Annotated in this window: 69 protein-coding genes (1 of these 69 running past the window's edge); 19 read left to right on the forward strand and 50 right to left on the reverse strand. The window is 66.3% G+C overall.

Annotated features, from left to right (window positions below; genetic code table 11):
- The first annotated feature begins 162 nt into the window (after window positions 1–162).
- Together ACW2Q0_RS28115 and ACW2Q0_RS28120 are read left to right on the forward strand one after the other, a co-directional pair.
- Window positions 163–1344 (forward strand): tyrosine-type recombinase/integrase, encoded by a 1182-nt coding sequence (locus tag ACW2Q0_RS28115; protein ID WP_457193933.1) that lies wholly within the window; start codon window positions 163–165, stop codon window positions 1342–1344.
- Between the two features lie 79 nt (window positions 1345–1423).
- Complete coding sequence (locus ACW2Q0_RS28120) at window positions 1424–2239, forward strand: hypothetical protein (protein WP_457193934.1); 816 nt, start codon at window positions 1424–1426, stop codon at window positions 2237–2239.
- Between the two features lie 17 nt (window positions 2240–2256).
- Here the strand turns inward: ACW2Q0_RS28120 and ACW2Q0_RS28125 are convergent, their stop codons facing one another.
- Complete coding sequence (locus ACW2Q0_RS28125; protein ID WP_457193935.1) at window positions 2257–3192, reverse strand: recombinase zinc beta ribbon domain-containing protein; 936 nt, start codon at window positions 3190–3192, stop codon at window positions 2257–2259.
- A 101-nt stretch (window positions 3193–3293) separates the two neighbouring features.
- Here ACW2Q0_RS28125 and ACW2Q0_RS28130 point away from each other — a divergent pair, with 101 nt between their 5' ends.
- Window positions 3294–3791, forward strand: a complete 498-nt coding sequence (locus ACW2Q0_RS28130; RefSeq protein ID WP_457193936.1) for a hypothetical protein — start codon at window positions 3294–3296, stop codon at window positions 3789–3791.
- Here the strand turns inward: ACW2Q0_RS28130 and ACW2Q0_RS28135 are convergent.
- From ACW2Q0_RS28135 to ACW2Q0_RS28205, 15 genes are all read right to left on the reverse strand, one after another.
- The gene (locus ACW2Q0_RS28135) at window positions 3784–4149 is read right to left on the reverse strand and encodes a hypothetical protein (RefSeq protein WP_457193937.1); all 366 of its coding nucleotides are present in this window, start codon (window positions 4147–4149) and stop codon (window positions 3784–3786) included. The genes ACW2Q0_RS28130 and ACW2Q0_RS28135 overlap by 8 nt on opposite strands.
- Complete coding sequence (locus ACW2Q0_RS28140; RefSeq protein ID WP_457193938.1) at window positions 4142–4591, reverse strand: hypothetical protein; 450 nt, start codon at window positions 4589–4591, stop codon at window positions 4142–4144. Before ACW2Q0_RS28140 ends, ACW2Q0_RS28135 begins: the two co-directional genes overlap by 8 nt.
- Window positions 4578–5030: a hypothetical protein gene (locus ACW2Q0_RS28145; protein ID WP_457193939.1), complete on the reverse strand. Its 453-nt coding sequence runs from the start codon at window positions 5028–5030 to the stop codon at window positions 4578–4580. The genes ACW2Q0_RS28140 and ACW2Q0_RS28145 overlap by 14 nt, the downstream gene beginning before the upstream one ends.
- Window positions 5027–5317, reverse strand: coding sequence for a hypothetical protein (locus tag ACW2Q0_RS28150; protein ID WP_457193940.1), 291 nt, complete (start codon window positions 5315–5317; stop codon window positions 5027–5029). The genes ACW2Q0_RS28145 and ACW2Q0_RS28150 overlap by 4 nt, the downstream gene beginning before the upstream one ends.
- Window positions 5314–6600 (reverse strand): peptidoglycan DD-metalloendopeptidase family protein, encoded by a 1287-nt coding sequence (locus tag ACW2Q0_RS28155; protein ID WP_457193941.1) that lies wholly within the window; start codon window positions 6598–6600, stop codon window positions 5314–5316. The genes ACW2Q0_RS28150 and ACW2Q0_RS28155 overlap by 4 nt, the downstream gene beginning before the upstream one ends.
- 100 nt (window positions 6601–6700) lie before the next feature.
- Window positions 6701–7882, reverse strand: coding sequence for a hypothetical protein (locus ACW2Q0_RS28160; RefSeq protein WP_457193942.1), 1182 nt, complete (start codon window positions 7880–7882; stop codon window positions 6701–6703).
- 92 nt (window positions 7883–7974) lie between these two features.
- The gene (locus ACW2Q0_RS28165) at window positions 7975–8949 is read right to left on the reverse strand and encodes a hypothetical protein (RefSeq protein ID WP_457193943.1); all 975 of its coding nucleotides are present in this window, start codon (window positions 8947–8949) and stop codon (window positions 7975–7977) included.
- Window positions 8946–9443, reverse strand: coding sequence for a hypothetical protein (locus ACW2Q0_RS28170; protein ID WP_457193944.1), 498 nt, complete (start codon window positions 9441–9443; stop codon window positions 8946–8948). The genes ACW2Q0_RS28165 and ACW2Q0_RS28170 overlap by 4 nt, the downstream gene beginning before the upstream one ends.
- Window positions 9444–9496: 53 nt before the next feature.
- Window positions 9497–11119: a Gp37-like protein gene (locus ACW2Q0_RS28175; protein ID WP_457193945.1), complete on the reverse strand. Its 1623-nt coding sequence runs from the start codon at window positions 11117–11119 to the stop codon at window positions 9497–9499.
- Window positions 11120–12091: a hypothetical protein gene (locus ACW2Q0_RS28180; protein WP_457193946.1), complete on the reverse strand. Its 972-nt coding sequence runs from the start codon at window positions 12089–12091 to the stop codon at window positions 11120–11122. It abuts the gene before it with no gap.
- A gap of 3 nt (window positions 12092–12094) precedes the next feature.
- Entirely contained in the window at window positions 12095–16267 is a 4173-nt protein-coding gene (locus ACW2Q0_RS28185) for a hypothetical protein (RefSeq protein ID WP_457193947.1), read from the reverse strand.
- Window positions 16268–16350: 83 nt separating this feature from the next.
- Window positions 16351–16941, reverse strand: a complete 591-nt coding sequence (locus tag ACW2Q0_RS28190; protein ID WP_457193948.1) for a hypothetical protein — start codon at window positions 16939–16941, stop codon at window positions 16351–16353.
- Window positions 16942–17481, reverse strand: coding sequence for a hypothetical protein (locus tag ACW2Q0_RS28195; RefSeq protein ID WP_457193949.1), 540 nt, complete (start codon window positions 17479–17481; stop codon window positions 16942–16944).
- 1 nt (window position 17482) lies between these two features.
- Complete coding sequence (locus tag ACW2Q0_RS28200) at window positions 17483–17956, reverse strand: HK97 gp10 family phage protein (protein WP_457193950.1); 474 nt, start codon at window positions 17954–17956, stop codon at window positions 17483–17485.
- Complete coding sequence (locus ACW2Q0_RS28205) at window positions 17956–18345, reverse strand: hypothetical protein (RefSeq protein ID WP_457193951.1); 390 nt, start codon at window positions 18343–18345, stop codon at window positions 17956–17958. Before ACW2Q0_RS28205 ends, ACW2Q0_RS28200 begins: the two co-directional genes overlap by 1 nt.
- Window positions 18346–18403: 58 nt before the next feature.
- Between ACW2Q0_RS28205 and ACW2Q0_RS28210 the strand changes: the two genes are divergently transcribed.
- The 15 genes from ACW2Q0_RS28210 (at window position 18404) to ACW2Q0_RS28280 (ending at window position 33544) form a co-directional block, all read left to right on the forward strand.
- Window positions 18404–18757, forward strand: a complete 354-nt coding sequence (locus tag ACW2Q0_RS28210) for a hypothetical protein (RefSeq protein ID WP_457193952.1) — start codon at window positions 18404–18406, stop codon at window positions 18755–18757.
- Window positions 18754–20391, forward strand: a complete 1638-nt coding sequence (locus tag ACW2Q0_RS28215; protein WP_457193953.1) for a hypothetical protein — start codon at window positions 18754–18756, stop codon at window positions 20389–20391. Before ACW2Q0_RS28210 ends, ACW2Q0_RS28215 begins: the two co-directional genes overlap by 4 nt.
- Window positions 20388–20738, forward strand: coding sequence for a hypothetical protein (locus ACW2Q0_RS28220; protein WP_457193954.1), 351 nt, complete (start codon window positions 20388–20390; stop codon window positions 20736–20738). Before ACW2Q0_RS28215 ends, ACW2Q0_RS28220 begins: the two co-directional genes overlap by 4 nt.
- The gene (locus ACW2Q0_RS28225; protein ID WP_457193955.1) at window positions 20722–23553 is read left to right on the forward strand and encodes a phage minor head protein; all 2832 of its coding nucleotides are present in this window, start codon (window positions 20722–20724) and stop codon (window positions 23551–23553) included. The genes ACW2Q0_RS28220 and ACW2Q0_RS28225 overlap by 17 nt, the downstream gene beginning before the upstream one ends.
- Complete coding sequence (locus ACW2Q0_RS28230; RefSeq protein ID WP_457193956.1) at window positions 23550–23822, forward strand: hypothetical protein; 273 nt, start codon at window positions 23550–23552, stop codon at window positions 23820–23822. Before ACW2Q0_RS28225 ends, ACW2Q0_RS28230 begins: the two co-directional genes overlap by 4 nt.
- A gap of 65 nt (window positions 23823–23887) precedes the next feature.
- Complete coding sequence (locus ACW2Q0_RS28235; protein WP_457193957.1) at window positions 23888–25693, forward strand: 2'-5' RNA ligase family protein; 1806 nt, start codon at window positions 23888–23890, stop codon at window positions 25691–25693.
- Between the two features lie 225 nt (window positions 25694–25918).
- Window positions 25919–27817, forward strand: a complete 1899-nt coding sequence (locus ACW2Q0_RS28240; protein ID WP_457193958.1) for a major capsid protein — start codon at window positions 25919–25921, stop codon at window positions 27815–27817.
- A 74-nt stretch (window positions 27818–27891) separates the two neighbouring features.
- Window positions 27892–28734, forward strand: coding sequence for a hypothetical protein (locus ACW2Q0_RS28245; protein WP_457193959.1), 843 nt, complete (start codon window positions 27892–27894; stop codon window positions 28732–28734).
- A gap of 10 nt (window positions 28735–28744) precedes the next feature.
- Complete coding sequence (locus ACW2Q0_RS28250; protein ID WP_457193960.1) at window positions 28745–29146, forward strand: hypothetical protein; 402 nt, start codon at window positions 28745–28747, stop codon at window positions 29144–29146.
- 7 nt (window positions 29147–29153) lie between these two features.
- Window positions 29154–29564 carry a hypothetical protein gene (locus tag ACW2Q0_RS28255; RefSeq protein ID WP_457193961.1) on the forward strand — a complete coding sequence of 137 codons (411 nt, stop codon included), beginning with the start codon at window positions 29154–29156 and terminating at the stop codon, window positions 29562–29564.
- 8 nt (window positions 29565–29572) lie between these two features.
- The gene (locus tag ACW2Q0_RS28260) at window positions 29573–30019 is read left to right on the forward strand and encodes a hypothetical protein (protein WP_457193962.1); all 447 of its coding nucleotides are present in this window, start codon (window positions 29573–29575) and stop codon (window positions 30017–30019) included.
- Window positions 30020–30030: 11 nt separating this feature from the next.
- Window positions 30031–31338 (forward strand): hypothetical protein, encoded by a 1308-nt coding sequence (locus tag ACW2Q0_RS28265; RefSeq protein ID WP_457193963.1) that lies wholly within the window; start codon window positions 30031–30033, stop codon window positions 31336–31338.
- A 200-nt stretch (window positions 31339–31538) separates the two neighbouring features.
- Entirely contained in the window at window positions 31539–32240 is a 702-nt protein-coding gene (locus tag ACW2Q0_RS28270) for a hypothetical protein (RefSeq protein WP_457193964.1), read from the forward strand.
- On the forward strand, window positions 32241–32957 hold the full coding sequence (locus tag ACW2Q0_RS28275; RefSeq protein WP_457193965.1) for a hypothetical protein: 717 nt from the start codon (window positions 32241–32243) through the stop codon (window positions 32955–32957).
- Entirely contained in the window at window positions 32957–33544 is a 588-nt protein-coding gene (locus ACW2Q0_RS28280) for a hypothetical protein (protein WP_457193966.1), read from the forward strand. The genes ACW2Q0_RS28275 and ACW2Q0_RS28280 overlap by 1 nt, the downstream gene beginning before the upstream one ends.
- A 70-nt stretch (window positions 33545–33614) precedes the next feature.
- Here ACW2Q0_RS28280 and ACW2Q0_RS28285 read toward each other — a convergent pair whose 3' ends face one another.
- The 6 genes from ACW2Q0_RS28285 to ACW2Q0_RS28310 all read right to left on the reverse strand — a co-directional run bounded on the left by ACW2Q0_RS28285 (window position 33615) and on the right by ACW2Q0_RS28310 (window position 35408).
- Entirely contained in the window at window positions 33615–33959 is a 345-nt protein-coding gene (locus ACW2Q0_RS28285; RefSeq protein WP_457193967.1) for a Clp protease N-terminal domain-containing protein, read from the reverse strand.
- Between the two features lie 13 nt (window positions 33960–33972).
- Window positions 33973–34317 (reverse strand): hypothetical protein, encoded by a 345-nt coding sequence (locus ACW2Q0_RS28290; RefSeq protein ID WP_457193968.1) that lies wholly within the window; start codon window positions 34315–34317, stop codon window positions 33973–33975.
- A 98-nt stretch (window positions 34318–34415) separates the two neighbouring features.
- Window positions 34416–34688 (reverse strand): hypothetical protein, encoded by a 273-nt coding sequence (locus tag ACW2Q0_RS28295; protein WP_457193969.1) that lies wholly within the window; start codon window positions 34686–34688, stop codon window positions 34416–34418.
- Between the two features lie 119 nt (window positions 34689–34807).
- Window positions 34808–34984 (reverse strand): hypothetical protein, encoded by a 177-nt coding sequence (locus ACW2Q0_RS28300; protein ID WP_457193970.1) that lies wholly within the window; start codon window positions 34982–34984, stop codon window positions 34808–34810.
- On the reverse strand, window positions 34981–35124 hold the full coding sequence (locus ACW2Q0_RS28305) for a hypothetical protein (protein ID WP_457193971.1): 144 nt from the start codon (window positions 35122–35124) through the stop codon (window positions 34981–34983). The genes ACW2Q0_RS28300 and ACW2Q0_RS28305 overlap by 4 nt, the downstream gene beginning before the upstream one ends.
- The gene (locus ACW2Q0_RS28310; RefSeq protein ID WP_457193972.1) at window positions 35121–35408 is read right to left on the reverse strand and encodes a hypothetical protein; all 288 of its coding nucleotides are present in this window, start codon (window positions 35406–35408) and stop codon (window positions 35121–35123) included. Before ACW2Q0_RS28310 ends, ACW2Q0_RS28305 begins: the two co-directional genes overlap by 4 nt.
- 219 nt (window positions 35409–35627) lie before the next feature.
- On the opposite strand from ACW2Q0_RS28310, the gene ACW2Q0_RS28315 reads away from it, so the two are divergent.
- Complete coding sequence (locus ACW2Q0_RS28315) at window positions 35628–36977, forward strand: helix-turn-helix domain-containing protein (RefSeq protein ID WP_457193973.1); 1350 nt, start codon at window positions 35628–35630, stop codon at window positions 36975–36977.
- On the opposite strand, the gene ACW2Q0_RS28320 is transcribed toward ACW2Q0_RS28315, so the two are convergent.
- The 28 genes from ACW2Q0_RS28320 to ACW2Q0_RS28455 form a co-directional block, all read right to left on the reverse strand.
- Window positions 36950–37579 (reverse strand): N-acetyltransferase family protein, encoded by a 630-nt coding sequence (locus ACW2Q0_RS28320; RefSeq protein ID WP_457193974.1) that lies wholly within the window; start codon window positions 37577–37579, stop codon window positions 36950–36952. The two genes, ACW2Q0_RS28315 and ACW2Q0_RS28320, sit on opposite strands and share 28 nt — an antisense overlap.
- Window positions 37580–37699: 120 nt before the next feature.
- Entirely contained in the window at window positions 37700–39286 is a 1587-nt protein-coding gene (locus ACW2Q0_RS28325; protein WP_457193975.1) for a terminase large subunit domain-containing protein, read from the reverse strand.
- The gene (locus tag ACW2Q0_RS28330; protein WP_457193976.1) at window positions 39283–39762 is read right to left on the reverse strand and encodes a hypothetical protein; all 480 of its coding nucleotides are present in this window, start codon (window positions 39760–39762) and stop codon (window positions 39283–39285) included. Before ACW2Q0_RS28330 ends, ACW2Q0_RS28325 begins: the two co-directional genes overlap by 4 nt.
- Window positions 39763–39765: 3 nt before the next feature.
- A complete protein-coding gene (locus tag ACW2Q0_RS28335) occupies window positions 39766–40971 on the reverse strand; it encodes a DNA methyltransferase (protein WP_457193977.1) in 1206 nt (401 codons plus the stop codon).
- 21 nt (window positions 40972–40992) lie between these two features.
- Window positions 40993–41193, reverse strand: a complete 201-nt coding sequence (locus tag ACW2Q0_RS28340) for a hypothetical protein (RefSeq protein WP_457193978.1) — start codon at window positions 41191–41193, stop codon at window positions 40993–40995.
- Window positions 41190–41702, reverse strand: a complete 513-nt coding sequence (locus ACW2Q0_RS28345; RefSeq protein WP_457193979.1) for a hypothetical protein — start codon at window positions 41700–41702, stop codon at window positions 41190–41192. Before ACW2Q0_RS28345 ends, ACW2Q0_RS28340 begins: the two co-directional genes overlap by 4 nt.
- Window positions 41693–42142: a hypothetical protein gene (locus ACW2Q0_RS28350; protein WP_457193980.1), complete on the reverse strand. Its 450-nt coding sequence runs from the start codon at window positions 42140–42142 to the stop codon at window positions 41693–41695. The genes ACW2Q0_RS28345 and ACW2Q0_RS28350 overlap by 10 nt, the downstream gene beginning before the upstream one ends.
- Window positions 42143–42368: 226 nt before the next feature.
- Window positions 42369–42848 carry a hypothetical protein gene (locus ACW2Q0_RS28355; RefSeq protein WP_457193981.1) on the reverse strand — a complete coding sequence of 160 codons (480 nt, stop codon included), beginning with the start codon at window positions 42846–42848 and terminating at the stop codon, window positions 42369–42371.
- 2 nt (window positions 42849–42850) lie between these two features.
- Window positions 42851–43549, reverse strand: a complete 699-nt coding sequence (locus ACW2Q0_RS28360; RefSeq protein WP_457193982.1) for a hypothetical protein — start codon at window positions 43547–43549, stop codon at window positions 42851–42853.
- On the reverse strand, window positions 43507–44019 hold the full coding sequence (locus ACW2Q0_RS28365; protein ID WP_457193983.1) for a hypothetical protein: 513 nt from the start codon (window positions 44017–44019) through the stop codon (window positions 43507–43509). Before ACW2Q0_RS28365 ends, ACW2Q0_RS28360 begins: the two co-directional genes overlap by 43 nt.
- A gap of 56 nt (window positions 44020–44075) precedes the next feature.
- Window positions 44076–44630: a hypothetical protein gene (locus ACW2Q0_RS28370; RefSeq protein WP_457193984.1), complete on the reverse strand. Its 555-nt coding sequence runs from the start codon at window positions 44628–44630 to the stop codon at window positions 44076–44078.
- 217 nt (window positions 44631–44847) lie between these two features.
- Window positions 44848–45207, reverse strand: coding sequence for a hypothetical protein (locus tag ACW2Q0_RS28375; protein WP_457193985.1), 360 nt, complete (start codon window positions 45205–45207; stop codon window positions 44848–44850).
- A complete protein-coding gene (locus tag ACW2Q0_RS28380; RefSeq protein ID WP_457193986.1) occupies window positions 45207–45455 on the reverse strand; it encodes a hypothetical protein in 249 nt (82 codons plus the stop codon). The genes ACW2Q0_RS28375 and ACW2Q0_RS28380 overlap by 1 nt, the downstream gene beginning before the upstream one ends.
- 106 nt (window positions 45456–45561) lie before the next feature.
- Entirely contained in the window at window positions 45562–45909 is a 348-nt protein-coding gene (locus tag ACW2Q0_RS28385) for a hypothetical protein (protein ID WP_457193987.1), read from the reverse strand.
- Complete coding sequence (locus ACW2Q0_RS28390; RefSeq protein WP_457193988.1) at window positions 45906–47039, reverse strand: hypothetical protein; 1134 nt, start codon at window positions 47037–47039, stop codon at window positions 45906–45908. Before ACW2Q0_RS28390 ends, ACW2Q0_RS28385 begins: the two co-directional genes overlap by 4 nt.
- A gap of 14 nt (window positions 47040–47053) precedes the next feature.
- Entirely contained in the window at window positions 47054–47527 is a 474-nt protein-coding gene (locus tag ACW2Q0_RS28395) for a hypothetical protein (RefSeq protein WP_457193989.1), read from the reverse strand.
- On the reverse strand, window positions 47520–48005 hold the full coding sequence (locus ACW2Q0_RS28400; RefSeq protein ID WP_457193990.1) for a hypothetical protein: 486 nt from the start codon (window positions 48003–48005) through the stop codon (window positions 47520–47522). Before ACW2Q0_RS28400 ends, ACW2Q0_RS28395 begins: the two co-directional genes overlap by 8 nt.
- A 313-nt stretch (window positions 48006–48318) precedes the next feature.
- Window positions 48319–48669, reverse strand: coding sequence for a hypothetical protein (locus tag ACW2Q0_RS28405; RefSeq protein ID WP_457193991.1), 351 nt, complete (start codon window positions 48667–48669; stop codon window positions 48319–48321).
- A 27-nt stretch (window positions 48670–48696) separates the two neighbouring features.
- Window positions 48697–49077, reverse strand: coding sequence for a hypothetical protein (locus ACW2Q0_RS28410; RefSeq protein WP_457193992.1), 381 nt, complete (start codon window positions 49075–49077; stop codon window positions 48697–48699).
- Between the two features lie 303 nt (window positions 49078–49380).
- Complete coding sequence (locus ACW2Q0_RS28415) at window positions 49381–49764, reverse strand: DUF7171 family protein (RefSeq protein WP_457193993.1); 384 nt, start codon at window positions 49762–49764, stop codon at window positions 49381–49383.
- Between the two features lie 22 nt (window positions 49765–49786).
- The gene (locus ACW2Q0_RS28420) at window positions 49787–50185 is read right to left on the reverse strand and encodes a hypothetical protein (protein ID WP_457193994.1); all 399 of its coding nucleotides are present in this window, start codon (window positions 50183–50185) and stop codon (window positions 49787–49789) included.
- Complete coding sequence (locus ACW2Q0_RS28425; protein ID WP_457193995.1) at window positions 50182–51045, reverse strand: recombinase RecT; 864 nt, start codon at window positions 51043–51045, stop codon at window positions 50182–50184. Before ACW2Q0_RS28425 ends, ACW2Q0_RS28420 begins: the two co-directional genes overlap by 4 nt.
- Before the next feature lie 2 nt (window positions 51046–51047).
- Window positions 51048–52076: a YqaJ viral recombinase family nuclease gene (locus ACW2Q0_RS28430; RefSeq protein WP_457193996.1), complete on the reverse strand. Its 1029-nt coding sequence runs from the start codon at window positions 52074–52076 to the stop codon at window positions 51048–51050.
- Window positions 52073–52642, reverse strand: a complete 570-nt coding sequence (locus ACW2Q0_RS28435; protein WP_457193997.1) for a WhiB family transcriptional regulator — start codon at window positions 52640–52642, stop codon at window positions 52073–52075. The genes ACW2Q0_RS28430 and ACW2Q0_RS28435 overlap by 4 nt, the downstream gene beginning before the upstream one ends.
- A gap of 145 nt (window positions 52643–52787) precedes the next feature.
- A complete protein-coding gene (locus ACW2Q0_RS28440) occupies window positions 52788–53030 on the reverse strand; it encodes a hypothetical protein (protein WP_457193998.1) in 243 nt (80 codons plus the stop codon).
- A complete protein-coding gene (locus ACW2Q0_RS28445) occupies window positions 53027–53188 on the reverse strand; it encodes a hypothetical protein (RefSeq protein ID WP_457193999.1) in 162 nt (53 codons plus the stop codon). The genes ACW2Q0_RS28440 and ACW2Q0_RS28445 overlap by 4 nt, the downstream gene beginning before the upstream one ends.
- Entirely contained in the window at window positions 53185–53676 is a 492-nt protein-coding gene (locus ACW2Q0_RS28450) for a hypothetical protein (protein ID WP_457194000.1), read from the reverse strand. The genes ACW2Q0_RS28445 and ACW2Q0_RS28450 overlap by 4 nt, the downstream gene beginning before the upstream one ends.
- 150 nt (window positions 53677–53826) lie before the next feature.
- On the reverse strand, window positions 53827–54131 hold the 3' portion of the coding sequence (locus ACW2Q0_RS28455) for a hypothetical protein (RefSeq protein ID WP_457194001.1). It continues 46 nt past the right edge of the window; 305 of the gene's 351 nt are visible here — the last part of the coding sequence; the start codon falls outside the window, past its right edge; the stop codon is at window positions 53827–53829.

Here is a 54131-nt window from a genome sequence, read left to right on the forward strand (position 1 = left end):
GGGGTTCAAATCCCCTATCCTCCGCCAGGGAAACACCTGGTCAGGGACGGTTTCCGCCGTCCCTGACCAGTCCCGGTCAACACGCGCGGTCAACGGAACGCATCTGAGGGGATGCTCCAAGAAGTCGGCACGGCAGTGTCCCGACTACAGATTGGTCCCCACGTGTCCAGCATCCGAGTCCGCACCCGCCGCGACGGAACCGACTACACACAGGTCATGTTCCGCCATAACGGCAAACAGCAATCCATGTCATTCGACGACCACGCGGCAGGGATCCGCTGGCGCAAATCGCTCGACGAACTCGGCGCCGAACGCGCGCTCGAACTACTCGAGATCGCTGAGCACGTCGAATCCAACCCCGCCGTCACCATCGCCAAGGCTGGGGCCGACCACATCGACAACCTGACCGGCGTCACCGATGGCACCCGCAACCGGTACCGCGCCTACATGCGCAACGACATCGAACCGTTCTTCGGCGCGAACACCGCAGCCGACATGATCCCCGACAAACGGATCCGGCAGTGGGTGAACTGGCTGGAGAAAGGCGACGCCGCCAAGAAACGGAAACCCAACAGCGCCAAGACAATCGCCAACAAACATGGCTTCCTCTACGCGCTGATGGAGTCCCTGCGGAAAGCGGGCACGATCCCCACCAACCCGTGCGCCGACACCCAGCTGCCCCGTGTCGACCAGGCCGAGATGTGTTTCCTCGAGCCCGATGAATTCGCCGCCCTGTACGAGGCGCTGCCGAAGGCGTGGCAGCTGCTCGTCAAGTTCCTTGCCGCGACCGGCGCGCGGTGGGGCGAGGTGACCGCGCTGAAGGTCCGCGACATCGACCGAAAGAAATGCTCGGTGCGGATCGTGCGCGCATGGAAGTACACCGGCGGCGTCCGTGAGTTGGGCAAGCCGAAGACCAAGAAATCTGTTCGCACAATCGATCTCGATCCCGATCTCGTTGCCGAGCTGCCGCTCACCGGTCGCGATCGTGAGGACTGGTTGTTCGTCAACGGTCGCGGTGGACCGATCCACGTCACCACTTTCTACAAACAGGTCTGGCGGCCCACGGTAATTGCCCTCGTCACCGACGAGACCGACCCATTGAACGGCAAGGTCCCGCGTATTCACGACCTGCGCCACACCTGTGCGAGCTGGATGCTCGACGCCGGTATCCCCATCGGCGATGTGCAGGAACACATGGGCCACGAGAGCATCCAGACGACGAAGGACCGGTACGGGCACGTCAGCCGCGACGCCGGGAAGCGCGCCGCCGCGGCTATCGGCTCGCGCCTGCCGAAGTCCGGGACGAAGACCCCGCCCACGCGGACACTCACCGTCGCGGCCTGACCCGCACCGATCTACCCCGGGCGTCGCCACGCTAGTGCTAGCGTGGCGACGCCCAATCCATGAACAGCCAGGGGGATTCATGCACAGGCTTACCCTCGCCATCCTCGCCGCGGCGGCGCTGCTGTCCGCATGCTCGGACGACAGCACCGCGCCCGCCGCGGTGTCGACAGCGACCCGCGCCGCGCGGCCGTCCACACTCCAGCTCGGCCAGGCGGTGACGATCACTCGCAGCGACACCGGCGGGCAGGTCGGCACGATCCGGTTCGTCGCGGCCGAGGCGTTGCCGACCGAATGCATCGCTGGACGCCGGACCGGGGTCACGCTCGCTGTGCGTGTCGAGATCGTCAACGGTGCGGGTGAGCAGTTGCCGGTTCCGGACACCTATCAACTCCAGTACGTCGACGGTATCGGTGCGACCCGGCCGGTCGAGACTGCGTCGATCTACCAGTGCGAGGGCGACTATCCGGCGGCGGTGACCGCGCCGCCCGGCGCGAAGACCGAGGGATGGCTGTTCGTGCGCCTCGATAGCGAACCGACCGAACTCGTGTACACGCCGATGGTCGGTGACCAGACCAGCACCGCGGGCAACATCAAGATCCTCATGGTCTCCCCGGCGAGCGTGCGTGTCGACGTCCCGGACCACCTCGCGGGCCTGGCGCCGACCGCCGGCGTCCCGGCGCCGGAGACCACGACGGCCGTGGCCCCGTCGACCAATGCGGCGCGCAGCACCCAGGCCGCGCCGCCGACCGGCCGGGATTCGCAGGGTCGGCCGAACGGTTCGGGTGGCGCGCTGGTCGGATGTGCGGGCGAGAATTACCAGCCCGGGACCGGCATCTACGAGGACGGCAGCAAGGGGTTCGCCGCCGAGTGCCTGCCCGGCGGGTCGATGCGCTAGTTGAAGAGTTCCGGCGATTAGTTGAAGGTCCGCCACACCGGTGCGAGCCGGTCCGCGCCGCGCAGCTGGCGGCCCTCGCTCGACTTCACGACAACGTGATCGAGCAGGCAGGCCACTATCTGGTGCTGCTGCTCCGGCCCGGCCAGCTCCCACCAGCCGATCACGTCGTCCACCGACAGCGGGATATCGGCCAGCGCGGTCGTACGTCGAATCGCGGTCTCAGCCGCGGCGATGTTCGCCCGCGCCCGTTCGGTCCCGGCGAGCATCGTGGCCCGGTCGATCGCCCGGTCCGCGTAGTCGGTGCCGAGCTGCGCGAGCCGGTCCTCCAGGTCGGCGAGGACGGCGCGCTGATCGTCGGCGGTCCCGGCCTTCGCCATTGCGCGCGCCAGCTGGCGGCGGTACTTCGGGTCGGTGAGGCGGGCGAGGACCCGCTCGGTGATGTCGGCCTCGATCAGGTCGGCGCGGATCGTCATCCCCGTGCACCCGCCGATGCTGGCACCGCAGGTATAGACGGCAGGCCGATTCCCGTTCGATGCGTGCACCATCGGCGACGCGCACTTATCGCAACGTGCCAGCGCTTCGGACAGCAGATACACCGTCGACCGGGCCGGCGTGTACTTCTGTAGCGCCGGGTCGAGCAGGATCCCGCGCAGCGCATCCCAGGTCTCACGCTCCAGGATCGGATCCATATCGGCCGGAACAAGTTCGCCAGCATCGTTGAAGCGGTGGCCGATCATGCGCGGCGCGACCAGGGCGCGGCGGATCACGACCGGCGACCACGCCGCGCCCGACACCGTGGAGACACCGCGGCGTTGAAGGTCCTCAGCGAGGCCCTTACGGGTGGGCGGAGTGTTAGCGTCGGTGTCGAGCAGGTAGGCGGCCCACCGGTTGATCTCCTCGGCCTCGGCCGGGAAGACGGTCCGGCCGTTGCTCTCCCATCCGTACGCGCGCAACTGTTACCCCACTCCGTTAGGCACTGTTACCTATCCGTGCACTGTACAGCGGTGGGAGCCGAGTAGTGATCGGCCGTCCTCGACGGGGATACTTACCGCCCATGACGATCAATGACGGCACCGACGCAAACTCCACCAACGGCGCGCCGCAAGGGCTCCCACTGCCGGACTTCACCACCACAGTCGACTGGCATTCCGCGCCGGACCGCCAGCTCCAGGGCCTCGCCGAATTGGGTGACGTTTTCCAGTTCGATGTGACGCTGTACCTGCCGTGGGGTGCCGCCATCGGAACGCTTGTGTCAGGCCAAGAATATTTCGAGCGCTCGGCCGAGCAGATCCGGCAGGAGACCGCCGAACGTGATCAGGCCGTGCAGCAAGGTTTCGATGTGCTTATCAAGGGGTGGATCGATCCGGCCGCAGCACGGAACGCAGCCAAGAAGGAGGCCGAAGACATCATGCATCAAGGACACGACCTCACCCGCTTCATTCATCTGCGCGACGTAGATTGCGTCATCGGCACCGTGGAGGTCCAGCACAAATACCTGCGTGTGCAGCTCAGCCACGTGACCGCGTGGTCGTTCAGCCGTCCACTCAACTAGCTGGACCAGGCGGATCCGGCGGCGGTGTTCCGGACTCCAGCGCCGCCGCCATCCGATCGGCCAGCGCCGAATGTCCCGCGTCACGCAGCAGCGGGATCGCCTGCCGCATCAGGTCTGCCCATTTCCACAGCCGTTCTTTCAGACGGTCGGTCGCTGATTCCTGTTTGGCCAGTTTGATTTCCAGCCGCTCGGCGCGCGCGTCAGCGCGGTCCGCGAACTCGCCGGACGCTTCGACCAGTACACGCGCGGCGTCACCGCGGCGGGTCGAGCGCGAGAACAGGCCACCGATCAAGGCCACCAGCACACCGGACACCCCGCCCCCGACCAGCAGGTTGGCGATCGCGCCCAGGTCAGTCACCGTCTAATCTCCTCGCCACCTGCGCCACCACCCGGACCCGCCGCCAATCGCGCCAGACCAGGCGGCACGCGCACACCACCAAACCCAAGACCACCCACAGCGCGAACGTCGCACGTCCCGCGTACACGGTTTGCCCCAGCGCCAGCACGTACACGGTGAGCGCGAAGAACACCCCCACGTCCCCGGCCAGCTGCAGCCACAACCCCCATGGCTGACGGCGTTCCATCAGCACCCCAGCAGCCCACATGCCGGGCCCGGCGACCAGCAGCGCCACCCATCCCAGGTGAGCGAACCGGCCCATGATCTGGCTGACGGCGTTGGGGATCTCGCCCGCCCAGATCGCCCACACACCCGCGCACCAGATCGCGGAGTACATGACTACCTGGTATGAGCGGATTCCGTCGTCGTCGGCCAGCAGCTGCCGGGCTCTACGCAGGGGCATGGAACCGGCCCGCCCGGGCGGCGGTGCACGCTGCATATAGCAGCGCGACGAACGACCAAGTAGCGACACCACCCCAGCCGACGCCGGGGTTGCGGGTCGCAACGATACCGATGCTGAATGCGAACGCTGTGGACCAGGCCGCGCAGCCACCGATCCCGACCGCGACGAGAGGCAGGATGCGGGTGGCGAATCCGAGCAGGCCCAGTGTGGACGCGCCGAGCAGTGCGGCGCCCCACGATTCGGGCGCGCCGGGTACCTGCAGCGCGACCTCGTAGGCTGGGCTCGACCAGCGGCCCGCGCCGCCGACGATCGTGATGACCCCGTACACGACGCCGAACAGCAGCGCGCCGATCGCCACCAACCGCGCGAAGCTCAGCGCCACGTATGGATTCATATCCGGTCGCTGCACTGACACCTTCGGAAGGACCGCCAACATCACCCGTCCCTCCTGTGTCGGCCGACGTATGCCTGTTCCATCTGGTGGAGTTGCTGCTCGGTGATGCCGTTTGGGGTCTTCCGCAGACCGAGCACCGTCAAGACGCCGATCACTACGAATCCCCACTTCTCGACGTCGTCCGGCAGGTCCACCCCGAACGTTGTGGCGAGCCAAGCGAGTTGAACCAGCGCGCCCACACCACCTGTCACCGTGTTGGAGAATCGCTTGAACCACGGCTGGTTCTCGTACAGCGCGCGTATCGGCGCGAGCGCGTCTTGGGGGGCGGTCACTTGCCCTCGCCCTTCAGGATCGCCTTGATCTCGGCGACGTCGTTCTTGAGTTCGGCGATGGCCTCGATGGCGGTGTTGTCGCGCTTCGGGTCGATCTTGGATCTGCCCAGAATCGACCAGCCCTTGAACCCGCCGTTGCCGTCGTCCTCGCCGAGCAGCTGGTCACGGGTCTGTGAGGTGTTGCGGTCCATGAACCAGAACAGGTCCTTGTAGGACAGGCCGATGTTCTTGAAGTTCTTGATCTGGTTTTCGAGCCAGCCCATGTCGTCATCTCCTTGTGCGAAAGCGCGTGCGCGCCTGATCAATTCGTCGGTGGGGAAGTTCGGTCCGGGGTCTGTGTGGCCGCCGCCCCATGCCCCGAAATCTGCGTGTCCGCAGACACCGGGCCGGGCGGGTGGGTACTGGCCTGTGCCGCCGACCCATTCGATCGGGATGCCGCGCTGCAGGCAGCGCCACGCAACCAGAGCAGCTGTGCGGGTGAGCATTTCGTCCTCGTCGACGCCATCGGATGCGTCGGCTTCGAGCCACTTGCCGCGCGACCACTCCACGAAACTGCCGGCCATCAGGATGTGATCGGCGCGGGGGTTCGCGTTCACCGCCGACCACGGGTTCATGTCCCACGGCACGACCAGCACGGTTTCGCTGTCGTCCACTACGGCGTTGTAGGACACCGCCCGGTCGGGGTCGCCGCTGGGCGCGGGGTTCTTCAGGTAGGGGATGATGTCGCGGGCCGTGCCGAGGCCTTGCTGGGTGTGGATCGCGATCCAGTCCACGTTCCGGCCACCGGAGTGGCAGTTACCGGACAGGTCTTCGCGGGTGATGGGGCTGTCCATGATGCTCCTCGCTGGCGCGGCCGTGGCCTTGCGTGGGTCGATGGCGTTGGCGAACCACGGCGCGGGGTCGACCGCGTCCCCGCCGAGGCGCCCCGGCGGGGTCCAGATCTCGACATGCGCGTGCAGTCCGCTGCTTTGGCCGTAGCTGTTGACGTGCCCGATCAGTTGCCCGGCACGCACCCGGTCACCGCCGCGCACCGCGGGGTCTCCGTGGCCGATGATGATGTCGACCCCGGCCGCGGTCTGGCAGTCCAGCCACACCCAGCGGCCGAATCCCTGCACGTCGCTGCGCTCGCTGCCCTCGACGACGACACCGTCCACCGGTGCGTAGAACGGGGTGCCGAGGTCGGCGGCGAAGTCGAGGCCGTAGTGGAACGCGCCGTCGCGGGGGCCGTAGCCGGAGCTGATGGTGTAGGTGCCGGGTGCCAGCGGCAGATACCGGGTCGGCATAGTGCGCTCCTCACGGCGGGAATTTACGCCCGGCCCGCAGCCAGCAGCACTACCCCCGAAGAATAGCTGTGTCCGGTCGCTGTGGTGTGTACCGCGCTACCTACGTGGACAGGATCCGGCAGTCGTTCCACGACAGCGAATCGTTGAACGGTGCTCGTTCGACCCGGAGCCCGCCCCAACTGTTCGACGCTGGCACCACGTCGTTGACGTTGACCGCGTACAGGCGGCGGGTGCCGTTCTGTTCCAGCCAGGCCGCGCCGTCGTAGACGTTGAAGGCGAGGGTGTCGCCGTTGTTGATGGTCAGGTCGGTTCGGCTGGCGAAGTCGGTGAACGTCGGCGACGAACCGGACAGCGAGGACGAATACCGCGAGATGTAGGCAGCGTTGCCGAACACATTGCACGCGAGGCCTTGGGTACCTGCGCTGTTGCCGCACAGCAGCAGCGATGAATCAGCGGAGTTGTTGGGGCCGAGTGCACCACCGACCACGGCCTCTACTCGTTGGCGGCCGTTGGTGATGCCGGTGTTGCGGATGATCGCGCGGGAACCGTCGGTGCCGCCGGTGGTGGCGTAGCTGTTGGACACGATCTGACCAGCCGAGCCGAGCACTGTCCACCCGTTGCCCACTGCCCCGTTGGCCCTGTTGAAGTCGTCATAGAACACCGAGGTGCCGTAGACCGTACTCGCGGGGAACGAGGTGGGTCGGTCGTAGTGATACAGCGCGGGAGCTGACTCACCCCCGTTGGCATTGCTGATCCAGACATCGTTGAGGCAGGAATTCAGGAAGCGGACACAGCGACGTCCGGGCCCCAGTTTGAAACCGTCACTGATGAGGCCCGAACCAAGGTAGGTGTCATTCATCCACACCCGGATGAACTGGTCGTCATCAACCCAGATCTTGATACGGAGATAGGTGCCATTGAAATCTATCGGGCTGAGGAACGTCGCGCGGGCATTACTGAATGAGAAAGGGTTGGCGAATTCGCAGATCTGAATGGCGTTCCCGCTGCCCCCGTAAGTGGCGGGCGCGTGCATGAACCGGATACCGACGCAGTTGATGAACGCCGCGCCGATCTCGGCCCAGCTGTTGGTCATGTAGACAGAGAATGCCTGGGCTGCAACACCGGTTACGGGATTCCAGATCCGCAGATCGAGCCCCGAGCTTGAGGTAAACGGCATGAACTCATAGCTCTCGCCTCCACCGTCAACCGTGAAGTAGTTACTGGGAACGTGCAGTTCATGGAGGCTGTTGATGTCTGCTGTCGTACCGTCGCCGAGGTGCACAAACGGCTGCACCAGAGGACCAGCCACTGTGTTGTTCTGCGGCCATTGCCATCCCGCGTACTTGCGGGAAGGAGACCTCTGCAATAGAAAACTCATGGCGCTGGGAGGATGACGTACTCCACACAGCAGTGGAGGGCGGTCACGACACCGCTGATGGCTGTGATGTTGCAGAAAAAGTGGTCCAGATCCTCGATCTGATAGTCAATCCCATTGTCCGGGAATGTGATTGCCGCCGAGGCGATATTGGTTGTCCACACTACGGTCTCCGTGCCATTCAAAGCTCGGCGAATCAGCTGGACTGTGAGGGTGCCCGTGTTCGACTTCATCGAGTACACCAAGCGGGTCAGTTTGATAATCGAGTCCGGAGGAACGATCATCGTAATGCCGAGCACTGTCTCGTTATTGCCCGACTGCAAGCCTGACGACGTGACCGCGAATTCCTTCTCACGGTACGCAGCCCAGCCATACGCGATATCCGCGGTTTCCTGCGCCGCCGCTGCAACACTCGCCGCGTTAGACGCTGCCGTACTCGCTGCGGACGCGGTGGTATTCGCGGTATTCGCAGTCGAGAGTGCAGTGCTGGCATTGGTATTGGCTGTGTTCGCCGTGGTATTGGCTGTGTTCGCAGTGTTGTTCGCGGTGACAGCGGTCGAGTGCGAGCTGTTCATACCATCGGCCAGGTTGTCGATGATCTCTGCCAGGGTGCCGCCGACCAGCGGCACGAACTCGAGCAGGTCAGCCAGGGCATGCAGCGCGGCGGCGATGAATGCATTGACCAGGTTTCCGAGGTTGTTGACCCAGGTGCCGAGGTCGTTGAGGTCGCCGTCCTCGACGCCGGTGATGATCTCGATGATGTCGCCGATCAGTCCACCGATGATCGGGATCTGCTGCACCTCCGAGTAGATCACCGTGAAGAACGCTTGCCGAGCTTCCTCGGCAATAACCTGCAGTTCCGCATTCGCCGCGGTCGCTTGGCCTTCCTGCGTCTCGTTCTGCAGGGCGAAGACCGTCGACGCCGTGTAGGTCCGCGCTGGTAGCGGCGCACCGGGGAAATCCGGCGAGGTCACGTCGTCGCTCCGGGATCGTCGGCCTGCGCGGCCATCGCCTGCGCGATCTCCTCTTGACGGATCGCGGCTTTCAACGCGGCTATCTGCTCAGGGCTGTATCCGGTGACGTCAGGCACGGTCACCGACGTGGCGGTGATGTCCTCGAGTTCGTCCTCTTCCGGGGTGCCGACCGGCACCCACAGCACCGATTCGCGGCCGATATCGCGGGGCGCGTTGCGATCTCGGCGCGGCTTGTACAGCGGATCCGATGGCGCGGGCAGCTGCAAATTGTCGAACACGTGGATCGCGAACAAGTGCTCGGCCTTCGGGTCGATCATCATCCCCGGCAGGCCGACGCCCATCGGGATCGACCGGAACCAATCCGCCAGCGGGTGCCGGTGCTCACGCGCCATCACAATCCCGGTCGTCGGGTCGCGGCGGATCCCGTCGAGCTTGTCCATCCGTTGCGACCATGTCGGTCGCGGTGTCCTCGAATTACGCTGCTGCTTACCCATTCATCCGCCTTGTAAATAGTGGTGATAGTTAGATTGTGTCCTCCATTATCGGGTCACGAGCTAACGCCGATGGATTGGATGACGCTCTTCAGCTGCGCGACATGCCGCGCCAGCATCGCCGATGGATCGTCCTCGGCGCGGTCGTCGCCGATGCTGATCTCCCAGTGCGCTGGGGTGTCGCGTCCGATCACGTATTTCAGCGCGAACACGTGGTCGACGTACCAGCGGCCGTTGCGGCCGACCTCCGCGGCGACTCGGTCCCCGACGTCGAAATGCCTTCCCACCCAGTAGGGCATCCCATTTTGGACGGAAACTTTGTAGCTCCGATATGCCTTTGTCCTGTCGAAGCCCGTCCGAATCGCCTGTAGCGCACTGAGACTCGCGCCAGTGCCGCCGGAGGATTCCCAGTACTCACCATAGGCCGGACCACGAATGCCCATCTGCGCGAAGCGGATAGGGTTACCTACCCTGTGGAAGGCGAGCACGACGTCCTCGACCTGACTATCGAGGATGCCCAGCGTTAGGCCAGGGTTGCCGAAGATCGCACCGATATACCCCAATATGGCGTTGGCCAGCAGCTTTAGACCGGTGTTGACCCAGTCAGGCGAGTGGCCTCCGGTGACGATGGCCCCGGCCAGTGCCTTGTGCACCGTGGCTTGCCACTCCCCGATGCCGGACAACCCGGTCCGGCGGGCGTTGCGCCACGCCACCCACGGCCGCTGCGGCGCCGTACCCAGGAACCCTGAGATCAGGTACTCCGGTGCGTCCGGGATACCGATCTCGGTTGCGACCTCGTTGATCAGATCATCGGCAACCGCGGTGACGTAGTGGATCAGGCCATCGATCAATGTGCCGGTGAGCCCACGCCATCCGCTCTTGTCGATCAGGTCGAGCAGCAGCGTCGGTTTGGTCAGGTGCATGTGACCCGGTGCCGGTTGCGGATCCCCGGGCAGCCAGCGACGAACCGTCAGGTGCAGACCAGCGTCGGCCAGGGTCGGCGCGAGCACATCGTGCGCGTTGCCGAAGCGTGTGGCGAGCACGCTCCACATGGAGGTGTCGGTGAGGAACGATCCCGGCATGACCACGATCGGCCAGTTGTTCGGGTCCAGATTTTCCAGCCAGGACGCCGGGTTGAATATGTCCTCGGGCAAAGCCCATAACGGCGCGAAGCGTCGTAATAGGTTCAGGAACAGCAAAGTACGGGCACCGAAAGCGCTCGGGCCCGCGAATGCATACATTTTTGGATACTGGAATTCCGGGGGCAGCAATGGATTCGCAAAGCACACAATCTTTTTGACGTGCTCGAACTCGTGCAAAAATTTCAGCTCGATACGTCCGAGCTCGCCCGCCTTCTCGCTTTCCTGGATCAGCGCGCATTTCCCCGACCACCGTTTGCCCTGCATGTCGGCGGTGATGTGTAGGTCTTCGTAGAGTTCGAGGTCTTCGATCAGCAGCCGATACAGCTTGTTGCTCGCCTGCACGACGACCGCGGCCTCACCGGTCTCGTTGAATCGCTCTTCGAAGCTCGCGGATACGACTCCGACGAGCGGAACCGGGTTCTCCCAGTTCTTATCCCACAACACCAGGCGCGCGGGTTGCCGCATTTCCGCGACGCGTTGAATCGAGGATTGGATAAGGCTGCTGCGAACCTCGTCCGCACTCATCAACGGAGGCATCTAGACCGCCTCCCCGCCGAAGAACCTCGTATATTTCTGCGGATAGAACGCGCTGATTTCGGTGTCCGGTGTGCCGCCCTGGATCCGGATCGGCACCTGAACCGGCGACCCAGTGCCTTTCGGGATCGCCGACTCGAAAAACACGCCGTTCATGTCGGCGAAAATCTGGCTGTCGTCGCGCGCCGACACGGTCTCCGCGGTCGGGTGCGTGCGCACCAGGAACTCGCGGCCCGGCCCGACTGTGCCGACCTGCGGGACCTTCACCGTGCGCCCGGACAGTCCGTCAGGGAGCCACACGACCGTGTCGGTTTCCAGCTGGCCGCTGGCGAATTCGGGCCAGCAGTCCACGTCGGCGGGGTTGAGCATGTCGATGGTGCCCTGCCACACGCCGGTGCCGGTTTGCGGTGCGCCGGTGGTCGCGTTGATCTCGATCATCTGGCTGCGTTTGATCGAGCGTGTGATCGTCTGCCCGTACCAGTACGGATCCGGTGAGAGGGTGTACACCTCCCACGCGAGTTTCTTGGTCCGGCCCGGGTCGCGCTGTGTCAGCGGCTTGGGGTCTTTCTCCCACCGCAACCGGAGCTCCCGCGGTTCCGAGATCGCGGAGTAGGCGCGCAGGAAGCAATCCCAGCTCGGCCCCAGCACCCGCCACAGCAGGTCGTCGATCTGTTCCCACAGCTGGGTCGTGCGACCGATGGTGCCGATGCGCAGCGTGCACAGCCGCTCATTGACGCGCGGGATATCGTCGAGCGTCGAACCTTCCTGGTAGGCCCAGCTCTCGCGGACCTGTGTGATCGGCGCGTGAAAAAGGTTCTCCCACGAGCCTTCCAGCAGATGGATGCCCTGCTCGCCACCGTCCGGGCCGAGCAGGTCCAGCACGATCAGATCGGCCCCGAACGTCTCCGACAGCGGGTTCGTATCGCGCAGGATCAATTGCATGATCCGGCCCGGATTCGTCAGACAGATAGCCACGTCTCACCCCGCCCTGTAGGTCTCGGATACCGGGGTCATCCGGGAGCCGAGGGTGCGCTCGGTTTCCTTGGCGACCTGCGCCGGGTCGTAGCCGTAGAAGTTCTGCGTCAAATTCACCTGCTGCCGAATCGCTTCGGCACCACGGTCTATCCCCTGGTCGGTCAGCGACTTCAGCCCGAACGGGTCGCTGACCTCGCCGACGATCGACTTGAGTGCGCCGATACCCCAGTCCTGGAATTTCGTGGCCCAGTCCTGCGAGGCAGCCCACCGATTCGCCGCGTCGATCCCGGTCGCGGGCCCGCCGCTGCCGATGTTGAGATCGGGGATCGGTGGCTCACCGGTCGCGCCGATCACCGGCGCACCCGTGCTGCCGCCGACCTGTGTGCTCGACGACGACGCGGCCGTGGTTTGGGCTACCTGCGCAGTGGAGCCGGTCCAGGAGGCCGGCCAGTTGACCACCCGCACATCGGTTGCAGCTCCGCCGCCGCTGCTGCTCGAGCTCGACGAGCCACTGGAGGACGACGCGCCGCTGCCCGATCCGCTTGTGCCCGCGCCGGAGGTGGCTCCGCCGAGCCGGCTGGACTGGCCGGTCGAGCCCGCGCTGCTACCGCCGACCGTGCCGGGATCACCGCCGAGGAAGAACTCCGGCGGGAAATGCGCGTGGTCGGTGAACGAGGGATCGTCGGCGCCCGCCGCCTGCCCGCCGAACTGACCGTTCCCGCGCTGACCGCCCATCTCGAAATGGGTTCCGTCGGGCAGGGTTGCGGCGGTGTGCCCGCCGTATGGGCCGCCGCTGAACCAGCCGAACGACAGCGATCCGGCCGGGCCGAGCCCAGGTTGCGCGCCCATCGCGGCGAGTGCGGAGTCCATGTTGGCTGTGGAGAACCGGCTGCCGAACGGCTCGGCCCCGGTGGCCTTGTTCGCCAGTGCTGAGACGGCACCGGAGCAGTCGCCCCAGTGGACACCACCCCAGTCGTAGGGCGCGCCTTCGACGCCCTGCGCGAACCGCACCAGCTCGTCGGCGGTGACGAGGCCACCGCCTGCGAATCCGGGTGCACCGTTCACGAGCATCCGCACGAAATCCGCGCTGGGTGTCCACCCGTTGTTCAGCGCCCACAGCAGCGGTGCGCCCCGCTCGTATGCGTCTGCGGTGGAAATGAATTCGCCGTTGGCGACCCGCAGCGGGCGCATGCCGTCGAGCAGTGCGGGGATGGAATCCGATGTGCCGGTGCCGGGTCCGCGGATCAGCCGCCCGCCCGCGGCCATGCCCTCAGCCCCGGCCCACTGGATCATCGACCGCCCGATGCCTGCGAAACCGACTGTGGTGCCGCGGCCGGGGACTCCGGGCAGGTCCGGGATCTTCATCTCGGGCAGGCCGACCAGGAATTTCCCGATCTCGCGGACCGCGGACTTGATGGTGCGGACGATCAAGCCCCACACATCTGAGGCGGTGGAGCCGAGGCCGGTGAAGAATTCGCCGATCTTGGACAGCGCGCCGCCGATCACATCGCGGGCGGTGTTCACCGCGTCGGCGGCGAACTGCAGCTGACTGCCGAAGTCGTCTGCCATTTTTTGCAGCGCTGGAAGAACAAGTGGCTCAATGACATTCGACACGAGCCAGGTGAAGGCGTCGATGAGCTTGAGCAGTTGCGGCAGGATCGCGATGAACAGGTCCAGCAGCGGCGGCAGTAGGGTCGCGCCGATGTCGATGAGCTGCGGCAGCAAAGGCGCGATCGCGGTGATCAGGTCGCCGAAGCTCTTCGCGATATCGGGCAGATAGGGCGCGAGTTGGTTGAGTGCACCTACCAGCGCGTCGGCGATCTTCATGGCGACGTCGGCGATGATCGGTTGCAGTTGTGTGAATACCGGCATCATCAGGTCGGCCCATTGAGTGATCACTGGGCCAAGGGCGTCGAAGATCGTTTTGAGTGCTGGCGCGAGTGCCTGAATCAGGCCTGAGACGACCTCGGCGACGACGGGCACGATGGGCGCCACGGCGCTGATCAGCGATGCGAAAGCACTGGTCAGTGGCCCCATTGATGGCGCTAGCGCTGTAAGCGCTTGTGCGAGTGCGCCTCCCACGACCTGGGCGATCTGGGACAGCGGTCCGATCGCGGGCTGCAGCGCGGACAGCAGGCTGCCCGCGATCTGCCCGAGGATCGGGAGCAAGGGTTGCACTGCGGTGAGCAGCTGCGAGGCGAAGCCGGACACCACCGGGAGCAGGGGTGTGATCGTTTGCAGGAAGGTCGCGCCCAGATTTCCCAGCGGTCCGGCGAGCTGGGCGAGACTGGCTCCGAGCTGCGCGAAGAACGGGCCGAGGTAGGGGCCGACGAGGTTACCGATCTGGATCAGCCCACCGATCAGCGGCTGAAGCCCGGCGCCGAGCCCGTCGAGGATGGACCCGAAATTGCTGATCAGTTGGGTCAGGGCACCGGAGGCGAACGCGTCGGTGAACGGCTGCATGATCGACCCGGCGAGGTTGCCGACCGATGCACCGATCTGGGCGGCGACCGGCTCGAATGCCTGCCCGATCGACAGCAGCCCGGTAGTCGCCTGCTTCAGCCCGGGGCCGAGTCCGGAGATGAATCCAGCCGTTCCGGAGAAGATGGATTCGATGGCGCCGAGGTTTTCCGGGGCCTTCCAGAACTCGGCGAAATCCTTTGTCAGCCCGTTGATTTGGGTCGCAACACCGGTCATGCCGCGACCGAGCACCGGGAACATGACATCGGTCAGTTGCTTGATGCCCTCGGCCGATCCGGCGAACAACGCGTTCTGGGTCGGCTGCCCGACCAGCTCGGCGAACGCGGGTTTGACCTGGTTCTGCACCGTGAGTGCGAACGCGCGTGCTTCCGGTGCGAGCTTCGCGAGAGCCTGGGCTGCCTTGTCCTGTGCCGACGAGGACCCCGACATGGCTTGTGTGAGCGCGGCCTGTGCGTCGGCGAGGCGTTCCTCGGCGGCGGTCTGGCGGTCCTTCGCGGCGGTGACCAGATCCGAACCCTCGACGCCCTTGGCGTTGACGTCCTGCTGCTTTTCGGCGAGATCGTTGTTGCGGTAACGGGTTTCGATGAGCGACTGTTCGGCCTTGGCGACGCGGATCTGTGCGCGTTCGTAGTCGTCGCCGGGCTTGAGGTTGGCGAGGTCCTTGCGGGCGTCACGCAGATCGAGCTGGGCCTCCGCCTCGCTGATGACGCCACCACGGACCTCGACATTCAGGTCCCGCATCTGCTTCTGGGCGTCCTTGCGGGCGCGCGTGAGATCCTGCTCGGCCTGGAGGCTGTTCTTCTTCGCGTCGCGGACACCGCGCTCAGCGGTCACCCGCGCCTGGGCTTGGGCGGTCGCGTCGCTGGCCGAGGAATCCTCGGCCGCGCTCAATGCCGAGAACGCGTCCTTCATGCCGGACAGACCCACGGTCACCGTGGCGATGCCGGCTATCGCGGCCGGACCCAACGCGGCCAGCCCGACACCGAGCGCACCCACCGCACCGAGCGCGGTACCGGCCGCGCCGCCGAGCAGCGCCATCGCCGCAGCGCCCTTGGTGATATCGGTCGCCATCGTGGCCAGCCCGGGAACGCTCAGGTTCTTGCCGAGGCCACCGAGCCCGCCCAGGCCGCCGCGCATGCGTGCGTTGACATCGACGGTGCGGTCTTGGGTGAGCGCATCCATCTGCGCCCGGAACGCGGCAGCATTCGTGAGGTCCGCTCGGACCGACGCGGTGAAGTCGATCCCCGCCAGCCAGGCACGTAGCCACAGCGCGAACCGGTTCCGTTCGGCGGCGGTGACGGTCAGATTGACCTTGGCCGTACCCTCGGGGAGGTTCGCCAGCTTCGCGTTGAGCTGGGTCATGTCCAGCCGGGGTGTGACGTTGACGTGGAACGTCTTGCGGTTCAGACGATCCCGCAGATCACGCGTCCACTTGTTCAGCTCGGCGGCAGTCGTGCGGAGTTCGACGTCCTTGACGATCGTGATTTCCGCGAGCTTTTCGCGGGCGAGCTTCCGGAATTCCCCGACGCTGGGCTTCAGCTTGACCGTCGCCGACAGCGACCATTTGTCGAGCTTTCCCTGCAGGGTCTTGCGCGCTTCCTCAGCAGCCTCGGTGACCCGCCTGGTCAGTTCCTCGTCGAGGTTGTTCCAATCGAGGATCGCGCTGACGTGCGCCTCGGCGAAAGGCTGAGTCACCGCGGACCTCCGGGAGCAACAAGGTTGTTGCCCGGCCCGCAGCCAGCAGCACTACATCGGTATCAGCGTATCGGTCGCGATGCTCAGGTGATGGTCAGCTCAGAATCCACCGGCGGCGCCTGCGGCTTCGGCGCTCCCGGGAGCCGTGCCATCGCGGCGAGGAACCCATCGGCCGCGGCCTGCTCACCGGCGGTGGTGTCGAACGCGCGCGCGGGTGGTTCCTCGAGCTGCGCCAGCCAGCGCCGCAAGTCCTCCGGTTTCCCGGAGTGCGAGCGGCGCAGCTGACCGAACGCGACATTCGTTGCGCGATCCGGCGCCATCGCGAGCAGATCGACACCGCGCGCGCCGAGTTCGGCGTCCATCTCCCGCCACATCCCGATCGTTTCGCGCCAGATTCGTTGCACCACCCAACGGGGCTGACCGAACAGGTTCTTGACGAGGGCATCGGCAATCTCGTCGAGAACCCGTTCGGTGATGCGAGTACCGCTGATGACTTCGGGCACCAGCCAGGCGACATCGGTGGTGTCGCGCATGGTGCCGACGATGATCCGCCAGCTGTATGCGGACAGGGTCATGCCCACGAGATCGCGGGTGCCGGGCATCGGGTCGGCCAGGTGCACGATCCGATCGTCGAGTTTCCATGCTTTGGCCGACGCCGCCCACACTGCCGACACTTACTGGCGCATATCGCGGGCGAGCTGGCGACGCTCTTCCCGGTTCAGGTCGGGGGAGAAATGGTTGATGACCGCATTGAGGACCTTGCTGAAGGTCTTGGTTCCGAACCGGTCCTTGCGGTCCATCATGCGGGTCTCGATGTACAGATACGACGTCTCATCGAGAACGTTGATCGCGAAGGTCTGCATGGCGTGGATGCGGTCGGCGACGGTGGATGCGCGCGACATCATCCCCATCATCATTCCCCACTGCTCTTTGGTGGGCCGCCACGCGATGATGGTGTGCCCGTCGACGGCTAACTCGAACATGTCCTCGTCGCTGTCGCCGCTGCCGCTGTCGCCGTCGTCGTCCTCGGAGCTGATCTGCAACTCGAGGGGGATCGATCGACCCGCGTCGTCGATAACCGGCGCGACCGGCTCGTCGGGTCCGTTGATCACCTCAAGCGCTTCGTCCACGCCTTCGCTGGGCAGCGGTTCGGTCGGCGTGCGCCGGGTGCGGGGAGTGGTCGACTTGGCGGCGGTGCGGGGACGAGGCGGCATATCAGGTTCCTGTCTGCTGGTTACGGATGACGTTGGATTCGCCGAAAACCTCGATCAAGGCGAGGGTGAGAAACGGGTATCCGGGCGAGCCCTTCACACTGCGCACGAAGATGAATTGGCGCGCGCCCCGGCGGTCGCGACCACCGTTGTTGCGCAGCGGACCGGTGATGTTCGGTTTGAATTTCAGCGCCTTCGCGGTCACCGGAACGATGCGTGTGTGATGCGGACCGAACAGGCCGGTGCCCTCGTGCCGATATCGCGCGTACTGCAGCGGGCTACCGACGCGGACGGTGACGCCGCCGCCGGGGTTCGCGGTGACCAGATGCGTAATGCTCGAACGCAATCGGCCTTCGGATACCGGGCATTGGTTGCGGGCGTGGTTGGCGATCTCGCGGCCGAGGCGGTCACCCCACTGCCCGGCAGCGGTCGCCATCACCGCGGCGATCCGATCGCGGTGGATCGTCGCTCCCGTCATCAGGGGTTCCGGGGTCGGCGACGCCGGCGGGTCGGGTCTTCCACGGCTTCGGTCGCGGTGCCCTGCGCCTGGTCAGCGGCGGTCGCTGCCTCGGTGGCCACGCCTTCGACCTGGGTTCCGTCCGGCAGGATTGCGGCGGTGTGCTCGTCCGAGGTGTCGGCGAAGGGGATCGGCAGGCCCGCCGCCGGGTCGGTGCCGACGTAGCCCGGTGTCGAGTATTCACTCGGCGACTCATCGCTAACACTGGGTGCCGAGCCTTCGACGACGGTGAGTCGCCCGTCCCGAATCAGATTCTCGACGAACCGATCGCGGGGCACCGTCCGTACCTCGCCAACAGACCAGTCCTGAAATGCCTGCTCAGCTCGCACCTGCACCGTCTCCTGCGCCATATAGCAGAGGATACAGTCACACTGTGTCTGTGATTATCCTCGCGGGAAGGTGCGCGCTGTGCTGACAATCGGAGTGTTCCTGCTGGCATTGGGTGCCACCGCGCGGCTGACGCGACTGATCACCGATGACTACATCGCACGGCACTTGCGGGCATGGGTCATTCGCCGCACCGGCTACAAGAGCAACTGGTCGTATCTGGTGACCTGCCCGTGGTGCATGAGCCCATGGATCGGCGCGATCGTGATCACCGCACATGAGGTCGCGCATTACCACGGCTGGGATCAATGGTGGACACTCCCAGCTGCGGTGCTGTCGATCTCGTGGATCGTGGGCACCGGCGCCGAATGGCTCGGCGGACCGGCGGTCGAGTCCGCCACCGAGCAGACCGCAACGGTCGAGGTCACGCAGTGAGGCGCGCACGCCGGCCGGACTCGACCGCCGCGCTGATCGCAGCCCAGCACGCCGCCGTCGTGCCGGTCCGGCGACAGGTGGTCACCGCGCCGCCGGGCGCGATCTTCGGTCAGTACAACCTCGACCAGGCCACCAAGCGGGATCCGTTGAGGCCGCCGCGTGTGCTGACCGCCGCCGCGCAGATCCTCGCCGGGCCGTCTGTCCCGTCGACCAGGGCGAAGGCGACCAAGCAGGCATGGCAACCCGAGTCGTGGGATCTGCGCGACGAGACCCCCGAATTCCGTTTCAGCGGTGACCGGATCGCGCGGTCGGTGTCGCTGATGCGGCCGATGATCGCCAAGGTCGAATCCCTCGGTGACGAGCCGACCGAGGTGGAGGACGGTACCGCCTACGAACTCGGTCAGCGGATGTTCTCCGATCCTGGCGCGACGCAGCAGCGGATGTTCCGAGCGGCACAGCATTACGTGTTCAACGGCGAGAGTCTGGGGATCGTCAGCGACGGCGAGGATGAACGGTTCGAGTGGGAGCCGTGCAGCGTCATGGAACTCACCCCGGCGGGCAAGTCGTGGACCTATAACGATGGACTCGATACCCGCCGTCTCGACCTCTCCGTTGAGCACGTGGTGCGTGGCTGGATTCCGCACCCGCGTCAGCGTGCGTGGGCGGACTCGGCGGCGCGCGCGATCCTGCCCGTTGCCCGCGAGCTGAAGGGCCTGACCGAGCATGTCTCGGCGCAGATCGATTCGCGTCTCGCTGGTGCCGGAATCCTGTTGTTGCCCAGCGAGATCGAGACCTTGTCCGGGCGCGGCGCCCCTGCGGGTGAGGACGGTGCGCCGCCGCTGGATCCGATCGTGTTGGACCTGATGGAGCACATGCTCACCCCGATCAAGGATCGGGCGAGCGCGGCGGCGCTGGTGCCGCTGATCCTCAAGGCCCCGGGCGAAATGCTGCAGAAGATTATTCATCTCAAGCTGTTCGAACCTTTGGACCCGAAGGCGCAGGAACTTCGCGCCGAGGCGATCCGGCGGATCGCGCTCGGCATGGATTCCCCGCCGGAGGTGCTGCTCGGGCTCGGCAGCGGCTCGAATCACTGGTCGGCGTGGGCGATCAGCGAGGAAGACGTCAAACTCGCCGTCGCGCCGGTCGCGGTGTTCATCCTGCACTCCCTCACCACGGGCTGGCTTCAACCGCTGCTCAAAGAGCAGGGCGTACCCGATTGGCACAAGTACCTCGTTTGGTACGACGCGAGTGCCTTGCGACTGCGGCCGGACCGCAGCGCGGACAGCCGCGAACTGTTCGACCGCGGTGCACTGTCGATCGAGGCGATGTTGCGTGAGAACGGTTTCGGTATCGCGGATCTGCCCGACGACAAGCAAAAAGAGATCATTCTCATCACGAGTCTGCTCAAGGGTGCACCCTCGTTGGCTCCGCTGCTGCTACCGCTACTCGGTATCAAGGTCGACGCGTCAGTGCTCAATCAGACTGCGCAGATCACCGACGCGACCACCGGCGACGCTCCCTCAGCAGGCGCGGCCCCGGCTGCCGACAAACCGGCTGAGGACGGTGGCGGGCAGCGCGAGTTACCCGATCCCCCGACCTCGACCACCCCACCCGAGTCGGAGCCCACGCCGTGACCGGGTCGCCGGATTGCCTGATGCTCGCCGTCGAGGTCGGTGTCCTGCGTGCGCTCGAGCTGGCAGGCAAACGCGCACTACGGGCATCGGGGCGCCCGCAACGTGGGCAGACGTGGACGGTCACGCCGTGGGAAGTGCACACCCACCGGCGTCTCGCGACCACACACCAGGAATGCGACCGGCTGCTGACCGGGGTGTGGGATCTGCTGACCACGGTGCTGCCGGATCAGCCGCGGATCGTGGAAGCCGCCGATTGGTATGTGCGGCAGCTGATCGTGGGTCAGCGGCTGCACAGTCCGGCGGATCTGCGGCAGGTGCTCGAGGTGGCGTGTGAGCCCGCGGTCTGACCCGCTGCTGCCGCAACGTTTGTCAGCGTTGGATCTGCAGCGACGCGTCGAGGCCGCACTGTTCCCCGCAGTCCTGGCGGCGGTCACGATCTGGCTGGACGCCGTGCGCGCGATCGTGCTGCACCAACCACCACCGCCAGCGGCGACCGATCTGATCGCGGCCCCGATCCGTGCGGCTGGTAATGAACCACGCCCGGATATCGAGGACATCACCGCGGCTACCCGGGTGTGGGGGCGCGCGGTCGCCGAGCACGTTGATCCGGTGTTGAGCGAGGCCTTCGGCGAGGCGTTCTTAGATGCCGCACGCAGGGCCGATATCTCCCCGCTGCCGTTCCAACTCGAATATCTCGAGCAGGTCCACGACCGACTGAAGATCTGGCCGGAAGGCGCGTTCGAAGAACTCAGGCCCGAGCTGCTGGAGATGCTGTCGGAGGGCATGGATTACGAGCAGATGACCGAGCGCATCGGCCGCATCCTCGATATCGACGCGCCTACTCGACGCATCCGGGCGGAGATCTCTGAGATCGATCGGCAGATCGCCGACGAGCAGACCACGGCCGCGGAGCGCAAGATGCTGCGGTCGCGGCGGCGCGCGCTGTGGGAGCAGCACGACGAGAGCTTGCTCGAATGGCAGTGGAAGGCGCGGCGCATCGCACGCACCGAGACCCACGGCGCGATCGAGGGCGGCGCGTTCGCTGCGGCGTGCGCGGTCGAGGCGGCCGGTGGGCAGGCCATGTACAAGGCGTGGTTGGCGACGATGGACGAGCGGGTGCGCGGTACCCACGCGGTCGCGGAGGGGCAGATCGTGCGCCTGCGGGAACCGTTTCGCGTCGGGCACGCCGAGTTGCAGCACCCTGGCGAGGCAGGTGGCCCGGCACATGAGGTCATAAATTGTCGATGCACGACTCGCTACATCCGCGCGGACGAGGTTCAGGCCGAGTTGCAGGGTCCGCGCGGGGGGCGGGGTGTAGCAGCGGGTGCGGCGCGCATGGGCCCCGACGATGTTGACGAGGCAGCGGCAGCGTTGGATCGTTGGCGGCGTCTCCAGCGGGGCGAGACGGTGGAGGACCCTGCTGACCAGGTCGTTGAGGACGAATCGGAGCCGCCGGAACCCGAACCGGAGCCGGAACCCGACCCCGACCCGTTTCCGGATGATGATCCGTTTCCGGACAACGATCCCGATAACGAACACGATGACCAGGAGGAAGAAGACCTCGACGACTCCCCCAACGACAACGAAGACGACCTCGGCGACGATCTCACCGACGACGATCTCACCGACGACGAGTCGGACTCCGATACCGACGACGATCCCGCCGACCTCGGTGACGAGTCCGACGAGGACACCGACCTCGACGACTCCCCAGAGGACGAACTCGACGATTGGGATGAGTTCTTCGCTGACGTCGACTCCAGCGACCCCGAGCCCGACGAGGAAGACACAGACCTCGAAGAACACACCGGCCCGATCCTGTCGCCGGCCACTCGCGACCAGATCGCCCGCGCGCAGCAATCCCTACCCGGGGACGCCGCCGGCTGGGATGCGGTCACCGCACCGACCGAGATACGCCCGCAGGAAACGCGGCTCGAACGGTGGATGTGGGAGAACGAACGCAACCTCGACACCATGCGCGACGAGCTGGCTGCGGTGCGCGCTGACCGTCGCCTGGCTGGTCTGCGCGACGCTTCTTCCGATGACCTGTGGTCCGAGGCGTATATGCGCCAGCGCAAGCAGGACGAGCTGGAGGCGAAGCTCTCGCGGGCCCGGTCGCCGCGCAGTATCGAGAAACTGACCCGCGATCTGGAGAAGGTGCGCAGCGAACGCGAACTGATCGAGCGCTATATGAACCTGTCCCTACAGGTGGAGCTGGCAACGAAGTCGTTGCAGGAGCGGCGCGACAACCCGCCGACCGAATCGTATTGGCAGCAGATCGAACCGCCGCTGACTGAGACCCGGTATCCCGTCGACAGTTTGGGCAAGCGGCTGCCGCCGCCCGAGCTGGAGGCGCACCTCGATTCGGTGATGGCGGTCGGCGCGGCCATGTGGCACGACATTGCAGCTGTGATGGATCGCGACCCGCAGCTGCGCGTGGCGCGGTCCAGTGGTGTGCGCCGTGACGTCGCGCGCCGTGAATCCGAGCTGGTCCATTCCGCGCTCGCTGAAGTCCGGGAGTTCGGCGGGCACCAACAGCGCGCTACCGCAGACCGGAAACCGGGCCGGGCCCGCGATCCGAAAGATCCTGTGCGCAAGGCGCCGCAGATGGTGTTCGATGATCTGCGCGCCGCCGAGGAATTCTTTCCCCGGAGCTGGCTCGAAGCCGCCGACCGGCGCGGCGAGTTGGAACTCGGGCTGGTCAAGCGGGCGTACTTCAGTGAGAAGTTCGGCAGCAACAATCGCGACCTGCTGTGCGGCAATGATCCCGACTCGTACATGGGTGACTACGATGGGGCGTTCTCGACGTATGAGCGTGAGGTGATGGCTCACGAATTGGGGCATCGCATGGAGATGGCGGTGCCGGGGTTGACCGCGCTGGAATTCGCGCTCGTGCGGCGGCGGGCAATGGTCGACGGTCGACTCGAACGACCGAGTGAGATCTATCGCGGCTCGGGCGAATACGCGCTCGCCGACAAGTGGAAGCGCGCGTACACAGGCAAAACCTACGACCGGCCCAGCGACAAGGACCCGGCGAAGATCGCGCACGAGGCGTTCCAGGTGGGTTTGCAGGATTTGTTCGGGCGTTCGAGCATGCGATTCGGAGACGATGACGGAGGCGATTTGACGATGTTCATGATCGCGTTGTTGGTACTGCTGTGAGCTGGACCGTTTACAGCCGAACGGACAGTACGCGGTGGCTGAACTGGAACGGTAAGGACTGGAAGGCCGACGCCGTGACCACGGAGCTGCTGCGCGCGCCGGGGTTCGCGTTCCCGCTGACCCCGACCGGGCCGGTGCAGCGCGGATATGGGCCGGGTGAATCCGAGCTGCTGGCCGCAGCCCTGTTCGCGATACCGGCCCCGTCTACGGCCGGGCCGATACCGGAATATCCGCGGATCCCGAAGCTCCCGGATGGTGCGGTCGGCTAGCTGGCCTGATCGCACGGCGATAATCATGGATACAGTTTGTCTGTTTCCACTGATTGGAGCCGCTGATGAGCGCGCCTGTCGTCGATGTCGAGCCGCCCACCGAGCAGCTGGCCGGACCCCCGCCGGGCTGGCGCGGTCCGATCCTGCCGGTCAACACCCGCTCCGGGGACGGACGGCTCGCGGTCCTCGTCGGCGAGGACGTGCCGCACCGAGCGCTGCCGCTACCACTCTCGGCACAAGACCAGCTCGCGGAAGGCCACGATGGCTCGGTAGTGGTCGGGCTGATCACGCGCGTGTGGTTGCAGGACGGCATCGTCTGGGGTGAAGGCTCGTTCGATCTGGCTGATCCGGCCGGGGTGCGGTGGGCCGAGCGCGTGGGGCGCGGTGTCGCCGGGTGGGTGTCGGTCGACATGTCCGATATCGCGGTCACGCAAGTGCCGCTCGACGCCAACGGCGAGGACGCCAGCGAGGCCCTGGCCGCCTACATCACCGACCCGGAACCGGGCACCGACCCGGTAGAGGACTGGCTGTATCAGTTCGACCGCTGGAAAGTGATGGGCGCGACGCTGGTCAGCTCACCGGCGTTCGAGGGCGCGAAGATCGAACCCGCCTACGACGTACCCGCGCTCACCGCCGCCGCCGAATCCGACGATGCTGAGACGCCGAGCGAGCACACCGGCGCGATGATCGCGCTCGTCCCCGCCGCCGAGGACGCCGCGCGCCTGGCGGTGGAGGGCGGCGAACCGGTAGACGAACTGCACTGCACTCTGGCCTACCTCGGCGAAGCGGCCGAGTGGAGCGACGAGCAGATAGACGCGGTCCGCGCGGCCGTCACCGAACTCGCCCCGTCCGGTCCGGTATTGGGCGAGGTGTGGGGTCACGCACTGTTCAACCCGAACAGCCCGGATAAGGATCCGTGCGCGGTGTACCTCGTCGGCGCGGACGGACTCTCGGACTTCCGGCAAGCAATCCTCGGCGCGTGCCTCGACAGTGGCCCGGTACCCGAGCAGCACGACGGATTCATCCCCCATGTGACGGGTGGGTATGGGTTGCCCGTCACGGATCTAACCGAGACCGGGCCAATCCGTTTCGATCGGATCAGGATCGCTTTCGCCGGCCAGTACGAGGACATCCCACTTGAACCCGTCACAGCCGCGCTCACCGCCGCCGCTGTCGTGTACGACCACCGTGATTTCGAGATCCCCGAACCCGACGAGCTGACCGCGATCACCGTCACCGACGACGGCCGCGTGTTCGGCCACCTCGCCGAGTGGGGTACCTGCCACATCGGATACGCGGATGTGTGCGTGTCCCCGCCGACCAGCGCGAGCGATTACGCCTACTACCACCAGGGCGAGATCCGCACCGACACCGGTCCTCTCGCGGTCGGAAAGATCACCCTCGGCACCGGGCACGCCTCGATGTATGCGTCTGCGCGCGCCGCTGCCGAGCACTACGACAACACCGGCACCGTCGTCGCCGTGGTCCGCTGCCGCGACGGCGCGAACGGGCCGTGGCTGTCCGGGCGCATCCTGCCCGGCGTCACCGACGAACGGGTGGATGAGCTGCGCCGGTCCGGGGTGTCCGGAGACTGGCGCGGCATCCGCCACGGATCGACAGCACTCGAACTCGTCGGTGTGCTCGCCGTGAACGTCCCTGGCTTCCCCGTGCCACGTACGCGCGCGCTCGCGGCGTCCGGAGTGCGGACTCTGGTCGCGGCCGGTGTCGTTCGCCGCGCGCACACACCGTCGCGGCGGATCGACCTCGATCAGGTGTTGCGCACTGGGCGTATCGCGCAGGCGGCCGGGCGGATGCGCACGGCACGCATCAACACGTTGGCCGCACGCATGGCGGCCGGGATGAAGGGATAGCGATGCGTCGGAACTGCAACTGCGGGCCGAAAAAGGTGCTGCATCAGGTCGTACACCCAGACGGGACGACAGTCACCTACCGCGACGAACCGAGCGCGCGCGCTGTCGCGGATCAGGTAGGCGGTACATATCAGGCCGTCGAGCTGTGACGGGATACAGTAGAGCCAAATAAGTGCTGCTGGCTGCGGGCCGGGCAACGAATCCGTTGCTCCCCCGGAGGCCGTGGTGGACATCAATCTCCAGAAGCTCATCGACGCCGCCAACGGTGCGGCCGAAGGCACGTCCGCCGAAGCGGTCGCGGCGTTGCTGGCCGAAGCCCCCGCCGATGTCGATGTAGCCGTTCTGCTCGACGAGGCACGCACAGCGTTCGACGCCCTCTACGGTGACGGCACCGGCACCTACACCGAGGAACAAGAGGCCGCGGCCGTCGCTCTCGCCGACGTGTCGGAAGGTCTGCGCGCCGAGGCCGGTCGCCGCGAGCAGGTCGCAGGTCAGCAGGCCGACCGTCTGCGTGCGCTGGCCGATCGCGTCAATCCCCCGGCGGCCGAGGCCATCGAGGAAGACACCGAAGGCGGCGAAGGCGAGGCCACCGAGGGTGGTGAAGGTACCGAGGGTGGCGAAGGCGGGGACGCCACCGGCGCAACCGAGGCCCCGGCCCTCGCCGATACCGCCGCCGCGGCCGATGCCGGTGCGGTGGCCGCCGACTCGGCACCGGCCACCACAGCGGAACCGGCGCTCGTAGCGTCCGCGCCCGCGCCGCGCCGTCGTCAGGTGCGACTCGCGGATATCACGCCGCGTCAGGCGCGTCGCCCCGACCCGGGACCGGCTGGTGTGGTGATCACCGCGGCCGCCGATGTCGATGGCTATTCCGCCGGTGCTCGGATGGAGACGCTGGTCGATGTCGCGCGTGCGGGCACCGGCAAGTTCGATGCGTTCCCGCGCTACGCCGAGGGCGCGCCGGTGCGGATGGCGAATGCGTTCGCGCGGTTCTCGGTGCCGTTCCCTGATGAGCTGGTTACCCGCACCCCGGCCGAGGACGACGCCGCGATCGATGCCGCGGTCGATCAGAAGCGGCTCACCGGTCAGTCGCTGGTCGCGGCCGGTGGCTGGTGCTCCCCCAGCGAGCGGCTGTATGAGATGTCGCCGATTCTGGCGGATGCGGACGCCGGTCTGGTCGATCTGCCCGAGGTGCAAAGCCCGCGTGGCGGTTTGATGTGGACCGAGGGTCCGGACTACACCACGATCTACAGCAACACCGGTTTCATTCAGACCGAGGCGCAGGCGATCGCGGGTAGCGGTTTCACGACGCCGATTGGTGGCACGGTGTCGGGTACCTCGAAGCCGACCTATCGCGTGCCGTGCCCGTCGAGTTGGGATGAGAAGCGGGCCGAGGCGATCGGTTTGCAGATCACCGGTGGCATCCTCCAGAACGATTCCTACTCGGAGTTGACCGAGGACGTGATCGCGCACGCGCTGATCGCGCATTCGCACCGGGTCAACGCACGCACGATCGCGCGCCAGGTCGCCGAGGCGGGTTCGGCGGTCACGATCAACCTCGGCCCGTCCGCGACACCGTCTGTGCTCAACAGTATCGATTGCCAGATCTCCGACATCCGGTACCTGAACCGCATGTCGGATTCGGCGACGCTCGAGGTGCAGTTGCCGTTGTGGCTCAAGCCGGTCATCCGCGCGGATCAGTCGGTGCGTACCGAGTCGAATGTGTCCGAGGCGTATGAGGTCACCGACCAGAAGATCGATGGCTGGTTCAAGGCCCGTAATGCGGTGCCGCACTGGGTGTACGACTGGCAGGACGCGTTCACCGGTGTATCGGGTGGGTTTGGTTCGGCGACCGCGAAGACGGCATGGCCGACCACGGTCGACATTCTCGTGTATATCGCGGGCACCTACCTGCGGTCGCGCGGTGATGTGATCACCATGTCGGCGGTGTACGACACCACCAACCTCGCCGCGAACGATGTGCTGCATCTGTTCGTGGAAGAGAAGTTGCTGGTGATCAAGCGCCGCTACAAGCCGCGTCTGCTGCGGATCGCGCTGTCGGCCAACGGTTCCACCGCGCTCGGCCAGGTGCTCGACGCCAACGGCAACGTCGTCGTTACCCCGTAACCCTCCGCCCCGGCCGCCGAACTGGGTTCGGCGGCCGGGGATTCCGGTTTTCCCACTGAGTCAGGAGGCTTCCGGTGGCTGCACCGCCGATGATCGTCCCAGCGCCCACCCAGACCCCGGCCCGGTTCGGGTTGCAGTCCGCGGCGGACATGCTCGCCGATTACGCCCCACACATGCGCCTCGGTGTCGCGTGGGAGCCGCCGCCGTGCGGGCCCGCACACGTCGACCCCGCGAAGTGCGGCGATGCCCCGACCGATCGTGACGCCAACCTGGTCGACGGTATCGGTCTCGACACCGCCGACCCGATCACGGTCTACGCCGGATTCACCTGCCGCAGTGTGGGTTTGACCGAACAGGATATCGAGGCCCGCGCTACTGCGGCGCTCGCGACCGAATGGGTCGCGGTCGAGCAGGCGGTGTGGGCCGATACGTACCTGCGGCTCATGCGAGACGAGGCCACCCCAGGCGCCGATGACCCGGTCAACACCCCAGTCCTCGCCGAAGACCCGGTCAATATCACCCGCGCTGTCGGTCTGCTCGAAGCATTCCTCGGTGCCAACTACGGCGGTATCGGTGTGATCCACGCACCGCGCGAGGTGGCCGCGCACGCCGCCACCGCACAGCTGGTCACCGAGTCCGCCGGTCGGCTGCTCACCCCGCTCGGTAACCGGTACGCGTTCGGCTCCGGCTACCCGAACACCGGCCCGGATGGCACCGCGGCCGCGGCTGGTACAGCGTGGCTGGTCGTGACCGGTGCCGTGAACTACCGGCGCAGCGTGGTCACCAGCCGTCGCAGCACCTCACCGCGCGAGTACTTCGATCCCGCCGACAACTCGGTCCGCCTGGTCGCCGAGCGCACATACCTCGTCAGCTGGGACGACTGTGTGCGCGCCGCGGTCCCGGTCACCCTTACCTAGGAGTTCCCAGATGCCCACCATCCTCGCTGTGAATGGCGACCTCGCTGAGATCGCGGGTCGTCTGCTCGCTGCTGCCGGTGATCAGCCCGATCGGGTGCAGATCGTGACCGGTGGCCGCTATCCGGGTGTCGCGGTGGATGACGAGCTGGCGCGCGCCGCCGGATTCCTCATCGACAAGCACGAGTCAGTCGAGGACCAGACCACCGAGGACGCGGACAGTTCTATGCCAGTAGTAAGTGACGAGCCGGCCGAAAACCCTGAATCGGATTCGGCCAGCAAGGTCGAGCAGGCCGTTACCGAACCGACCGCCGATGCTTCGGCCGAGGCCGAGCCCGCGCCGGAACCGGCCCCGGAGCCGGAGCCGAAGAAGGCACCGGCCAAACGCACCAGCTCGCGCAGCACCGCGAAGTGAGCCCACGGTGACGGTCATCTCGGATCGGTTCTCCGATATCAGTGAGCACGGCGACGCGCGCGCCGTGCAGATCTGGGCGCCGTTCATGCGCGACGAGATGACCGGCGAGTTCATCGTTACCCCTCAGCACGTGCATGTCGCGATCGCCTCGGATGGCACGTTCACCACCCCCGACTTGCTGCCGGGCCTCGCGCGGGTCCGGATCGCCGGTGTCGCCTACGACATCACGATCCCCGAATGGGAGACCCCGGTCCGGCTGGGTCCGCTGCTGGCCGCGGCGCTGCCCATCCCGCCGACCGACGAAGCGGTGGCGGTCCGCAACTACGGCGGTGTGTCCGGAATCCTGCGGCTAACGCTGGACGAGTACACAGCGCTGTCGGTCATCGATCCCGAAACCCTATACATCACAACGGATTAGGACTCGTCATGGCAGCAACAGCGAAGTGGTACGGCCTCGGCCAGCGCGCACTCGTGCAGAAAGAGGTCAGCTGGACCGCCGACGCGATCAAATGCATGATCCTCGGGTCCGGCTACACCCCCGACCAGGACACGCACGACTACCTCGACGATGTCGTGGCGAACGAGATCAGCGGCACGAACTACACCGCCGGTGGTGTGCTGCTCGGGTCCTGCACGGTCAGCTACGACAGCGCCACCAACCGGTGCAGGCTCTTCGCCGCGAACGCTGTGTGGTCCAACGTTACGTTCACCAACGGCCGCTACGGGGTCATCTACAACAGCACGCCGTCGACGAATGCGACCCGCCCGCTGCTCGGTTACGTCGACTTCGGCGCGAACCAGAGCCCGAGCGGGATCAACTTCCAGATCACGTGGGACACCACTGACGGCGTGCTGTACCTGGCCGCGTCCTAACCGGCGATCCGGTGGGGATCTACCTGCGCGGCATCTCCGTGAGCCGCATGTACATCGACACCCACCGGGTGCGTCGCGCCTACCTCGGCGAAACCCTGGTGCACCTCGACATTGAAGGCATGATGTTCCCGACGGCCGGGATCGCGCACACGGTGATGCCCGCCCCCGAGATCGTGGCCGCTGTACCTGCGGTCGCAGCGGCAGCTACCGCAGTGATGCCGGTGCCCGGGTTCGGTGGCGCGATCGACACCCCGGCCGCTGCCGTGGACGCGGTGATGCCGCCGCCTGCGGTGGTGATGGTTATCGAGGTGCCCGCCGCAGCGGCTGCGGCATCGGCTGCCGCACCAACGCTCGAATACGCCCAGGGCGTCACTGTTCCGGCGGCCGCGGCGGTCGCAGCGATGCCCGCTCCTGTGCTGTTGATGGAAGTCATGGCACCGGGCGCCGGGCTGGCCACCGGCGCGGCCGATCCGTCGCTGACCAACGATCTGATCCTCCCCGTTCCGGCTGCAGCTGGTGTCGCCGTAATGCCGATGCCCACCGCCGGGTTCGTCGTGACCGCCCCGCCGGCGGTCGCTGCGGCGTCAGCCGCCGCGCCTGCCCTCGCCGCGGTCGCGCTGCCCAGTTCGTCTGCGGCAGTGGCCGTTATGCCGACGCCGGTCGTGTCGCTGATCCTGCCGGTGCCGACCGGCGTGGTGTCCGCTGCGGCCGTGGGCCCGGCGCTGTCGGTTCGGGCGGTACCGCCGTCCGGATCGGTGTCGGCGGCCGCGGCTTCACCGATACTGCTCGCGACGGTGCCCGTTCCCGCTGCTGTCGCGAACTCGGCTGCGGTCGCGCCGGTACCTGCGATGGTGGTGATCGCCCCGGCCGCAGCGACGACAGCGGCAGCGGCGGCACCAACGATCGCCGCGACGAGCTTGTCCGCGATGGGCATGGACAAATCGTCGACAATGTCGATCAGCTCGAGTCAGACCGCGGTGATCTCTGGGTGGTCGGCACGATCCGGGTATCCGTCCACGAACATCGTGTCGGATGCGTTGAAGTCCAACGGTGCCGGGAACGTCACGATCCAATGCAAAGTCACCCTGACCGCGAATTGGTTCAGCAGCACCGCGCTGACGTTGAACCTGCGCAAGAACGGCAGCGTCATCGCGACGACCACGATCCCGTTCGGCGCGCCCTCGGTCACGTTCTCGGCGACAGCGGCGACGCTCGCGCTGAACGACACGATCGATGTGCAGTTCGTGTCGCCGTTCGGTGGGTCGGGCACGATCGCGGCCGGGTCGACCAGCACCTACCTGTATTACGACCTGGCGTAAGGGGGTGATTGTGGTGTGGGATCTGATCCGCGGCGGCCTGGTGCTCCTGGCGCACGCAATTCTGTTCTTCCTCAACTGACCTGAGATCCGGTCGCTCGACCGCGCGCCAAGGATCGGGCGCGGTCGAGCGACTATTCTGCTGATATGTAGTGCTGCTGGCTGCGGGCCGGGCAACAACCCACACCCGGTTGGAGTCCGAGATGGCAACACTGTGCTGGGAAAGCTTCCGCGGCAAGGTCGGCCGCTACACCACCCTCGACGCGTGCGGTGCGCCCGTGGCCGGGACAAAGAACACCCTCGTCACCGATGGCTTCGTGACGACCGAGTACGCGGCCGAATACGAGGACGGCGAAGAGCTGTCGATGAAGAAGGCTGACGGCCGTTTCGCGTTCCCCCCGGAGAAGGACGACGATCAGCTGAAGTGGTTCAACGTGAACATCCAGTTCACCGGCGTGAACCCCGATCTGCTGGGGATGATCCTTCGCCAGCCGCTCGTCATGGACCGCGACGGCGCCGCGGTCGGTATCCGCATCGGTCAGGTCGTTCCGAGCGATTGGGCGCTGGAAACGTGGACCACGATCCCAGGTAAGGCATGCGCGGGTTCGGCCAAGCCGTACGGGTATTTCCTCGCGCCGTGGATGCACGGCGGCCGGTTGGCGTCGTTCACCATCCAGAACGGTGCGGCCGAGTTCAAAATCGAGAACGCGCGTACACAAGCGGGCAGCCTGTGGGGCTCCGGCCCCTACAACGTCGACCTGCACGATGCCGTCGTCGAGACAGATCCGCCCGTGCCGGGCAAGCTGTTGACCCCGATCCTGGCGGATCAGCACCTCGATCTGCACCTGACCTACGTGCCGCCGCCGACCCCGGCGTGCGCTGCGACGGCGCTGGTGCTCACCTAAATGCCCGCGTGCGGGTGGGTGATCGCGGACTGGCCGACCACCGTGTCGGCCAGCACCGCGGATAAGGCGGCGGCCGAGCAGCTGGCGGCACACACGTTGTGGGCGTTGTCGGGGCGCGTGTTCGGAGTCTGCCCGGAGATCGTGTGTCCGGTGGTGGAGCCGCTGCAGCAGTCCACCTATGGCAGTGTTTCGTCGCGGTGGCCGGGTCGCCCGGGGTGCGGGTGCGTGACGGTGTGCACGTGTGTTGTGTCGCGGCGGCGTGTGTATCTGCCGGGCCCGGTGCAATCGGTCACCGAGGTCACCGTGGACGGACAGGTGGTGTCGGGGTCGGCGTATGTGGTGCACAACCGCCGCACATTGGTGCGCACCGATGGCGAGCTGTGGCCGATCAGCACCGGCGATCCGACCGTGTTCGAGGTGACGTACATGCGCGGGCTGCCGGTGCCGGCTGATGCGCTGACGGTGCTGGTCGACCTCGCTGTCGAATATGTGAAGGCGCGCACCGGGAACGGGAAGTGTGCGATACCGGCGCGCGCGCAGCAGATTTCACGCCAGGGTGTCGACATCACGTTGATCGACCCGGCCACCCTGTTCGAGTCCGGGCTGACCGGTGTCGAGTCCGTGGATCGATGGCTCGCCACAGTGAACCCCGGCCAGTTGCGGGCACCATCGGCGGTGTATTCGGTGGATGGTCCGCGCGTAGAGCGGGTGGGCTGATGGTCGACACCGGCGTGTATATGGTGGCGCGGGCTCTGGTCGACCGGCTCGCCGTCGAGCTGGTCGAGACGCGGGCGGGCGCGGCGTGTATCGCGATCGTGCACCCGGGGAATACGGTGCCGTCGTACGGGTGGTGTGGCTGCGACGCGGGTGAGGGGATGGCGTGGTCGCGGGTGGTGTCGGTGGCGCCGACCGAACGGTTCCCGATACCGCTGGCATCCCCGCCGACGCCGGGGCGTACCGCGCAGCTGGTGGCGGTGATCGAACTCGGTGTCGACCGCTGCTATTGGTCGACCGAGGACAATTCGATGCCGGATCCAGCGTTTCTGGATTCGATGGCGCGTGATGTGATCGACGACGCGGCAGCAATGCGGGCCGCGGTCGCCGCGGTCCTCACCGCCGACGATGCCGATCAGGTGATAGTCGGACAGTGGTTGCCGCGTGGCCCACAGGGTGGGATCCACGGCGGGACTTTGACGGTCACGGTGTGCGTGGATACCTGTGGACCGGGCTCGTCGATGCCACCACTCGACGAGGTGATACCGATGATGGACGGTGACCCACGGGCGCAGGCGCCGACGCCGTGACTGCCTCGGTCCGTCTGTCCGACGAACAAAGCGCCCCGCCTCCGTTGATTCGGAAGCGGGGCGTGTTGTTTCAGGACTTGGCCACCGGCTCGTAGTGCTCGGTGATCGTGCCGTCTGGATATTGAGTGACGACGCGACCATCCGGGAAGTGCTCGACCTCGCGCCCATCGAGGAAGCGAGCGCGGTTGCGGACCTCTCGGAAGCTCTCGCTGTCCATCGTTGCCCTCAGCTGCGCGGTGATGCCGTCGAGATCGATCCCCATGCGTTGCAGCTGTCGCGTGGGCACCGTTTCGAGGTCGCCGAGGATAGCGAGAAACAGGTGCTCGACGCCTACGTACCCGTCTCGCTGCCCGAGCTGCTCGGCGGCGGCGATGATCTGATCGACCTCCGGCGTACGGGGAATATCGTTCGCCATGGACCCACCTTCCTTAGGTGCCGAGGACTTCATACCACGTAAAGTACGTCTGCCCCAGCTCGGTTATCTGCATGCATTTCCATTTCCGCCACCCGTTACCGGTCCAGGTCTTGACGCCCGCTCCCTTATTGAGCCGGGAACACGACAGCGTGGGGCTGCCGTCTGGATTCGCCTCGGATTCCGGCCAGTTCGCCGAGTCGCTGCCCTTGCACGCGCTGTTGTCGTTGTTCGGGTCGACGTGCCCGAGCAGACACGGCCCGGCCTGCGCGACCGGCGTGGTGCTGAGCGTCTGCCCGCCGAGTAGTGCGGCGCTGACAGCGACAACCGTGACGGCTGCCCGAATCGCGTTGTATCTCATGGATATCCCTCCATTTATCTACTACTCCCGTACCCCACGGGAGAGATCAGCCCGCCCCGGTCGCGCACGACCGGGGCGGGAGTTGTGACGGGCACGCGTCACAACAGCCAGCCCGGTCGGTTGTCGATCCACACGACAGGCCGGGGGATGGTGCCGTCGCCGATGCACGCCCACAGGGTGGAGGTGGGCAAGTCGTGGTAGCGGGCCTTGATGGCGGCGAGGTCTGCGAATTGCACGATCGGCGGCCGCGGGAACGGGTCGCCGTCGCGGCTCCATGCGTGAACGCACGCCAGCGACCAACCGGGATGGTCACCGACCTGAATATCGGGTGAGGGAACCCAGGTGTGGGTGCTGTGCCGCCAGGCCGACAATTTCGACGCCGATATTCCGGCGATCAGCGCGAATTAGGAGAGGCCGAAGTAGCGGCGGATCCCGGCGTCGCGGGAGTCCGGCCGGTAGGCGGCGGCGGTCGGCATCTGTTTGGCGGGGATCAATGCTCGATCTCGATGTCGACGACGATGTCTGGCTCGATGTCGATGAATGCGGCGGGCAGGGGGCCGGGGTTATCCAATTCACGGCCGCTTAGGTCGACGTAATCGAACTCTTCGATCCAGCCGTCGTCGTCGGGAATACCGGTCGTCCCGTCGCTGAAGATGATCAGGCTCACTGATCGACCTGCCCCGACTCGGCGTCGGTGGGGCGGTCTCTCGGATCGAGTTTCGTCGGCCAGTGGTAGGCCATGAACGGCCAGGACACCCAGATGAGGGCGACGACCAGGACGACCAGGATTGTGGTGCTAGCGCTCATACCCGGCTCCTGGCCAAGAACTCTCGGATTTGGGTAGCACCCGATGGCGGGGTCATAGACGACGGCCCGCCATCGGGGCGTTCTGGGGCCGCCCATTCGGAGAGGGCGACGTGGGCGCGAGCGATTTCGTCGCCTTGCGCTGGGCTGGGGATGAGGCTGCGGGTGGTGTCCCATTCGGTGAGGCCATCGCGGAACGCCGCGATCACCTCGCGCGGCACATCGCAGTTAACCGGTCGGGGCGGGCCCTCGAGCGCGGTCCGGTGCGGCAACTCTTCTGCGGTCAAGGGTTGACCGCCTTGTCTTACCTCGTGCATCCCTGGTCTCCAGCTCGCTCGACAGTGGAGGCCCCGGCGCCAGGGGTGTCGCCACCCTCCGACAGGCGTCACTTAGCGCCGGGCTGAATCGAGCATCGGTCCCAGGTGGTCGTGAATACAGGTACGCAACTGGCAATTTGGTCCTACTCTTTCGGTATTCGACACGCCGAGGTGAGGGGCGGACCAGCTGTGATCGAGAAATGGACCGGTGCCGATGTGAAGGCACTCCGCAACGCGATGCGCCTGAATCAGGCCGAGTTCGCCGCGATATCTAAGCGCGGTGTCCGCACGATCGGCAAGTGGGAACAGGATGGCGTGACAGCGCTTTTGAGCCCGAAATCTGCGGACGTGATGGATACGTTGCTGGACAGCCTGACTCGGGAACAGGCGCACCGATTCCACAAGAGCGAGCCGTCGTCGGCGCTCGCGGTGGTGGTCCCGGCGACAGCGGATCGAACCGGCCTACACTCGCGGTTTGATGACGATTTGCGGATGTGGGTCGAGATGAATCGACGGGAGTTGCTGCAACTGTTCGGCGGTGTCGCGGGCGGGCTGCCTGCCGTCGCTGCGATCCTGGCGGGCTTGGACGCCAACGAACAACGGCGGGTCGGTGAGGTGCTGGTCCGGCCCGAGCGCGTGGACGATGCCAGCATCGCCCATATCGAGGACGCGCTGAATATCGCACTGACACAAAACGATCTGTACGGCCCGCAGGCCGTGCTGCCGATGGTGACCGCGCAGCAAGCCATAGCTCGCGCTCTGTTGGCGCAGGCGCCCGAGCGGTTGAAGCCGCGGCTGCTGACGGTGCATTCGCAGCTAGCGCAGCTTGCCGGGTGGATGCAGTTCGATTTGCGCGCATTCGATCTAGCCAACGCCAGCTACGAGGCGGCCCGCGAGTCCGCGCACGAGGCGGGTAACGACGCGTTGGTCGCACTGGTGTTGTGCAATCTGAGCTACCTGTCGACCTGGCGGGGGTCACCCCGAACCGGTATCGATCACGCAGTGGCAGCACAGGTTTGGGCACGTAGCGTCGATGACGGGCTGTTGCGATCCTATGCAGAGGTCATCGCGGCGTTCGCGTACGCGTCCAGTGGGCGGGCAAACGCATGCCTGACGGCGCTGGACGCGGCCGATGATGCACTCGTGGACGGTCTCGGGGCGGAGTCGAGTGTGGCCTATTTCCATGGGCCTGGACTGTCGTTGTCGTTCCGTAGCGATTGCATGTATCGGATCGGGCGGGCGGCCGACGCGCACCAGGCGGCCGTGTCGAGCCTGGAGCTGATCGGCGAGGGCTACACCCGTAACCGGGCTATGGCGTATGTTGACCTGGCGCACGCTCACATCGAGTCCCGCGAGATCGATGAGGCAGCGCAAGTGATCGGGGAAGCCGCCGGGCTAGCAGCGTCCTGCCGTTCGGATCGGCTGTCGGGGATCATCGCCGGCGCGCGGGCGGAACTTACACCGTGGCAAGACGCGTTGTGTGTCCGCAACCTCGATGAGCTGATGACCGACTACGGGCTGTCCAATTCCTTGACGTAGATGTCGAATTGGGGGGACAACATGCCTGGTGTGTCCTGCCGCCCGATCAAACGCCATCCTCCGATAGCCGCATAGAAAGCGTGAGAGTCGGCGGCCTGCGGTTGGACAGCTAGCGTCGCGCGCTGTTCTGGTCGGCTGTCGAGCAGAGTATCCAGCAGTCTGCGGCCGACACCGTGGCGTCGCACAGATGTGTGGACGGCCAGGTCGATCACGGCGAACGTTCGGCCAGGCCACTCCTGTGTCAGCTCGTCGGGCACGGGTTGTTGGAATCCCTGCCACCATCCGGTGTTGACGGATAGTGCTGTGCCGTACGCGAATCCAATCAAAGCGTCATTGGATTCGGCGAGAGTGATTCCGAAGCCTGGATCGGTGACCATGCGTTTCAGCATGTCGCGATGTCGGGTGGATTCGGTTGGCGGCCAGACGAACGGAGGCGCGGAGAACGCTTCGTCGTAGAGGGTGCAGATGGCATCAAAGTGCTTGTTCGTGTCGTCGGCGGTTCCCAGCCGAATCGACACCGCATCGCTGGCGCTGTCCATCTGAATGACCATAGATGCCAGAGGGTTCGAATACGTGATGTTGCCCAGAGCGCTGCGCTGCAACGCGGTGCGGTCCAGTTAGTTCTGACTCGACGTCTAGGGCGTGCCAGGCAGCTTGGATGGGGTTGCGCTCGGCGGGTGGATTGATCTTTGGGCGGTTGCCGTTCGATCGGTTCCCCGATCTCAGCGTCGGTGTCCGGCGACGCCGCCGGTCGCGCTCACCTGATCCCGGCGCAGCTTCGCCACACTCTGCGTCTGCGCGGCAGCGCCGATCTTGGGCAGCAGGGCAGCCGCCAAGTGCACGCCGGCGTCGAGGTCGCCAGGCGACCACGCTGATCCGGGTTCCCACTGGGTCCACTCCGATTTGAAGTTGAGCAGCGACGCATCCTGCCCGAATCCGCATCGGTCGATCTTGACCGCCTGCGCGATCGGTTCGGCGCGCAACGATTTCGATTGGCGCGAGTGCACTTTCTTGATGTACGGGCACAGTGCCTCGCGCGGGATCTCCCCCGCGTCGTGGAGCGCCTGCCATGCCTGCCGGATCAGGGTCTCGGGCATGTCCCCGCCATAGTTAGCTTCGAACACGATGAAGTCGGCGCCGATCTCGTAGGCGAGTAGGCAGACCTCACGCGCCCACACATCGGAGGCCATGCGGCCGGTACGGGAATGGGTCCACCAGAACTTGCCGTTGGTGTCGAGATGCCCGCCCACGATGCCCGCGGTGTCGCGGCCACCGCCGGACGGGTCGACACCAACACCGATGCGCAGTTTCTCGCCGGGGGTTCCGGTGCGGTCGCGGATCATATCGTCGTCGAGCAGCGCGCCCTCGGCGGTGATCGGGAGCCCGAGGGAGATCGATGCCCAGTCGCGGGCGGTCATGGACTGGTAGAGCCGGTTCCAGTGCTCGAGCTGGGCGGCGATGTCGTGGGCGGGGATGCGGGGGTGGGCAAGCGGTTCGCCGGGTCGCCGACCGAGAGGGTCTGGGTAGATTCCGCGTTCGTGGTCTTCGGCGAGGGCCAGGGCGGGCAGGTGCAGTACTCGCCATTGCCCGCCTTCCTCGGTGCGGCCCTCTCGTTTGAGCAGGCGCCCGGCGAGGTCGTCTTGGTGCCAGCGGTGCATGACGAGCACTTCGCGGGCTTGGGGCGCGCGGCGGGACGCGAATGCGGCTGAGTACCAATCCCATACGCGGTTGCGGATCAGGGGGCTGTCGGCCTGTTCGCGGTCTTTGAATGGGTCGTCGATGATGCCGAGGTCCATGGGGTTGCCGACGAGTCCGGCGCGGACGCCGCGGGCGCGGAGGCCTCCGCCGGTGGTGAGGGTCCAGTCCGCTTTCGTGGCTTCATCGTCGCGCAGGCGTAGCCCGTAGTGGTGGCCGTATGCGGCGATGAGATCGCGGCAGGCTGCGCTGTGTCCCATCGCGAGGTCTTTGGCGTAGGAGGCGAGGATGATGCGGTCGTGGGGGCGAACGGTGAGCCACCAGAACGGGAACCAGCGTGAGACGCGTGTGGACTTGCCGACCTGTGATGGTGTGAAGACCATGAGTTTGCCGTTGGGGGTGTCCCGAAGCAGGGTCAGTTCACGGTCGATCATGTCGAGGTAGTCGCGGCGCGCGGTGAGGTGTGGTTCGTGGAGTTCGGCGAGGTCGCCGGGGGTGTTGCTGGACTCGACGGGGTGCCCGGCGCGGGCGAGTGCTTCGCGTAGCCGGTCGCGTAGATGTTCCTTGTCGCGAGGCGGCAAGTCGCGCCAGGATCCGTCAGCGAGCACGGTCACGGTGACGGGTCTCCTTCGTCAGTCTTGCTTGGCGGTGGCACATCGATCCCGGGAGCCAGGCCAGCGAGCCTATCCAGGAGCTGCTCCACTTCTACGTCCAACTCGGTACGGGTCGCAATCGTGACGTCCGCACGGATGGGCGCGACGAGTCCGAGGAGCTTCATCTGGCGGTCGAGGATTCGCAGACACGTCTCGGCCGCAGCACCGTCACCACGGATCGCCTTGATGTACTGCGGGCGCCACAGCGCATCGAGGCGGGCGAGGGTCAATGTGAGGGCCTGCCCTGCGAGTTCAGCGCGTCGAGCAGCGTGTTCGGCGAGGGCTTTGGTGATGGCGTTGTGCGCGGCACCGCGGCTGGAGTAGCCGAGCTGATCGGCGACCTGCTGATTGGTGGCGCCACCAATCAGCAGCTGCAGTGCGCGTTCCTGTCTTTCAGCCGAGCGAGCGTTGGTGCGGCGGGACCGTGGCGAGTTCAATGGTCACCCCAATAGCTCGGCGGTTTGACCGGACAGCGCTTCCCACCGGTTGACGATCACCTCGCCGTAGCGGGGATCGAGTTCGACGAGTACCGCTCGATGGCCGGTCAGGTATGCGGCGGCGAGGGTGGAACCGCTACCGGCGAACAGGTCGAGCACGATGCCGCCGGGTGGGCAGGAGTTGGTGAGCATCGGTGCGATGAGGTCGACAGGCTTCATCGTGGGGTGTTTGTCGTTGGCGAGTGGCTTGTCTACGTGAAAGACGGTGCTCGCGGTGTTGTCGCCGTGCCAGCGTGGTCCGCCGCGGCCGAGGCGGCCGGACCCGGCTTCGGCGGGGGTGAAGCCGTAGAGGATGGGCTCGTGCTGGTAGTGGTAGTCGCTGCGCCCTATCACGATCTGGTTCTTGACCCAGAGGATGTTCTGGCGAAATGAGATGCCCGCCGAACGGAGCGCGGTCTCGAACAGGACGCGTTCGGCGTCAGCGTGCGCGACGTAGATCGGCGCTCCCGGGCGTGCTACTGCGACGGCGGTGGTGAGGGCGGCGCGAACAAGGTCGGCGAGACCGTCTGTGGTGTCGTTGCGAATGGTGAGGGCCTGCTTGGTCTTGCCGACGTAGTCGACTCCGTACGGCGGGTCGGTCCAGATGCAGTCGGCGAGCTGCCCGGGCATCAGTGCGCGGATAGCGTCGGTGTCGGTGGCGGAGCCGATGAGGAGGCGGTGCGGGCCAAGTGCCCATACCTGACCGGCGACGACGCGGCCGGGTTTGTCGGGAAGCGGCGGGGCATCGTCCGGGTCGGCGTGTAGCTCGGGCGGGTTGCACTGCTGTTCAAGGAATGCGAGGTCGGCGGCGGTGTAGCCGGTGCCGTCGAGCACTTCGAGATCGTTGAGGATCGCGAGCAGCAGCTCCGGGTCGACGCCGGGGCCGAGGTCGGCGAGGCGGTTGTCGGCGACGCAGATTCGGCGGGCGGTGTCGTCGTCGCAGTCGATGACTTCGACGCGGATTGTGGTGTGGCCTTTCGCGCAGGCCGCTTGCCAGACGTGGTGGCCGGCGAGGATTGTGCCGTCGGTTCGAGCGACGATCGCGCGGTACTGACCGAAGGTGTCGAGTGATTGCGCGAGAGCGTCGACGTCGCCGCGGTTGGGGTTCTGCGGGTGTGGATGCAGATCACGGACCGGGATGTCGCGGGTTCCGTGGACGGTGACAGGCATGAAGCCTCCTTGGTTGTACCGCTATGGGTTTCCTCGAATAGCCGTGTTGGACTCGGTGCAGGCGCAGTCGCAGCCCTCAGCGCAGCACGTTGGCCGAGGGTCGCCGGGTTCGGTGACGCCGAAGGCGCTGAAGATGGCGGCCTGCGCCAACTGGAGGGACCACAGCAGTTGCCCGGTGCAGAGCGCCACGAACGCGGGCGATGCGGGTGCCGGTTCGCTCACAGTCCGATCCTCCTGATCATGTCGCGCACCGCGGCGATCGACTTCAACGTGCGGGGCAGCCGGTCGGGATCGGGTTGGTCGCGGGTGGTGATACGGAGATTTCCAGCGTTGTCGACCCACCCGATACGATCACCGGCCGGAAGCATGGGGGTATCCCAGAGTGCTTGTGCGCGTTCGAGTTTGCGCTGGTATTCCTCGGCCCAGCGTTGCGCCTGTGCGTACATTGCGCGGGCCTCGGCCTGGTTGCGGCGGCGTGGTCCTTCGCTGGATGGGGTGAGTCCGTTCGCGGGTGGCCCCATGCACCAGCCGGGTCCGGAGTCCGGGTCGCCGGGCAACCAACGTTGGGGCACCCATGACGTGTAGGCGCTGTCTCCCCACGGCAGCGCGAGCCGGGCCGCTGACTCCCCTAGCAGGAGCGCGAGCGGCACATGATGGGCGCGCGTCCATACGCCGTCAGGGAACCGGAACGTCGGCGGCAGCAACAGTTTCGGCCACGCGGTCACAGCCACCACCCCAGATCGTGGAATACCGATACCTCGCTGGGCAGGAACGGGTTCGCCGCCATCATCATCGCGGGCAGCGTCTCTGGTTTCGGGTCGGCGGCCCATGCACACCACGCGCATCCTTCCCCCTGGCAGACCGCCCACCCGCGTGCTGGCGGTCGCGCGGGGTGCAGCTCGGCGGTCGCGGCGCGAGCAAGCAGCCATGTCTGGTCAGGGGTGAGTGTGGGCAGGACAGCAGCGCGGACCAGCGGCGCGCACGTCGGCGCTGAGTCCTCTACCGGCCAGACTGGTTCCTCGGGTATCGGCCAGAGCGGTTCGGTTTTCGCGAGCTGGATGAGCAGGATCGCCACCGTCGCCAGTTTCGCCGGGCCCCACATGTTCACGCGTTGGAGCGCGGCCAGCTGCTCGCTGATCCGGTCGTAGTCGGCGGCGGTCAACTCCCTCACCGGTGGTTCTCCTTGTCCTCGCAGCGGCAGCCGTCGACCGGTCCCCATGTCGGGCAGCGGGATATCGTGCCCGCGGTGTGCTGGCATGGTTCGTTCCATGCGCCGATCTCGCATCCGCAGGCTTCGCTGTCGTGCATGCGGGGTACGGGCTGGCGGCAGTGCTGGCACACGAGATGCGGGTTCGCGAACGTGATGTAGGTGTGGGTGCGTACGAACACGGCAGGCATCAGTCGTCTCCGGTCATCGACGCGAACACTTCGTTCACCGCGGCCGCCATATCCCGGGCGGCCTGGTGGTCGCGGAGGGCGCGCTCTACCTCGGCCTGCATCCACTCCGCTGGCGGGCGGGGTGGCGAAGGCTCGACCACACGCAACCCCGGAACCCCAGTGGCCGGGATGCGGGTGAACGGGATGTGCTCGGTGGACTGGTCGACCTCGATCACGCCACGCTCGACGGTGTAATCGGTGGCCAGTTCGATGGAGATCCGGTGGACGCGCACGAACGCGCCGTCGATGACAACCCAGTGGACGGCATCGGCCATATGGCGGGCGAGGTGGCGGGCAAGGTGGGGATTGATGTACACGCTGCCCGCGAGGTATGGGCGGGTACCGGCGTACCTGGTTTCGATCGCGGTCTCGGCGGGGTCGAGGTCGATGGCGTACACGATCTCACCGACGGCAGGCAGCGCTGCGTAGAGGCTGATCATGGTCAGTCGCGGGGCGGGTTGATGATGTCGCCGATGTGCGCGCGCACGTACACCTCGGCCTCTTGGACGTCGATCCCGTTGACCAGCTCGAGGCTGTCGGCGGTGGCGGTGAGCGCAGCGATCACGTTCGACAGCTGCAGCTGCTCGACCAGCACGGCGACGAGGCCCGCGATCGGTGGCGACGGCTCGGCGACCGGCGCCGGGGTGGGGCTGGTCTCCTCGGGAGCGTTCGCCTTGTACCGCCGGTAGGCGCTCAGTGCTTCGTCCGGATACAGCTCGTCGGCCAGCTGGTCAGTGAGCGCGGCTGTCGCGCATTCGTCGACGTAGTGCGCGCGGGCGGCGACGCTGATCGGCTCGTAGGTGTCGGCGTACCCGGCCGGTGTCATAGCGAAGAAGTGGCCGGTCGTCACGCGCAGGATCCAATCGCCGATGTCGACGCGGCTCGGCCCGCCGTCGCTGTCGATAGCGAGGAACGACGGGCGTGGTGACTCGTTCGGGCGGCGCATGGGGTGGTCTTGGCCGGGGAATACAAACGTGACTGTGCCGCCGTTCATGACGATCCAGCCGATGACATCACGCGTGTGTTCGATCCTGCCGCACCACTGGACGGCGACGAGCTGGCCGGGATCCTTCGGCCGGACCTGCTGCGCGGTGAGGGTCATTCCGGGACCGGGATCTGCGAGGCCGGTGGTGGTGTCCATGGGGTCCTTTCGATAGCGGGTTCGGGTGGAGCGGTTGGGGTTTGGGGTTGCGGGAGTTCGCGGACCGCGGCGAGCAGCTGCTCGATATCCGCGTCGAGCTGGGTGCGGGTGACCACCGTCGCCTCGACCTTCACCGGCGCGTCCAATCCGTGAAGGCGCGCGAACCGGTCCAGCACCTTCATGCACAGCTCGCCCGCACGCGGGTCGCCGCTGGCTTCGTGGCGTTCCCAGTTGACGCGCCACAGCATTTCGAGTTTCGCGAGGAAGATCGGGCGGGCTTGCTCGGCGAGCTGATCGGTGCGCGCCGCCGACTCCGCCAACGCTGTGCTGATAGCGCGGTAGGCGGTCGACCTGTCGTAGTAGTGCAGCTCGTCGGCGACCTGCTGATAGGTCTTCCCGGACAGGTACAGGGCGAGGGCTTCCTCGCGGCGGGTGGCCAGGGCCGCGGATTTGCGCCGGGTTCTCGGCATGGATCCACCCGCCTCTCGAATGTAGTGACAGTACGACTGTTACCTAGATTATCTGTCTACGCAGGGGCGGCCGGGGCTGGCCATTCGAGCTTGGAGATCGCGAGCTTGTGCCGTTCGAGCACCCGATACGGGACGGGCAGGCCGAGGTGCTGTGCAGCGATCGAGGCGAAGCACAGGGCGTCGGCCTGGTCGTCACCGCGGATCGACACCTCGGGCCACATGTGGCTTATGCCCATCGCGACATCGGCCTTGCCCGCGTTGCCGTTGTCACAGCACCACTTCGCGCGGGTCTTGGGTGGGCACACCGCGACCGGGATGCCGAGGGCGGTGAGGGCGTCGTACAGCTTGCCCCAGTACCACGCCCGGTCGTGTTGGCCTGCGCCGGTGGAAGCGAACGATGGTCCTTCCATGACGGCGAGGCTGGTGGTTCGGGGGATGGGGCGCATCACGTCATTGCGGAGTTTGACGAGGCGGTCGTGACGCTGCTGCCAGGTCGCGCCCTTCTTGCCGGTCGAGGCGATGGTGGTGAGCGTGATGCCGCCGTCCGGGATGGTGATGATGGCGAGTCCGGTGCCGGTGAGGCTGGGGTCGAGGCCGATGACGGTGGTCACGTGGGGTTGTCTCCTTGTGCGTTGGCGTCGGTGAGGCGGCTGGTGTGGGCGGGGAGGTTGGTGAGGGGTAGCCGGTTGCTGGTGTGTGGTTCGGGTCGGGTGCAGGTTTGGCCGGCGGGTTCGCCGCATTCGCGGCAGGGGACGGTTTCGGCTTTGTCGCGGTCGGCGAGGAAGTCGAGGCTTGGGGTTCGGTTGCGCCGGGGTTTGCGCATGGCTGCTACTCGGTCTTGACCAAGTCGGCGTTGACTCCTCCGTCGCACTCGACGTGCCAGTGGTCGGCGTCCCATCGGCCGGGCTCGTCTTCGGCGAACCACGGTGTCGCGCTGTATCTCCAGAACACCTCGCTGCCGTCGTTCAGGATCTCGCCGCAGGATGCGCACCGGATCGGCGTCCAGGTGGCGCAGTCGCAGTAGTTGGGGTTGCGGTCGGTGCAGCCGTTGAAGTCGGTGCCGGTGAGGATGGTGCGTTCGATGTCGCCGCCGTGGCGTGTGGCGCGTTCGAGTGCGGCTTCGGCGGTGAGGGCTCGGCGTCGCCAGTTGTTGCGGGCGTGGCGGATTCGTTCGATGCGTGTGCCCATCAGAGTCCGTTCGCTGCGCCGCGTGCCCGGTCGGTTTCGTGGTCGGGGTCGCTGCCGGGTTCGCGCGGGCCGGGGTTGTCGTCGGCCTGGTCGTCAGGGTCGTCGATCAGTTCGAGTACTTCGGTGAGGGCGAGGTCGTAGCCCTTACGGACCGGGTTCTTGTACTCGTCGCCGTATCGGGTGGAGCTGGTGCGGTGTTTGTCGAGTCGGCGGGCGATTTCGGTGCGGAGTTCGGTGAGGTTGTTCATGGTGGGTTCCTTTGTGCCGCAGGGATTTACGGATGGTGGCGCAGCGGTGGGACGCTGCCGCCGGTGCCGAACAGATGGAGCCAGAGCAGGGCGAGCCAATCGGGAATCAGCGGCGGTTCCTTCCGATGAGGTGGAGTGCGGCGGTGATGGCGTCGCGGGCGAGGCCGAGCAGGTTGGGGGTGGCGGGTTCGGGGATCGGTGCGGGTTGGTGGTCGCATTGGGTGCAGGGGCCGCACGCTTCGCAGGGGCCGGGCGCGTCGGCGCAGAGTCCGCCGGGTGACCAACACGCGACTCGTCCTGTGTCGTTGCAGGTCTCGCAGGCTGGTGCGGTGACGGGTTCGGGCCGCGTGGGTTCTGGTGTGGGCGCGGGCCTGCGTGGTGGCGTGTAGTAGCCGAGGCGGCGTCCGCGTTCGAGGGAGGCGTCGACGAGTTCGTCGATGTAGTCGCGGCTCATTCGGCACCACCGTCGCCGATGGACAGGATGGTGGCGGGGAGGTGGCGGGCGGTGAGGAGGCGTCCGCCCTCGCAGTTTTCGAGGTGGGCCTCGCGCGCATCGCTGTTGCGGCGGGCGAAGCTGGTGAGTCGGGCGGCGCGGCCGTCGCGGATTTCGAGGACGGTGCGCGCGGGCAGTTCGAGCAGCTGCGCGAGTTCGGTGATGCTGTCGCCGCGCTGGTGTGTCGGTGTGGTGGCCGGGGTTGCTCGGTGCGGTTCGTCGGTGTCGTCGTAGACGGTGAGCACGCGGGGAGTCAGGCCCGGGATGGTGTGCTCGGCGGCGTCGCGGCAGTCGTCGAGTGCGGCCTGCTGGGTGGGGAAGGGTTGGCCGTCGTATTCGATGAGCCAGTCGGAAAGGTCGCTGCGGTAGCCGGTGATGTACCCGACCGGTGTCCGGTATTCGGCGAGTGCTTCGAGTGCGACGTTCGCCAGGTCGCATGCGTTGGCGATTTCGTCGCGGAGGGGGTGGCGGGATTTGCCGTCCTCGTCGATGCAGTTGTAGGTGGTTTGGCCTGCGAACTCGGCACCGTAGTAGCTGGCGTCGAACGGTTCGCATCCGGCGTCGTGGCAGGACTGGGTTCCGGCGATACGGATCTGTTCGTCGGTGTAGCCGTGGTGTCGCAGCCAGGCGAGTGCGATTGCTTCGATCTCGTTGGTGGCGGGCGCGCCGAAGGTGGCGGGCGGTGCGGGCGGGGGCCGCCATCCGATGCAGCTGGCGGCCTCGACGGTGGCGGCGCCGAGGATGCGCAGGGTTTCGCGTTCGCCTTGGTCGCCGTGTGCGAGGTCGTGGGATTCGGCGAGCGCGAGCAGGTCGATCACGTCGGCGAGGTAGTCGGCGGTGATCTCGCCTGCGCGGCGAGCGGCGTCGTCGGTGAGTCCAGCCGGCCAGTCGGCCGGACTGAGCAGTTGGCGGCGGGCGGTCGCGGGTGGCAGCGGCGGCGCGAACGGCGAACGCGTGGTGACGGTCGGACTGTATCCGCGATTCCGGCGGGCTGGCTGTGCCGTAGACGGCTCGGCGGGGGTTCCCGAGGGGGTCGGGTTGGGTGTGGCGGCAGCGAGGCGCTGAGCGGCTTCGAGCTGGCGGTCAGGCATCGGTGATGGTCTCCTCATAGGTCGAACAGCGTGGATTGGGTCGGGCGGGCGCCTGGGATCAGGTCGAATTCACTGGCTAGAGCGGCGCGGGTGAGCCGGATCAGGGCCGCGAGGTCGCGCGTGTTCTCCGGGTACGTCCGCCACCACGTCAGCGCCTGAGCACGTACCTCCGCAGGGAGCGATTCGCACCACCGTTGCAGGCGGCGGTAACTCACCCGCGCCTCGCGAAGCAGCGCGCCCTCACGCCATTTGATCGGCTGGCCTGCCGGTCGGATGTCGTCGGACGCGGCCCACGCAACCGGGATCCATTCGTGCCAGTGGCCGAGGATCGCGGTCTGGGTGAACTCGTAGCGGAACCCGGCCCCGCCGCCGCAGCCGTGGCCGTCGCGGAGGTGCTGGATTGCGTCGTCGGGGTCCGCGATGCAGTGGCCGATGCGGTGCGCGAGCTGGCCGAGCAGTTCGAGTTCGGCGGGGGTCCAGTCAGCCATGATCGGCGGCGGGCGTGGGATCGGCCGGACGTGGGCCGGGGGTGATGGTGGCGCCGGTCTTGGCGACAGCGGCACGGATCAGGCCACCGACACCAGCCGGGGTATGGCAACACTGCGCCTGCTCGGCATAGGTGAGGTAGGCGGTGCCGAGGTCGGTGTCCTCGGTGAGGCGTTCCTCGACACGGTGACGGAACCGCTCGAGTTCGGTGCGCAGCGCGAACCATCCGGAGATGGCGGTGGTGCGGTACTCGTTGAGGTGGGCCAGGACGAGATCGATCGCTTCGAGCTGGCGGACGGCGTCGTGCGGGTCGTTCGCCGCCGCGTAGTTCCCGATCGCGGCGCACAGTTCGATATCGGCGAGGATGCCCGCCGCGACCTGGCCCGGGTTGGCGATCGCGTGGTCGGGATCGGCGGATCGGCGGGCATCACCCTCGATGACGAGCGTGATGCGATCGAGCAGGTTGGTCGGTTCGATCATCGGTTCGGTCTTCCTTCCTCGGAGAAAATTTGGGTAGTTATCCACAGGCCCGTGCGGGCGCGTGGTGAGTTGCGTTTGAAAGCCAGCCACTCGCTCTGGTTCTGGTAGTGGTCTGGTCTTGGTACTGGTGGGGGATCACAGTGATCCCCAGACACTGCCGAAATGATCCCCAGACATTGCTCAAATGATCCCCAGACATGTCTGCGTTTCAGATGTCTAGGGATCACGGGTGATCCCCAGACTCGAAGGGGACGAACAGGTCTGGGTATCACGGTGATCCCTAGACCGGCCTGCCTGTGGATAACTCCAGGGATCACCCATGATCCCCAGACATCAGCTCTTTCTCGTCCGGATCGAGCATCGGCAGATCCATCAGATTCGACGGCAGCGTGATCCGATACTCGTCCGACTCCTCGGCATGCCGATTGCCCTGCTTCACCCGCTCGATCAACCCCACCTCGCGAAGCACACGCATATGCCGCTTGACGCTGGCCTCCCCCACACACATCACCCGCGCCAACTTCTTCACACCCGGGAACACCCGCGACCCATCCAGATCGCCGTACGTGATCGCCATCAGCGCTGTGTATTTCGCGCCCGGCGGGAGGGTCAGGCGTCGTAGCCATCGCTCCCACTCGAACCGGCCGACCGGCTGTAGCTCCATCGACACCGCCTCTCACCTGCACCCCGATCACTCCCCCTCACCCACCTCGAACAGCGGCTCCATCTGCGCCTCCAACTCCGCACGCCGCGTTGCTGCCCGGGTTTGCGCGTGATGCTCGGCGTCGTAGTGCAAATGGCAGCCGCTGCAGAACGCGCGCAGCAGCTCCGGGTCTCTGGTCTCCGGCGTGTGGTCCAGGTGTGCAGTGGTCAGCACCACGGGTTTGCCGGTGTGGTGCGAGCGCTGCCCGTGCTCGTTCGGGCAGCGACCATCCCCGGCCAGGTGCACGACGGGGCGCCCGCATTCGCCGCGGCACTCGCATCGGCCCTTGGCCCGCGTGAACCGAACCCAATCGCTGATCTGTTTCCAGTCGCTCGGGTACCGGTCACGGTTCTCTGGACGGATCGGCATCAGAGTTCCCACCACAGCGGGCCCAGCGTCGCGAGCGCGTACATCACCGCGGCGTACGCGGTGAACACGAGGGCGAATGCGGCGGCGACGCGGGCGATTTCACGCATGGGCATCGCCGGCCGGGACGCGCAGCTCGGGAAGGGGTCGACCGGTCTCGGCGTAGTGCTCGGTCAGTGCCCGCACGAATTGCGCGGTCGCCAGTGCCGCCATTGGCCACGGGGCCGTGGCGCACCTGCGGTTCGGGCGCGCCGGGCTCCCATTGGGATCACTGGTAACTGTGTGACTGTGTCCTGGGCACATTCGTCAGTCGGCGGTGCTGGTGCGGTCGGAGAACGCGACCACGGTGCCGTCATCCTCGGCCTCGTCGGTGTCGGGTGTGCTGGTGTCCTTGTAGTCGCCGTAGTCCTCGCCGTCGCTGTCGCCGAAGTCGAGTTGCGGATCGGTGGGACGCTCGACCGGCTCGCCGAGGGTGGCGTCGGTGACCTTCCATTTGGTCTGGTGGCGCACCCCGTCGTTGATCGCGTCGTATCCTTCGGCGACGCACTCCACGGTCACCGACATGCGGCGGATCTCACCGACCTCGCCGCGGTGCTCGAACTGGTCGGTGGGCGAACCGGAGAACCGGTATTTGGTGAATCCCTCGGCGGTGCTGTGGTTGTCGCCGTTGTGGTTGGTGACCTTGGCCATGTGAGTGTGTTCCTCTCTCGTTTCAGAACGGGACGTGCGTATCGGATAGGCGGGTCCGGTTCGCCCACGGTACGGCGTGAGCGGTGCGCGCGAATTCGCAGAGCTGGCAGCGGCAGTCGAGCGATTCGCGCCGGTTCCCGTCGACATAGACCGCAGTGCGGTGACCGGCGAGCATGACCGCCAGCACGTCGGTCAGGTGCCGGTACTCGGTGCGGAGTTCGTGCAGGTTCTCGTTCTGCTCGGCCTCGCGGCAGTCGCAGGCAAGATGGTGATCGGTGCACCGGTCATAGCGTGGGTCACGGGTGTCGGTCGGCGGGGAGCTGGTGACCGCGACCTGCTGCCCACGGAAGAAGACGAGCGGGCCGACTAGCGCGTTGGCGGGGCGCGCGATGTGCGGCGGCAATGTGTACGGTTCGCTCACTGCTGGGTGTCTCCGTTCTCGTTGTCGCTGCTCTGGATGTCGGAGGCGGGCACGTCGATCACGTCCCCGCTGCCCATGTCGTCCTCGGCCTGCCGCTCGGCGAGCCGATCCCGGAACAACTCGCGGCCGTCACGGTCGTCGACCGCTGCAGCGGTGATCAGCATCGGCGAACGTGGCAACAGCTTCACCACCTGCCGTACTGCGGTCTTCTTCTCCATCCACCGTTGCGGGTCGGCGATGCCGCCTTTCGGCCCGACCTTCCCCTTACGCAGTTCCTTCACCTGCTCGGGGGTCAGTACCTCGAAATGCGATGAGCCGGAATTCAATCGGGCATTGGCGTAGTAGTAAAGGACTTCGCCGCGATCCTCGTTCGGGACGCGGGCAGGCTTGTGCCGTAGGAACTGATTCGTGCCGTACTCGTAATCGAATTCGTCGGCCTCGTACACCGCGTGCGCGGCCAGGTGCGCACCGACCGGGGTCTGATAGAACAGCTTCGCGTACCCCTGGTACCCAACGATCAACTGGCACTGCCACACCCCGTACTCCCGGTACGGCACCAGGTAGCTCTCACCGTTCACGTCCGGCTCCAGGCCGAGCGCCGAGGTGGTGAGTAGCGCACCAGCGAACGATTCCGGGGTGCACTCGGCGAGTTCGCGGTTCTTGCGGATCGCGGTGAGCGCGAGCCGTGCGATCCGATCCGCGTTGAGGTGTGCGGGCAATGCGCGTTCGAGCTGGGGGCGCACCGCCTGGATCATGTCGAACACCGGTGTGTTCTTCCGCTGCTCGACGGCGGTGTCTCCCGTGTTGCCGTCGCGTTGAGCGACAGCGGTACGTGTTCGGTCCGCGAGGTTCTGACCCACGGTCATCCTTTCCGTTTGAGGGCTACTGCCTTGAACACCTGGGCTTGGTACTTCGCCCACTTCTCGGGGTCCTCGGCGCGCAACGCGGCCGAGTCGACGATCTCGACTTTCTTCTTGAACAGGGCAGCGGTTTCGGGCTCGTTCTCTTCGAACCGCTTCGACGCCCATGTGCCGCCCTGGATTCGAGCGACGGTCTCGCCGTCGACGACCAGCCGGTTCGCGCCTTGCATCAGCAACCGGGACGCGTTCTCGGCGCGTTTCTTCGCGGCCTTGCCGGCCTTCTCCTGCTCGTTGCCGATATGCCAGTCGGCGTTGAGATCGAGGGCCTGTGCGGCCAGCGCGTAATCGCTGCCGCTGTCCAGCTCGAGCGGTCGATCCTCGACCGGCCACCGACGTCGCAGCGCGGCTGTAGTCGCTTCCGAAGGATCAGCTGGGGGCGGGGTGTCGGTGAGGATGTGCTCGTGCCAGAGTCGATCCTCTTCGGTGTTGATCAGATCGATCAGATCGTCATCGCGGTCGACCCATTCGATACGCAGCCGGTTGCCGCCGACCAGCCCGGCCGCCCACGCATGGTCTGCACCGGTGACCGCCATGTTGTGCTGGCACTGGAGTTCGGCATGGTCGGGTATCTGGCCGTCCCAATCGGCGGACATCCACGCCGAGGTGTTCTTGCACTCGATCACCCCGCCATCGGATGCCCACCCGTCGAGGTTGGCTTGCTGCCACGGCCGCGCCAGCGACCGAAGCGTGCCTGGCAGGGTGAAGGTGAGGCCGAGGCGACGCATCGCCTCGGCGCGGATCACGGGCTCAAGTAGGTTGCCCCACAACATGATTTCGGTTTCGTCGATGGCGGGGGCGCGGCCGGTCTTGTCCTCCCATACCGTGTACGGGGATCCGTAGTTCGGGATCATGCCCATCACGGCCGAGCAGTCCGACCCACCGATCCCCTGCCGCCGCACCCGCAACCACTCATCACGGTCAGCGTCACGGGCCAGCACCTCGACGCAGTGATCCAGATACGCGGCGGTCATGACGTTTTCGCGATCTCGCGGCCGCAGATCTTCTCGGCCGTGCTGCGTTTGATGTAGTCCTGCCCATGCAACAACCGGGCGATCACCTCGTGATGAACCCCGACTTCGGCAGCGATCGCCCGGTGTCCTTTCTTCGCCCGATGCAGTTCCTCGACCCGGGCGCGCGCGGGCCCGGCCGGAACCATGCCCCGCCTGCACATCGAGCACTGCGTATCCGGGTCGCGGTCGTTGGTCTGGTACTGCACACCGCACTCGCAGGTAGCGGTGATCTCGTCCACATCGACGGCGCGCCGCGATTTCTTCGGGGCGGGCAGGCCGAGCCATTCGTGCAGCTCGACCCATTCTTGGAACGTGCCGGTGTGGTATCCGGCGTGGATGCCTCGCCGCTCGCGGAGTTTGACGGCGCTGCGTCCGCAGTGGGCGCGGACGGGGCAGTGTTCCTCGCAGATCTCTATTGCCGTGCGTGCGTCACGGGATCCGCGGTAGGCCGCCCACATGTCCGGGGTCGGGTGGTTCCCACACGCCGCCTTCTCACGCCAATCGAACAGGATCTCCGGATTACTCACACTCACCCCCGGTCCAGGTCGCTCGGCCCGAACGGGTCGTCGAGAGAACCACGACGCGGCTCAGGTCGGTAGTCGATCGAGGCCTCGACCGACCGGCGCTCGTCTGACTCCCAACGCGCCTCACATAAGGCGATGTATCGGTCGCTCACCAAACCAGTCCGATCACGATCCCGAAGAATCCTCCGAAGATCCCGCCGCAGGCGAGCAACAGCATCTCATCCCAAAAGGTAAGCGGGTCACCATCATTGATGGCGGTGCGCAGCGGGACACGACGCGGCTTGGCCGCATAGATCCGGCGCGGAGGGTTGGGGGGTCGGCGATGCTTGCCCACCGGGATCGGCATCGTTTCCGGATCGGTGTCGGCCGGTGGCTTGTAGAGCATGGTCACAGCAGGAACCCCCTGACGGATTGCATTGTGCCGATGGCACTTTGGATTTGGCGGATGGTCCCGACCGGATCGGTATCGGCCGACCTGATGGCGGACTGCAACAGGGCCTCGGCAGCTGTGAGGATGCGCGCGATCTCTTGCGCGTTCGGCTCCATCACTCACCGGCCTCTGCACTCGCGGCCAGGATCGGGGCGCACTTCCACTCGTAGGTCTCGACCTCACGGGTCTGCAAGATCTTCGGCGCGGCAGCGATGTACTCCGGGTCCGGGACCTCTTCAGTGATCGTCTCGACGCCAGTGACCACCCGCTCGCATACCTCGGCGCGCAGTTCGGTGAGCCTGATCGTCAGCGCTCTCATCGGGACAAGTGCATCGAAGTAGCCTTCGCCGCCATCGCGATAGTTTTTGCTGATCGACCCGACCGCCACCGACTTGAATCGGCGGATGGCCTCGGCCATGTAGTCGCGGCGGTCGCTGGTTCGGTCGTAGCTGACGCAGTGCGCGGGCCAGACTGTGGATGCGATGGCACCAGGGATCATGGCCGCAACGAATCCGTCGCCGTCGTTCTCGACCAGGTCGGCGAGGGCGCGCAGGTCAGCGGCGACGTCAGCGGCGGCAGGGCTGCCGGTGATGGGCGTGATGTTCATGGATACACTCCTACTGTTTCCTCGATTAGGCGATGCCGGTAGGTGTGCGGGAATTCCTACCGGCATCGGTCTGGGGTTACGGGTGGATCAGGTGAGGTCCGCGGTCCGGCGCAGCATGGTCACTGCGTCGGGTCGCGGCACCGGGCGCAACTACCACACCCGGTTCCGCGCGAAGTCCAGCTCGGCGATCGCCTCGGCCGCGTTGCTGATGTCGCGAACCTGCGGATGGTGATACTCGGTGCCCTTGATCCAGCCCAGCAGGATCGCCTGCGACACCACCGGGTCAGCGACCGGGATCAACCCCAGCCCCTCCGGCGCCATATCCCCGTCTCCGGACAGCGTCGCGGCGAACACCTCGCCGTCACCGGTCCACAGGATCGACAGCACCGCGAACCCGTGTGTGAGCTGCACACAGTTCATGCTGTCGCTGAACACATTCCATCCGGCGTTCCGGG

The organism is Nocardia citri, from assembly GCF_054065835.1.

Bases quoted from the DNA above. Each gene is read 5' to 3' on its own strand.
- ACW2Q0_RS28170 (WP_457193944.1), bottom strand. From the start codon at position 9,443: ATGGGTAAGCAGCAGCGTAATTCGAGGACACCGCGACCGACATGGTCG.
- ACW2Q0_RS28140 (WP_457193938.1), bottom strand. From the start codon at position 4,591: ATGCCCCTGCGTAGAGCCCGGCAGCTGCTGGCCGACGACGACGGAATC.
- ACW2Q0_RS28235 (WP_457193957.1), top strand. From the start codon at position 23,888: ATGAGCGCGCCTGTCGTCGATGTCGAGCCGCCCACCGAGCAGCTGGCC.
- ACW2Q0_RS28275 (WP_457193965.1), top strand. From the start codon at position 32,241: ATGCCCGCGTGCGGGTGGGTGATCGCGGACTGGCCGACCACCGTGTCG.
- ACW2Q0_RS28335 (WP_457193977.1), bottom strand. From the start codon at position 40,971: ATGCCTGTCACCGTCCACGGAACCCGCGACATCCCGGTCCGTGATCTG.
- ACW2Q0_RS28415 (WP_457193993.1), bottom strand. From the start codon at position 49,764: ATGGCCAAGGTCACCAACCACAACGGCGACAACCACAGCACCGCCGAG.
- ACW2Q0_RS28195 (WP_457193949.1), bottom strand. From the start codon at position 17,481: ATGCCGCCTCGTCCCCGCACCGCCGCCAAGTCGACCACTCCCCGCACC.
- ACW2Q0_RS28450 (WP_457194000.1), bottom strand. From the start codon at position 53,676: ATGAACATCACGCCCATCACCGGCAGCCCTGCCGCCGCTGACGTCGCC.
- ACW2Q0_RS28390 (WP_457193988.1), bottom strand. From the start codon at position 47,039: ATGCCTGACCGCCAGCTCGAAGCCGCTCAGCGCCTCGCTGCCGCCACA.
- ACW2Q0_RS28260 (WP_457193962.1), top strand. From the start codon at position 29,573: ATGGCAGCAACAGCGAAGTGGTACGGCCTCGGCCAGCGCGCACTCGTG.
- ACW2Q0_RS28380 (WP_457193986.1), bottom strand. From the start codon at position 45,455: ATGAACAACCTCACCGAACTCCGCACCGAAATCGCCCGCCGACTCGAC.
- ACW2Q0_RS28250 (WP_457193960.1), top strand. From the start codon at position 28,745: ATGCCCACCATCCTCGCTGTGAATGGCGACCTCGCTGAGATCGCGGGT.
- ACW2Q0_RS28290 (WP_457193968.1), bottom strand. From the start codon at position 34,317: ATGAGATACAACGCGATTCGGGCAGCCGTCACGGTTGTCGCTGTCAGC.
- ACW2Q0_RS28120 (WP_457193934.1), top strand. From the start codon at position 1,424: ATGCACAGGCTTACCCTCGCCATCCTCGCCGCGGCGGCGCTGCTGTCC.
- ACW2Q0_RS28405 (WP_457193991.1), bottom strand. From the start codon at position 48,669: ATGGAGCTACAGCCGGTCGGCCGGTTCGAGTGGGAGCGATGGCTACGA.
- ACW2Q0_RS28270 (WP_457193964.1), top strand. From the start codon at position 31,539: ATGGCAACACTGTGCTGGGAAAGCTTCCGCGGCAAGGTCGGCCGCTAC.
- ACW2Q0_RS28175 (WP_457193945.1), bottom strand. From the start codon at position 11,119: ATGCCTCCGTTGATGAGTGCGGACGAGGTTCGCAGCAGCCTTATCCAA.
- ACW2Q0_RS28400 (WP_457193990.1), bottom strand. From the start codon at position 48,005: ATGATCGAACCGACCAACCTGCTCGATCGCATCACGCTCGTCATCGAG.
- ACW2Q0_RS28285 (WP_457193967.1), bottom strand. From the start codon at position 33,959: ATGGCGAACGATATTCCCCGTACGCCGGAGGTCGATCAGATCATCGCC.
- ACW2Q0_RS28430 (WP_457193996.1), bottom strand. From the start codon at position 52,076: ATGACCGCCGCGTATCTGGATCACTGCGTCGAGGTGCTGGCCCGTGAC.
- ACW2Q0_RS28375 (WP_457193985.1), bottom strand. From the start codon at position 45,207: ATGGGCACACGCATCGAACGAATCCGCCACGCCCGCAACAACTGGCGA.
- ACW2Q0_RS28130 (WP_457193936.1), top strand. From the start codon at position 3,294: ATGACGATCAATGACGGCACCGACGCAAACTCCACCAACGGCGCGCCG.
- ACW2Q0_RS28280 (WP_457193966.1), top strand. From the start codon at position 32,957: ATGGTCGACACCGGCGTGTATATGGTGGCGCGGGCTCTGGTCGACCGG.
- ACW2Q0_RS28155 (WP_457193941.1), bottom strand. From the start codon at position 6,600: ATGCCGACCCGGTATCTGCCGCTGGCACCCGGCACCTACACCATCAGC.
- ACW2Q0_RS28205 (WP_457193951.1), bottom strand. From the start codon at position 18,345: ATGGCGCAGGAGACGGTGCAGGTGCGAGCTGAGCAGGCATTTCAGGAC.
- ACW2Q0_RS28410 (WP_457193992.1), bottom strand. From the start codon at position 49,077: ATGCCGATCCGTCCAGAGAACCGTGACCGGTACCCGAGCGACTGGAAA.
- ACW2Q0_RS28395 (WP_457193989.1), bottom strand. From the start codon at position 47,527: ATGGCTGACTGGACCCCCGCCGAACTCGAACTGCTCGGCCAGCTCGCG.
- ACW2Q0_RS28360 (WP_457193982.1), bottom strand. From the start codon at position 43,549: ATGGACACCACCACCGGCCTCGCAGATCCCGGTCCCGGAATGACCCTC.
- ACW2Q0_RS28355 (WP_457193981.1), bottom strand. From the start codon at position 42,848: ATGATCAGCCTCTACGCAGCGCTGCCTGCCGTCGGTGAGATCGTGTAC.
- ACW2Q0_RS28305 (WP_457193971.1), bottom strand. From the start codon at position 35,124: ATGAGCGCTAGCACCACAATCCTGGTCGTCCTGGTCGTCGCCCTCATC.
- ACW2Q0_RS28385 (WP_457193987.1), bottom strand. From the start codon at position 45,909: ATGAGCCGCGACTACATCGACGAACTCGTCGACGCCTCCCTCGAACGC.
- ACW2Q0_RS28365 (WP_457193983.1), bottom strand. From the start codon at position 44,019: ATGCCGAGAACCCGGCGCAAATCCGCGGCCCTGGCCACCCGCCGCGAG.
- ACW2Q0_RS28200 (WP_457193950.1), bottom strand. From the start codon at position 17,956: ATGACGGGAGCGACGATCCACCGCGATCGGATCGCCGCGGTGATGGCG.